Genomic DNA, 57,671 nt, shown 5'->3' on the forward strand with positions numbered 1-57,671 from the left:
CGAAGCAGCCTTGTGAGCCGCCGTCACTGGAGGTGTTGCTGCCGGCGCCAGCGCGCAGGTAGCCGTGGAAGCCTTCGGAATCGGTCGGGTACATCGGGTCTGCCATGGCCGAGCCGCTGGCGATGGCTAAAACGATGGCGGCAGGCAGCGCTTTCAAAGCGGCCTTCAACATGTTGCGATGCAGCATGGGTAAGTCTCCTCAGTAGTTGTTTTTTTCTAGTACTTCGTGGCCGAATGTACTGGCCAGAAATCTTTCCAGCAGAGACATAGTAACTATACTACGAACAAATATCAACATATTATGTTGTAATCCTACGACTAGTCTGACACAGTTTATTTGACTATTTTTACGTTTGCGCAAACCACTTTTTATTCGCGCAAAACCGCTGCGAAAAGCGTGTCGCCATTATCTGGCACGCACGGCGTATACACTCTAAAATCCGTGCTTTCACCATAACGACAGTTGCGCCGCAAAGACGGCGCACACAAACGAGACAAGAACGCCGCCATGAGAATTGATGAAAGAACAGAAATAGCCGGCAGCGAGGCGGCCGACCGTTTTACCGATGGTCCGCGCCTGCTGGCCGATATCGGCGGCACCAACGCCCGCTTCGTGCTGGAAACGCGGCAAGGCCACCTGGAAGCGGTGGCCGTGCTGCCCTGCGACGACTACGCCTCGCTGCTTGACGCGATCAACGCCTATATCGCCAGCCCCGAGGCGCGCGCCGCCGGTTCGGCACGCATACGCCACGCGGCCATCGCGATTGCCAACCCGATCGACGACGACAATATCCGCATGATGAACCACCACTGGTTCTTCTCGATCGAAGCGATGCGCGCGGCGCTGGGCCTCGACACCTTGCTGGTGGTGAATGATTTCACGGCGCTGGCCATGGCCCTGCCCTATCTGCGGCCCGACCAGCGCATGCAGATCGGCGGCGGCATGGCGCGCGCCGACAGCGTGATCGGCCTGCTCGGCTCGGGCACGGGCCTGGGCGTGTCGGGCATGATACCGGCCGAAGACCGCTGGATCGCGCTCGGTAGCGAAGGCGGCCACGTCAGCTTTGCGCCGTGCGACCAGCGCGAGATGGACGTGCTGTCGTATGCCTGGCGCGAACTGTCGCACGTCTCGGCCGAACGGCTGGCGTCCGGCCGCGGCCTGGAACTGATCTACCGCGCCCTGTCGGAGCGCGCCGGCGTGACCGACGCGCAGCCGCTGCCGGCGTTTGAAATCACCAGCCGGGCGCTGGCCGGCGATTGCGCGGTGTGCCTGGAAGCGGTCGACTGCTTCTGCGCCATCCTCGGCTCCATCGCCGGCAATGTCGCCATGACGCTGGGGGCGCTGGGCGGCATCTATATCGGCGGCGGCATCGTGCCGCGCCTGGGCCCCTTGTTCGAGCGCTCGCAGTTCCGCGCGCGCTTCGAACAGAAGGGCCGCCTGAACGACTACCTGGCGCAGATTCCCACCTTTCTGATCACCGCCGAACTGCCGACCTTCCTGGGCATCGCCGCCATCCTGGCGCAAAAGCTCAAGCGGGCAAATTCTGGTGCGCCGGTGCTCGATTCGGTGCGTCAGGCGCGCGCGCGCATGAGCCCGTCAGAATGCAAGGTGGCCGACTGGGTGCTGAAGGAACCGAACGCCATGCTGACCTTGCCGATTGCCGAAATCGCCCTGCGCGTGGGCGTGAGCCAGCCGACCGTGATGCGCTTTTGCCGCTCGATCGGCGTGCAGGGACTGGCCGACTTCAAATTGAAACTGGCCTCGGGCCTGACCGGCGGCGCCATCACGGTGGCGCACTGCCATGTGGAGATGTCGGACTCGGACGCCGAACTGGCGCGCAAGGTGCTGGGCAACAGCGCCTCGGCCGCGCTGGCCATGCGCGACATGCTGGACGTGAAAGCGCTGACCGAAGCGATCGACATGCTGCGCGACGCGCGCCGGGTGGAATTGCTGGCCGTGGGCAGCGCGCGCGTGGTGGCCGACGACATGCAGCACAAGCTGCTCAACCTGGGCATCGTCAGCAGCTATTTTGCCGACCAGCAGGCGCAGGAAATGAGCGCGGCCATGCTGAAACCGGGCGACGTGGCGCTGGTGATTTCGCGCTCGGGCGCCCTGCCCGAACTGCTGCGCACGGTGAAAGTGGCGCAGGGCTGCGGCGCGCGCGTGCTGGCCATTACGGCCAGCGGCTCGCCGCTGTCGCGCCAGGCCGACGTGCTGCTGACATTGAACCACCCGGAAGGCAACCTGAACTTCGTGCCGATGATCGTGCGCCTGCTGCAGCTGATGATGCTCGATATTCTGTCGGTGGGCCTGGCGCGGCGCGACACGGTACAGCGCAGCGGCGCGGCCGGACCGGAAGCAGGCCAGCTGCACGGCATGCGCATCAGCGGCAAGCTGAAGTTCGGCGGCCATCTGGAATAGGATGGCGACCTCTCCCACCACGGCCATCGACGCGCCGGCCGGCGCCACCGTGCACGACGTGGCGCGCCTGGCCGGCGTATCGGCCATGACGGTGTCGCGCGTGATCAACGGACGCGCCAGCGTCAGCGCCGCCACGCGCGGCAAGGTCGACGCGGCGATCGCCGCGCTGCGCTACCAGCCCAACCTGGCGGCGCGGGCCGCGCGCACCGGCACCCTGCGCATCGGCCTGTTGTACAGCAATCCCAGCGCCGCCTACCTCAGCGAATTCCTGGTCGGCGCCATGGAGCAATGCAGCCAGAGCGGCGGCCAGCTGCTGCTCGAACGCTGCACCGACAGCGGCGGCCAGCGCGCCGCCATCGACAAGCTGGTGGCGGCCGGCGTGGACGGCATCCTGATCCCGCCGCCGCTGTGCGACTCGCGCCAGGTGCAGGCGCGCCTGAACCGCATCGGCATGCCGTCGATCGCGGTGGCCACCGGCCAGCCCTCGCCGGCGATTTCCGCCGTGCGCATTGACGACTACCAGGGTGCGCTGGCGATGACGCGCCACCTGCTGGCGCTCGGCCACCGCGATATCGGCTTTATCCGTGGCGACCCGGCCCATACGCCAGCCCTGCTGCGCCAGCAGGCGTTTATCGATGCGATGCGGGAAGCGGGGCTGGCCGTGCCGCCATACCGGCTGGCGCAAGGCATGTTTACCTACCGCTCGGGCCTGGAGGCGGCGCGTCGGCTGCTGGAGGCGCCGACGCGGCCCAGCGCCATCTTCGCCAGCAACGACGATATGGCGGCCGCCACCCTGGCCGTGGCGCACGGCATGGGCCTGGCGGTGCCGCAGCAGCTGGCCGTCTGCGGCTACGACGACACGCCGGTGGCCACCACCGTGTGGCCCGAACTGAGCACCATCCACCAGCCGATCGCCGCCATGGCGCGCGCCGCCGTGACCCTGGTGCTCGACGAGATACGCCAGCGCCGCGCCGGCGACGTCGCGCCCGCCACGCACCAGTTGCTGGCGTTTACGCTGATGGCGCGCGCATCGACAGCGGCAGCCGCCAAGCCTGCCTTATAGCGCGCCCTGCTGCCCGATCGACGATGCCGGCGGCGCCATGCCCTGCCCGCCTTGCATCTGCATCTCGGGCAGCTCGATTTCCGCCTTGCGCGCCACAATCTGGCGGCCCAGCTCCAGCAGGTCGATCTTGGCCTCGCGCGCGGCCGGGAAGATCTCGTTTTCCTCTTCCTCGACATGGTGGGCGATCTGCTCGGACAGCACCTTGACCCTCGCGTCATACAGGTCTTCGCCCGGCGCCATCGAGACGATCTGCGCGATCAGCTCCTTGGCCGACGCGTGCTCGACGCGCGCCTCGTCGACCAGGTCCTGGTTGCTTCGCGCGGCCTTGCGCACGGCCGGGTAAAACAGTTCCTCCTCCGCGGTGGCATGTTTGCTCAGCTCGGTACAGATCTTCAGCGCCAGCTTGCGCTTGCTGACCAGCGAACGGTCGCTGAGGGCTTCGTATTGTTCGAACAGTTCCTTGACGTTCTGGTGGTCCTGGGCCAGCAATTCGAGCGCGTCGATATCGCCGTCCTGGGCCATGGCATCTGCCTGATGGGATTGGGTGGCCATGTGGGTTTCTCCGAAGGATAACGGCGCACGGCGGTGCGCCGGGAAGTCGTCAGCTTTGAACGCGGCGATCAGCCGCCCTGCTTGCCGCCATCGTTCTTGTGGCTCTGGCGGCCCGCTGCGGCGTGCTGCTCGGGGGTGCCGCCACGGGTGCCGCCGGAAGCGCCCGAACCGGAGCCGGAGCCCGACCCGGCACCCGACTTGCCGCCGCTGCCGCCTTCGCTGTCATCGCTCTGGCGGTTGCCATCGTTCTTGTGGCTCTGGGCGCCGGCGGCGCGCGCCTCTTCGGACGTGAACTCGTGCGCGCGGCCCGAGGCGTGGGCGGCGCGGCCACCTTCGGCGGCGATCTCGCGCTGCTTGTCCGGGTCCATCGAGGCGAAGCCGCGGTTGCTGGTGTCGCCCGACTGGCGGCTGCCGCCGGAACCGCCTTGATCATCCTGGTCGTCCTGCTTGCCGCCCTGCTTGCCCTGGTTGCCGCCTTGATTACCGCCTTGATTACCTTGATTGCTGGCCATGTCATTCTCCTGTGAGTCGACGTGAATAAAGAGAGACGGCGGCGCGATCACGACAGGACCGCGACAGCCGAGGCTCAAATTCTAGGCAAGGGACAGGGGCGAGTGTGTAGGACGTCTACTCGCCGCAAGGTAGGGAAAGCCGGAAGTACGGCTACTGTTTGACGCAGATCAAGACTGCGTCAAACAGGGATTGAAAGCTAAACGAAAAGCACGGTGCGCGCCGCCAGCGATTCGATCAGCTCCACCGATGGCGGCGAGCCGCCGGCGGCCAGGCAGGCGCCCGCGCCGGCCGCCACGGCGTAGCGCAGATGCTCGCCGCCGTCGACGCCGGGACGGTACATCAGGCTGTACAGCAGGCCGCCGATGCTGGCGTCGCCGGCGCCCACCGAATCGACCACCTCGATCTTCGGTGGCGACGCCTGCCAGCTGCGCTCGCCCTGATAAAGCGATGCGCCAGCGGCGCCGCGCGTGTACAGGAAAGTCGCCTGCGGGTTCCAGCTGCGCAGCTGGGCAAACGAGGCGTCGATCCGGTCGTGGCGGAACAGGCCCGCCAGGTCTTCATCGGATACTTTCACCACATCGGCCAGCGCCGTCATGCGCGCCAGCGTGGCGTCGTAGCGTTCGTCCATCATCACGCGGAAATTGGGGTCATAGCTGATCTTCACGCCAGCCGCCTTGAGCGCCTCGGCCAGCGCCACCAGCTTGCCGGCCAGCGGTTCGCGCGCCAGGCTGATGCCGCCGAAGTGCACCCATTGCGCGCCCTGCATCCAGCCGGCCGGCAGCTGCGCCGCGTCGAAATGCAGGTCGGCGCTGTCATCGCCGATAAAGTAATAGGTCGGCGGATGCAGCTCATGCACGATGGCCAGCAGCGGCGACTTGGCGTAGCGCTGCAGGAAGCGCGCATCGAGACCGGCCGCGTCGTTGGCCTTGGCCAGCGCGTCACCGAACACATCGAGGCTGACGGCGCCGGCAAAGGCGCTCGGCACGCCCAGCCTGGCCATCACGCGCGCCACGTTCCAGGTCGAGCCGCCAACCTGGCTGCGCCACTGGTCGCTGCCGGTGCGCAGCATGTCGGTCAGCGCTTCGCCGGCCGAGACAAAGGAAGGAAAGCCGCTCATGCCGCACCGCCGATCACGTTCAGCACTTCATAGCAGGCGCCCATGGTGTGGTAATCGGTCTTGCCGGCCGGGCTTTTCTCATTGCTGATCTTCTGATTGTCGGGCGTCAGGATGCGGTACCAGGCGCCGTGGTCATGGTCGACGAAGTGCTTCCAGCTGTAGTCCCAGATCCTGTCGTAAGTCTGCCAGTAGCTTTCATCGCCGGTGCGCCGGGCCAGCACGGCGCAAGCGGCAAAGCTTTCGGCCTGCACCCAGAAATACTTGTCACCATCGCAGATCTCATCCTGCGGGCCGAAGCCGTAATGGATGCCGCCATGCGTGTGGTCCCAGGCTTTGGCCAGGGCGGTGTCGAACAGTTCGCGCGCGCGCGGCAGCAGCCAGTCCGATGGCCCGGCCATGAATTTGGCGTGGCGTTCCATGATCAGCAGCAGCTTGGCCCATTCCGTAAAGTGGCCGGGCTGGTAGCCCCAGGGGCGGAAGATATTGCTCTTGTCGTGCAGGTTGTAGTCCCAGTCGATCGACCAGTCGGGTTTGTAATGCTCCCAGATCATGCCATCGGCCAGGCCAGCCTGGCGCACGGTGATATTGTGCGCCAGCGTTTCGGCGCGGTGCAGGTAGCGCGCCTCGCCGGTCGCCTCGAAGGCCGCCAGCATCGCTTCGCAAGCGTGCATATTGGCGTTCTGGCCGCGGTAGCCGTCGAGGGTTGCCCAGTCGGCGCTGGCCACATCGGCATACAGGCCGTGCTCGGGCAGCCACAGGCGCTGCTCCATCAGCTCGAACGTCTCGTCGAGATACGCGCGCGCTTCCTGCATGCCGGCGGCAAGCGCATGCGCGTAGGCCAGCAGCACGAAGGCCAGGCCATAGCAGTGGTTGGCGCCGTCCTGCACGGTTTTCACGCCATCCTGCCACGTCAGCTGCCAGGCGTAGCCGCCGGTTTCCGGGTTGCGGTGCACATCGCGCAGGAAGGCCACCCCATGACGCAGCGCGGCCTGGTAGTCGTCGTCGCCGAACTGGCGGTAGGCCATGGCGTAATTGAAGATGAAGCGCGTGCTGCTGACCAGGTGGCGCGTGGTGGTGTCGTAGATAGTGCCGTCGTCGAGGAAGAAATGGTAAAAACCGCCGCTGGCGTCGAGCGCGCGCGGATGGTAAAACCGCATCGTCTGCAGGATATGCTGCTCGAGCATGCTCTTGGAACGGAAATCGGGATTCATGAGTCTCTCATCATATTGTTATCGATAACAAATATCATATCACGCCAACCCGGCATCCTACCTCGGCAAGCCGCCTGCGGCCTTCGCTTGCGCCAGTTTTTCGCGCCATGCCGCCGCCTGTGCCGGATCGGCAGCTTGCCCCAGCTCGCCATGTTCATACACTTTCACCAGACGCTCCATCGCCTCGACGTCGCCCTGCCGCGCGGCCAGCAGGTACAGCGCGAACGGCGGCGGCGCCGGCCCTTGCCGGGTCGGCCCGCCACGGCCCTGCTCGAGCAGGCGCGCAAAGCCGGTCTGGCCGGGCGGACTTTTGGCGATCGCCGCCATTTCATACCAGCCCAGCGCCGCCTCGTCGCTTTGCGCCACGCCCTGCCCCACTTCATACGAGTAGGCGACATTGTTCAGTCCAGGCGGATCGAGCGCCTTGGCCGCCTGCGTGTACCAGCCGAACGCCTCCTTGCGCTGGGCCTCGTCGGTGGCCGTCATCATGAGCCGGTAGCCGATCTCATTATAGGCCGGGAAGTAGCCGTTTTCGGCATGTATCTTCAGCCAGTGCAGCGCATGCGCGCGTTCCTCGGGACTACTGTGGATGGTTTCGTATTGCAGCGCCAGGGTGATGTGAGCCTGCTCGACGCCTTGCGCCGCCGCCTTGCGCAGCCAGTATTGACCCTGCTTGCGGTCCACCGCCACGCCCTGGCCGTGCGTCAGCGTCACGCCGAGGATGGACTGCGCCGTGCCATCGCCGCCTTCGGCCGATTTTTTCAGCCAGACCAGGCTGGCATCGCGGTCGCGCGGCGTGCCCTGGCCGTCGTGCAGCATGCCGGCCAGTTGCAGCTGGGCCGCCGCATCGCCGGCCTGCGCGCCGGCGCGCGCCTGTTCAAACGCGGCGACCTTGCCGGCTGACAGGTCGGCCGGCCGGTTGACCACCGCGTCGACTTTCTGGCGCAGCGCATCAAGACCGCTCATGTCGAACGGCACCAGCGCCGGGTGCTGGCGTTGTTGCTGCGCCATCGCCGCCGCCGGCAGCATCAGGGAAAAAGCCAGGAGATATTTCAGCATGGGTCATCTGGAAAAATGTGCAGCCGCCATGGTAGCCGAAGCCGCCTGCAAGACAGCGCGCGGCTCGCGGCTGCGGCGCGCAATCATGCCGGACCGAACGCTCGCCGCGCCTGGCGCAGGAAGCGAACAAGCAGCCGAAGCGCATCGCCAGGCTCGAAGGCAAGCTGGAAAAAGCCAGGGCCGAACTGGCGGCGCTGCAGGCGCGCCAGCCCTGATGCCAGTAATTTACGCGGCAGTCTCCAGCGCGATGCAGGTGGTACAGACATAGGCCAGGCGCAGTGCCTGGGAAGCGTGCGGCGCGTTGACATAGTCCGCCAGAAAACTGGCCGGCAGGTCCAGCCCCAGCGCGCGCAAGGTAGCGCCATGGCGGGCCAGCTCGTTTGCAGCCTCCGGCTCCAGGCGCGGCCTGCCGCTGCGCGATTGCAGCGCCAGCCGGTCGACTACCTGCGCCAATACCAGCGACAGGCCCGAGGTTGGTTTCACTACCGGCGGCGCCATGCTGGTGCCGGCCAGGCTCTTGAAAAAGCGCGCCAGCGCCGATGGCAGCTTGCCCGCGTCGACGGCGAAATCGAGCGACACCACGCGCAGCTTGCCGTTCTTGGCGATCAGCAGCGCCACCGGCTGCCAGCGATCCGGCTCATCGCGCGCGCGGCTGGCCAGCACGGCGCGGATATCGGCGCCATCGGTGACGGCCGCCTGCAGCCGCGTGATGCGCGGGCGCAGCGCCTCCTGCGCCGGTATCACCAGGTTCAACACGGCGCCGCTGGCGTCGAACACCTGCCAGTCCAGCTGCTGGCGCACTTCATCGAGCAGGGGCGCGGCCACCGCGCTGGGCCGCAGCAGCACGCAGTCGACCGGCTGCGCGGTCAACCCGACGTTTTCGCCGAGGAAGGCGGACAGCGCCGCCCAGTCGGCAAAACCAAGCTGCTGCCAGCGTTCATCGTCGAGTTCCCACAATGGCATGGTGCTGGCGCGCGCCTGGCTGTCCATGGCGATGCGGCCATCGCCGGCCAGCGAGGCGCCGGCAAGCAGCAGGCCCTGCTCGCACAGGCGATGCACGCTGCCGGCGCCCTGCCACAAGCTGATGGCATTCCAGCTCGATTCGCGCGTAAATGAACGGTCGCTGCCGTCGGGCCGCGCCAGCACCGCCTGCAGTATCCGGCCCGCCTGGTGATCCCAGAACGCCAGGGTGAGGCCATGCGCGCCACCGCGCGTTTCCCACCACCAGGCGCCCAGCGGCAGCAATTCCAATGGCGCGTCGCCGGCGGCGTCGAAGCTGCGCCGCGCTTGCCCGCGCAGCCGCTGCAAGGACTGGCCGGTGGCCTGTTCCAACGCCGCGCACAGCGCGTAAATCGACGCCATTTCGTCGAACGCCAGCCGCTCGCTGGCGTGATAGTCGCGCCGCACCAGCAGGTCCAGCGTGCCGCCCAGGCCACGCAGCATGGCGGCCAGGCGCGGCAGGTTTTCGCCGCGCGCCGACATGGTCAGCGCGCGCAGCTGGCCGGCCGCGATCGCGCTGGCGTGCGACAGGCCATTGTCATACAGCTCGCCCAGCAGCCGGCGCACCTGGGCCAGGAACAGCAGTTCCGAGCTGCTGACGCCCTGCACTACCTCGGCCGGCGCCGCGTCCATCCCCGCCGGCCATGCAAACTCGCGGCCATGGGCGCGCCAGACGCAGGCCAGCGCATACAAATGCAGCGCCTTGCGTATCTTCAGCGGCGTGTCCGACACCATGCCCTCGTAGCCGGCGCCGCACAGGTAGCTGCAGGCAAGCTGCAAGGCCGGCAGTTCGATCTGCAGCCGGGCGTTGACCACCGTCGCCTCTACCTGGTCGCCGTCAAGCAGCCAGGCCAGCGCCTGGCGCACGGCCGGCTTGCCGGCCTGCTTGCACAGCAGCGCGCTGTCCTGCGCCAGCACCTCTTCCAGCACATCGGGCGCGGCGGCTGCGCCGGCATCGGCGTCGTCATCGGGCCGGTCGCGCAGCCACACGCTGGCTGCCAGGATATGCTTGCAGATGCCGGGCGCCGGACAATCGCAGCGCCCCTTTTGCGGCCCGCCGGCGTCCAGCGTCACTTGCTGGCCATCGGCCAGCACCACACCGCCCGCTTGCGCCTGCCAGTCGACCTTGCCCGCCTCCACGTCCTTCAGGGCGCGTCGCAGCAGGCCAGCATTGGCCAGGGTCGCCAGGCTGTCGTCGTCGAAGCTGCGGTACACCGCCTGCCAGCTCATTGCATCACCTCGGCCAGCCATTCGGCGAAATGCTGTGGCGTCAGCGCGGCCACGTGCATGCCCTGGTCGGCCAGGCGCTGCGCCATGCCGCGGTCATAGACGGGCTGGGCGCGCTCGTCCAGCGCTGCCAGGCCCAGCAAGGTCACGCGCGATTCGGCCATGCGCTTCAAGGAGGCCAGCAGCGGCCCCGGTGGCGCGCCCTCCTCGAAGTCGCTGATCAGGGCCATCACCGTGCGCTGCGGATTGACCACCAGCTGTTCGCAATACTGCACCGCGCGGCCGATATTGGTGCCGCCGCCCAGCTGCACCGTCAGCAGCACTTCGACCGGATCGCTGGCCAGGTGCGTCAGGTCGACCACGCTGGTATCGAACACTACCAGGCGCACATTGACGGCCGGCAGGCCGGACAAAATGCCGGCCACCACCGCCGCGTAGATCACCGAGTCCATCATCGAGGCGCTCTGGTCGACGCACAGGATCACGTCCCACGGCAGGCTGCGCCTGACACGCGCATTGAAGATGGGCCGCGCGATCACCATGCGTGCGCTGGCCGTGTCGTAGTGTTTCAGGTTGGCGGCGATGGTGGCGCGCCAGTCGAAGTTCTGCGCGCTGTTGATCTGGCTGCGGCGAAAGCGGTTGCGCCGCCCCGTCACGGCATTGACGAAATCCTTGCGCAGCCGCTCGGTGATTTCCTCGACCACGCGGCGGATAATGGCGCGCACGGCGTCCGTCATGTTGGCGCTCAGGCGCCCGCGCATGCCGATCAGGGCGCGCGCCAGCGCCTGGTTCGGCTCCAGGCTGGCCAGCACGGACGGGTCGCGCAAGAGGCCACTCAATTCATAGCGTTCGATCGCATGGCCCTGCACGCGCTCGTACACCTCCTGCGGAAAGAGTTTACGCGCCTGGTTCAACCAGTCGATGGCGCGCAGCTGGCTCGGGTCCAGCGAGCCGCCCGCGCCGGCGCTGCCGCCACGCAGCATGCCCTTGCGTTCATATTCGCGGCCATACAGATAATCGAGGCTGGCGTCCAACCGGCCATCTTGGGCCGACCACGCTTCGCCTTGCAAGGGCTGCGCATAGCGCCCCAGGATCAGCCGCCAGCGGCGCAGCAGTTCGGCATTGTCTTGATGGTCAGCCATGCGGCGCCTCCGGTGTCATGTTCAACCAGCCCGCCAGCGCGTCGCGCTCCAGGCAGGCGGCCAGCGCCGCGTTCAGGCGCCCGCCGGCCAGCATCTCGGCCTCGCTGACGTCGTAATGCAGTTCGGCCTGCAAGTGCTCGGGCGCGGCGCCATTGAGCAGCGCCAGCGCTTCGGCCAGTTCGCCCGTTTCCTGCGGTTTCAGGCCTGTAAACGCCAGCCGCAGATCGGGCAGGTACTGAATGAAGCTCGTTTCGTCCCAGCTGCCCACCAGTTGATTGAAGCTGCGCCGCAAACCTGGCTGCGTCAGCAGCAGCTCCGGTGCGGCGGCCATCAGGCCGGACAAGAACCGCACCGCGTCCTGCGGCGTGGCGCCCGCGCCGAAGCGCTGTTCCAGCAGCTGCGACAACTGAGCCTCGCTCCATGCGCCATCGAGAAACAGCAGCGCGCTGGCCGCGCCGCAGATGCCGGGCGCGCAGTCGGCGCGCCGCGCCAGGCCGTCCAGATGGCGGTGCAGGTCGGCCGTTTCAAACGCCAGCTGCGCTTCTTCTGCTGGCAAGGCGCTGCGCGCCGCACGGCCAAATTCGCGCAGCGCCAGCAGCTGCCCCACTTGCGCGCTTTCCGCATGCTGGTCCACATCGGCCAGGGCCGGCAGCAAAAACAGCGCCGCCGGCCAGGCGCGCCGCATCAGCTGCAGCACGCCCGGATGCTCGCGCACGCCCAGCGGCTCGCGCGCGCGCCACAAGGTCACCAGCGCATGGCCGCAAGCGACCACGGAAGCGAAGTCGCCGTCATCGTCGAGATGCTGCGACAGCAGGTCGAGCAGCCCGGGCAGGCGTTCATGCAGGCCGATCACGCAGGCGCGCACCAGCAAGGCGGCCGCGCTGCCGGCGGACCTGGCGCGCCCTTCCGCGCCCAGCGCCTGTTCCTCGCGCAGCAGCCGCGCCAGCGCCACTTCAAGCAGCGTCGCGCCGTCACCCGACAACTCGATCAGGCGCGCTTCGACCAGCGGCGTCCATGCATACGACCATTCCTCGAACAGCAGTTCGAGCCGGCCGCCGGTCAGGAAATCCGGCCCGCCCTGCCACTTTGCCAGGCCGGCATCGAGATACTGCATCAGCTGGAAATACTGGCTGCGCCGGCGGTGGCGCTCCTTGCGGTACAGGTCCAGCCGCGCCAGGCGCGGCTCGCCATCGTCCAGGCGCAAGCCATGGCGGCGCGCCAGCGCGCGCGCATCCTCCACCAGCGGCGGCGAACCGGCCGAGGGCGGCACGTCGCCCAGGCGGCTGCCCGTCATCTGGCGCCGCACGTCCGTCATCAAGCCCTGCATGCCGTCGTCGATGGCGCCTTTCACAAAGCACGAGCGCATGGCGTCGAGCAGGTCCTGCCGGCCCGGCCCCGCATGGCCGCGCAAGGCCGCCAGCCGCGCCGCCTGCAGCACGGCCGCCTGCACCTCGGCCGTCGAGATGCGGTCCTGCAGCCCGCGCGCACGGCTGTGCTGCGCCAACCGGGTCAGCTGGTCGACGGCCACCGCCAGGTGATGCTCGCCGCCAGGCGTTTGCAGCGCGTCCCACACGGCCTGGTAGTAGGCCGGCGCCGGCATGCCGGCGCCATAGCCGTTCAAGGCATCGAGACGCTCGAAGCTGTAGCGTATCAGCCAGCTGGGGGCGGCCGCCGGCGTGCCTGAAATCGGCCTGGCCTGTTCCAGCAGGTCGATCAGCGCGCTGGTATGAAAGCCGCCCGTCACGACCACGATGGGGCCGTCGACCTGGCCGCGCCAGCGTGCGATATGGGACGCCATATGGCGTTCGCGCGGCAAGCTGCCTTCCGCTTCCAGCACCGCCGGTTCATAGTCGAGGCGCGCCATGGCGCAGTAGGAAAACACGTCGCCGAACAGGCTGCGCCAGTCGAGCAAGGCCGCGCGCGAGCGCGACTCGAACAGATGGTCCCACAATTCATCCTGGTCGCGGCAACCGGCCTGGCGCGCCAGCGCGTTGAGGTAAGTGCTGTGGGCCAGGTAGCGTTCGGCCATCAGGCTGCGCGCCTCCTGATCCTCTTGCGTTTTATCCGCCCGCGCCTGCCATGGCAGGTCGATGAATGACAGTTGTGCGCCTACCTCCTGCCCGGTGACCAAGGCTACCCATTCCGGGCTGTAGTCGCAGAACGGGAAGAACGCCGAACGCGTGCGCGCGGCGCCGTCTTCGCCTGGTTCGCTGGACTGGCACAGCAGCGCCACCGGCGGGCGCGTACGCTGGTCCAGCAGCAAGGGCAGCATGTCGTTGAAGCCGTCCGGGCCTTCGATCAGCACGGCGGCTGGCCGCAGCTCGCGCAGCATGGCTTGCAAGGCAAACGCGCAGGCCGGGCTGTGATGGCGCAGCGGCGCGAAATACAGGCCGTTGGCGTGCAGTTTTTCGCGCGCCGCCATCAGGCTGGCCGGCAATGCTACAGCCATAGCTGGCGCGCCGCCTCGCCGAAGTGTTTCCACAGGTCGTCGCGGCGGCCCCGCTCGCGCACCACGGTGTCGAAATAATGGCGCACCCGCTTGATGTCGTCGGCGTTGTCCTTCAACACCACGCCCTGAAGCTGGTTGGCCAGCTCGCGCGGGCGCAGCACGCCGTCGCCGAAATGCAGCGCTTCGAGCGAGGCCGCATACACCAGGTTGACCGCTTCCGCGCTCGACATCACGGCGTCCGGCGTCTTGATGGCCGCCCCTTCGCGGGTCTGGCCGGCGCGCAGTTCCTGGAAGGTGGTCACCAGCAGTTCGACCACCTCGCGGCCCACCACCACGGTGGCGCCGATGGCGGCCAGCTCGCGTTCAAGCTGGCGCATCACCAGCTCCACCTCGAAGCCATGGTCGCGGATCGGCTTGACGGTCTCGAAATTGAAGCGGCGTTTCAGTGCCGACGACATTTCATGCACGCCCCGGTCGCGCAGGTTGGCGCTGGCGATAATATTGAAACCGCGCCGCGCATGCACGCGCGCGTCGCCGCCCAGCTCGGGGATCATCAGCTGCTTCTCGGACATCAGCGAAATGAGCACATCCTGCATCTCGGGCGCGCAGCGCGTGATCTCTTCGAAGCGCACCAGCTTGCCCGCCTCCATCGCCTGGAACAAGGGCGACGGCACCAGCGCGCGCCGGCTCGGCCCTTCGGCCAGCAGCAGCGCGTAATTCCACGAATACTTGATATGGTCCTCGGTGGTGCCGGCCGTGCCCTGGATCGCCAGCGCCGAGTCGCCACTGATGGCGGCGGCCAGCAGTTCCGACAGCAGCGACTTGGCCGTGCCCGGCTCGCCCACCAGCATCAGGCCCTGGTGACCCATCAGGGTGACGATGGCGCGGTCGACCAGCGGATCGTCGCCATAGAACTTGCGGCTGACGTCAAACGCCGCGTCGCCGAGGATAAAGCGGCGCACCGCGCGTGGCGACAACTGCCAGCCTTCGGGCCGCGGATCGGTATCGGCCGCCTTCAGGCGTTCGAGCTCGCCCGCATGGCGCTGCTCGGCGCTGCGGCGCACCGCATGCTTGTCGGTCTGTTCTGTCATCTTGGTTTTCTCGTCTACCATGGCATCTTGCTTTCCCACTGCGCATCATAACCGCCAGTCGATCTGGCGACCGCATGATAATCGGCATAGCTTTCGGCCAGCAGCACCGGCGGCACCTCGGCCAGTGGCAGCGGCTCGTCGCGCCACGATTGCGGCAGGCGGTAGAAGGCCAGCGTTTTCAGCGCCGCCGCCATCTGCTCTTCGGGCAGGCCACTGCCGGAAAACTCGATCAGCGCGCGCAGGCCGGCGCTGGGGAAGTCCTTGTGATACTCGGTAAACACGCCGCCATCCTCGGCCTGGCCACGCAGATAACCCTGCTTGCCAAACGCGCCGCGCAAGCCGAAGGTGTCGCCGACCCAGCCCTCGCGGTCGACAATGCTGTTGCCCACAATCAGCTCGGCTGGCGGCAACTGGTGCGTCAGTTGGTCGAACAGCGGCTTGAGCTTGTAGTCCTTGAAGTGGCTCTGCCAGGCGGCGATGGTCTCCGCGTCCAGCAGCGAGGCATGCGCCAGGCGCACATGGCTGCCTTCCGCCAGCGTGACTTCATCGTCGTTCGCGTCAAGCAGGCTGCCGTCCTCGCTCGGACGCAGCAGGGTTTTTCCCGCCGCGTCTTCACTGATCCATACCAGCGACTGCAACAGGCGGCCGGCGATCGGATGCAGCAGCAGGTATTCGCGCCATTCCTGCGCCGGCCACACGCGGCCGGCGCACATGGCCTCATACAGGCGCGCCGTCTGCATGGTGATGACCTGTTTCAGCTCCTTCTTGCAGCTGGCCAGCTGCTGCTTGGCTTCCTTGGCCACTTCCGGCGCCTCGTCCTGGCGCGGTTCAGGCAGGGCCTTGATTTCCTTGCCGTCCGGGTTGTGCAGCACCGGCTTCATGGCGCCGTCCAGGGTCACGTAGAACACCCGTTCGCCATATGGCAGGTCCAGGCGGCCATGGTCGTCGAAGCCGCCGGTCGGTATCGTGCGGTCGCCCAGTTGATCCTGGCTCCAGCCCTTGCCCTGTGCGATGCGTTCGACCAGCAGGCGCGCTTTTTCCTGCACCGAGGCGGTGCGGTAGCGGCGCGCGATGCCCAGCAAGAGCTGGATCACGGCCGGATCATGGCCGTCGGCCAGCGCGTCGAGCATGGCTTCGATCTGCGCGCGGCGCGGATAATGGTCGCGCAGATAGGCTTGCAGCAGGGTCAGCGCCACCTGGCCCGGCGTGTAGGCAGCCAGCGCCAGGATGCCTTTTTCGCCGATCGCGCTGCCCAGGTATTCGGACAGTTTTTCACGCCGCAGCTCGTCGAATACCTGCTCTTGCGTCAGCTTGCCCTGCGCGCTGTAGTACTGCGGATAGCGCTTGGCGCTGTCCTGGTAGCTCTGGTAGCGCCCTGGCGCGTTCGCCGCCGCGTGCGCGTTGGCCACCTCCATGGCCGGGCCGCGCACATCGTGCTCGATAAACAGGCGCAGGATGGTCTCGCCCAGCGCCGCGCGGCTGGCCTCGTCGAGCAGGCTCAGATAACGCAGCAGCAGGCCATTGCCGCCCGGCTCCTTCAACTTGCAGGCCAGCACCACCCACCAGCGGATAATGTCCGGCTCGACCGGCGCGCCATCCTGCCAGCGGCAGGCCGGCAGCAGGTCCAGCGCAAACCACGCCAGGCCGACCGGCGCCTTGCCCTTCAGGCCCTTGCGCGCGGCGGCCAGCAGCACCTCGGGCGACAGGCGCGGCGCCAGGTCCTCGCCCAGCTTTTCCAGCGACGTCAGTAAAGCGGCGATCACGGTCTCGCGCGATTCCTTGTCCAGCGCTTCATACAGGGCCGGCACGGCGGCCCGGTAATCGAGGTCGCTCAGCCAGCGCGCCGCGCCGATGCGCATGTCCTGCTTGCTCGAGCCCAGCGCCTCGGCCACACGCTTGCCGATGTCCGGCAGGCCGGCCAGCACCTGCTGGGCCGCGGCGCGGTGCTGCTTGCCTTCGCCCAGCGCAAACTCCATCACGCGCGGCAGCCATTGCACCGGCAAGGTGGGGAACATCGCCAGAATCTCCAGCGTGGTGCCCAGTTCCGGCGCCGACACGCCCTGGCGCTTTTCCACCGCGCGCAGGCCCAGGCCCTGGTCGATCAGCTCCGGCCGTTCGGCAAACAGCGGCCAGACCATGGCGGCGTCCAGCATCTGCTGCGGCTTGCCGCCCCACCAGCTGCTGGCCAGGCAGACCATCGCCACGCTGTCGTTCTGGTCGCCCGCCTCGCGCATGGCGCGGTCGAACAGGCGCAGGTCGAACGCCGCCTGGTCCTGGCGCGCCAGCCATTGCTGGAAGAAGCCGTCGTGCCAGAAGCGCACGCTGTTGTGCCGCGTGGCGATGATCCAGCGCGCCATCTGCGCCATGCCGAATTCCGGCAAGGCCGCCAGCTTGCCCTGCAATTCAACCACGCTGGTCACCAGGTTGTTCCTCAAAGGCTGGTCGTCACCCTTCTGGCCTTCGCCATTGAGCACGCGGATGGCGCCCACCAGGTACTCGTCCTTCAGCGCCTCGTAGCGTTTCAGGGCCTGCTGCTGCCATTTGTATTTGTGCTTGCCGCTCTGATTATCCTCGCGCTCCTGCTGCGCGTCGATGCGATACTTGGCCAGCAGCGCGGCGTGATTGGCGCGCAGCAGTTGCAGCGCGTCGTCACCGAGCCGGGTGGCCGGTGGCGCGGGCGGCAGCGGCGCCACCGTCAATTGATTGGCGCCCGCATCGCTGGCCGCGCCGAGCCAGGACAGCGCATTGCGCAGCGCCGCCTGCACCGGTTTGCTCGTTTCCACCGCCAATGCGCTTTCCAGCAGTGCCGCCTGTTGCGGCCCCAGGCTGCGTCCCAGCAGTTCGGCCGCCTGCGTGCGCTCTTCCGTCTTGCCCGTTTCCAGCAATTGCCGCAGCAGCTCGACGCGGCGCTCGGAGGGTATCGCCGCCAGGTGCGGCGCCGCTTCCGTGCGCACGGTCTTGCCGCCATCGACGGCCAGGCGCACCAGGATGGCGGCAAAACGGTCGGCCAGCGCCGGCGCGCCACCCAGGCGACGGGCCAGCTGCACCTTGCCGCTGGCCGACAGCAGCCCTGGCAATTGCTCCACCAGCTCGCCATGCGCCAGCATGTACTCGTCCAGCGCGCCGGCCACCAGCAGGTAAGGCAAGGCGCGGTCGCGTTCATAGTCGGACAAGCCGCTGCGCTCGAACACCATCTGCAGGCCGGCGATGGCCGGCTCGCCTTCGGCTTCCAGCAGGCGCACCAGCAGCCCGACATGCCAGCCGCGCCGGTTGACGATGGTGGCGGTGGCGCGCGTATCGTCGAAGCTGGCGTGCAGCGCGTCGTTGACGACATAGTGCAGCCAGTCGGGCACGGGCGCGCCGGTACGGTCCAGCGAGTCGCCCTGGTCTGCCGCCTGCAGCAACTTGCCGAGGCGCGTCAGTACCGCCGCATCGAGCTTGCCGGCATCGAACTGCGCATGGAACTGGTGGCGGTGGCGCAGGCTTTCGGAGGCCAGCGCGCCGTCTTTCTTGTCCATGTTGTAGCTGTAAAAACCGCTGATGAGGCGACCCGGCCGGCCCAGCAGCTTGCCGGCGCGCGGCGCATCCTGTTGCAGTTCCAGCAGCACCTCGGGATGGCCGCCATTGCAGACAAAGTCGCAGGCGCGCTCCCACAGCGGTGTCGAAATCTGCGTCAGGCCGCGCAAGCCTTTTTTCAACTGTGAAAAATCATCCAGGCCCACTGCCTGCTGCGCCACTTCCAGTATTTTTTTAAACATGTCGTCTTCCGTTCTTAGTGTGCATGAAAGCCCTACCAGGGCATTTTATTTTCCCAGTCGGCGTCAAAAGCGCCATGCGCCGCCACCGCCAGGTAGTCGTTATAGGCCTCGGCCAGCAGCACTGGCGGCACCTGCGCCGGCGCCATAGCGCGCTGCTTCCATGGCCCCGACAAGCGCTCGAAGCTCAACTGTTTCAAGGCAGCCGGCAGGTTATCTTCGGGCAGCGCATTGCCTGAAAAATGGATCACCACCCGCATGCCGGCGCCGCCAAACTCCTTGTAGTAATGGTCGAAGATGCCGCCGTCCTCGGCCTGCGCGCGCTGATAGCCCAATTTGCCGAAGGCGCCGCGCAAGGTGTAGGCGTCGCTGACCCAGCCCAGGCGGTCGCCGATCTCGATATCGTTCAACAGGGCGGCATCGGGCGAGGCGCGCTGCAACTGCTCGAACAGCGGCTTGACCTTGTAGTCCTTCAGGTGGCGCTGCCAGGCGGCCCCCTGCCCGGGTTCGAGCAGCGATGCATGCGCCAGCCGCAGCACGCTGCCGGGCGCCAGTGCCACTTCGTTGTCGTCACTGTCGATCAGGCTGCCGTCTTCGGTCGGACGCAGCACCGTCGATGGGCCGTCCTGCGCTTCCTGCGCAAGCCACAGCAGGCGCTGCACCAGGCGCCCGACGATCGGGTGGCCCTGCAGATAATTTTTCCACTCGTCCAGCGGCCAGCTGCGGCCAGTGCACATGGCGTCGTACAGGCGCGCCGTCTGCATCTCGACCACCTGTTTCAGTTCCTTCTTGCAGCCGGCCAGCGCCTGCCTGGCTTCATTGACGCTGTCGGCGTCGTCGCCCTGGCGCGGCTCTGGCAGCGCCTTGACTTCCTTGCCGTCCGCATTGTGCAGCACCGGTTTCAATGCCGCGTCGAGCGTGACCACGAACGGCCGTCCACCATGATCGAGCTCCAGCCGGCCGTCGTCATCGAGGCCGCCGGTCGGCACGGTGCGGTCGGCCAGCTGGTCTTCGCTCCAGCCGCGCCGTTCGGCGATCTGCTCCACCAGTTCGCGCGCCTTGTCCTGCACCGAGGCGGTGCGGTAGCGGCGCGACACGCCCAGCAGCAGCTGGATCACGGCCGGGTCCATGCCGCCGGCCAGGCTGTCGAGCATCGCCTCGATCTGTGCGCGGCGCGCATGGAAGGCGCGCATATAGGCCTGCAGCAGGCCCACCGCTACCGGTCCCGGCGCCTGCGCGGCCAGGGCCAGGATGCCTTTTTCGCCGATCACGCTGCCGTGGCTTTCGTCATAGGCGATAAAGGCACGCAGCACCTGGTCGCCCAGGGCGGCGCGGCTGGCCGGCGACAGCAAGCCGAGGTAGCGGGTCAGCAGGCCGTTGCCGCCCGGCTCCTTCAACTTGCAGGCCAGCACCACCCACCAGCGCAGGATGTCCGGGTCCACCGGCGCGCCATCGCGCCAGGCGCAGGCGGGCAAGGTCTCGAACGGGAACCAGGCCAGGCCGGCCGGCGCCTTGGCTGTCAGGCCCTTGCGCGCCTGCGCCAGCAGTTTGTCGGGATGCAGGCGCGGCGCCAGGTCCTCGCCCAGGGTTTCCAGCGCCGCCATCAGGGTGGCGCTGACGGTCTCGCGGCTTTCCTTGTCCAGCGCCTGGTACAGCGCCGGCACGGCGGCGCGGCAATCGAGATCGGCCAGCCAGCGCGCGGCCACGCTGCGCACCTCCTGCTTGCTCGAGGCCAGGCTGGCGATCACCTGCAGGCCGATATCGGGCACCTTGCGCAAGACATCCTGCGCGCCCTGGCGATACGTCTTGCCTTCGCCCAGCGCCAGCTCCATCAGGCGCGGCCGCCAGCGCACGGGGGGCTGCGGGAACAGTTCGATCACTTTCAGGGTCCAGGCCAGTTCCAGCGTCACGTCGCTGCGCGCCACCGACAGGCCCAGGCCCTGCTCGAGCAGCGCCGGCTGTTCATGGAACAGCGGCCAGATATTCTCCGGCGGCAGCAGGTCATGGGGCGAACCGCGCCAGCTCGGCTGCAGGCAGTCGAGCGCCATCAGGTCCGGCATGGCGCCCGCTACGCGCAGCAAGGTGTCGATGGTGCGCAGGTCGATGTCGGCCGGGTCCTGCTGCTCGATCCAGTCGCGCAGGGGGCCGTCGTTCCATGCCGAGAACCAGCGCTGGCGTATCGGTCCGTACCACAACGCCAGCTGGCGCAGGCCGAAGCCTTCCAGCGCGAAGATGCGGTCGCGGTATTCTATTGTCTGGCGCATCGCATGGTCCTTCAGCAGCGCGCGGCCTGCCTCGTCGCCCTCGCCATTGAAGGCGTCGATCACGGCGCGCAGCTGCGCCTCGCCGATGGCGTACTGCTGTTCCCGGCGCTGCTGCTCCCAATCGTACTGCTCGCGCCGGCTACGGTTTTCTTCAATTTCCTGGCGCGCGTCCTCGTCGCATTGCCTGAGCAGCGCGATATGGTTTTCCAGCAGGATCACCATCGCCTCTTCGTCCAGCAAGGTGAGCGCCGCCTCGGGCGCCGGTGGCGGCGCGCCGTCGAGCACCTCGGTGGTTGCCTCGCCCATGCGCGACAGCGCGTTGGCGATCGCCTGCTTTGCCGCCTTGCCCGACTCGTTGGCCAGGGCCTGTTCGAGCAGAACGCGCCGCGCCGGTGCAGGCGTGCGGCCCAGCAGCTCGGCCGCCTGCGTGCGCTCATCGAGCTTGCCATCGACCAGCCAGTGGCGCAGCAATTCCAGCTGCCGTTCTTCCGCAATCGCGCTGACAAACGGCGCGGCCACCGCGCGCACGGTCTTGCTGCTGTCGACGGCGTACGCCACCAGCACATCGTCGAACGTTTGCGCCAGCTCTTCGGCGCCGCCGATGCGCCCGGCCAGCAGGCGCTTGCCCTGGGCCGACAGACGCGGCGCCAGTGCGCGCACGTCACCGGGCTGCTCCTGCATCACGTTGTCGATCACATTGGGCACCAGCAGCCGCTGCAAACAGCGTTCCATCATGTAGTCGGCCACATGGCGGCGTTCGAACACCAGCTCCAGCGCCGCCGCTTCGGGCAAGTCTTCAACCGCCAGCAAGCGCATCAGCAGCCGCACGTTCCAGGCCCGCCGGTTGCTTGAGGTGGCGTCCTCGCGCGTTTCGCTGCAGGTGGCGAACAGGGCGTCGTTGACCAGGTAATGCAGCCAGTCGGGCACATCGGCGCCGGTCGGCTCGAACGACTGGCCCTGGTCGGCCGCCGCCAGCACCTTGCCCAGCCGGACCAGCATGGCGGGCGACAGGGTATCGGCGTCGAGCAGGCTATAAAACTGCGCGCGCGCCACCAGCCCGGCGCGCGCCAGCTTCGCTTCCTTGTCGCTGGTGCCGATGGCAAAAAAGACGTGGCTCAGGCGCCCCGGATGGCCGAGCAAGGTAGCCGCCCGTGAGCCTGCCTGGGCCAGCTCCTGCAGCACGATGGGATGCTCGCCCTGCAGCACAAAGGCGCAGCTGCGCTGCCACAGGTCCTTGTCGATCAGGATCAATCCCTTCAGACCAAGTTCCAGGGCCGTCACTTGTTCGCCGTCGACGGCGGGTTTGCTCGTATCGTTCATCAGCATCCTTGTGTGGTGCATCTATTGCACTGGGTCAAGTTGCTGATTGTATATTCTTAGCTTAGTGCCATGGCGTACGGTTGGAATTGGAGTGACGTCAACCATGTGTCGGATTGGCGGCGCGCAGTCCCGCGTAATCCGACGCCACCACCAGCGCCAGCAATCTATCCGCTTACGCTGGCGTATCGAGTTTGTAAATACTGGAAAAGTCCAGCCCGCCCGCCCCCGCCTTGCTGTGCATGTCGTACAACTGGCGCGCCAGTTCACCGAGCGGCACGCTGGCGCCGGATGCCCCCGCGCTTTCCACCGCCAGGCCCAGGTCTTTCAGCATCAGGTCTACCCCGAAGCCGCCCGTGTAGCCGCGCGCGGCCGGCACGTTATCCAGCACGCCCGGGCAAGGGTTGTAGACTTCCAGCGTCCAGTTGCGGCCCGAGCTTTTTGCCATCACGTCCGACACCACTTTCGGATCGAGACCGTTGGCCACCCCCAGGCGTATCGCTTCGCTGGTGCCTATCATCAAAATCCCCAGCAGCATGTTGTTGCAGATCTTGACCGTCTGGCCGCTGCCGCCGGGGCCCGCGTGGAAGATGTTCTTGCCCATCTGTTCCAGGAACGGCCGCGCGCTGGCCAGGTCTGCCTCATCTCCGCCAACCATGAAGGTCAAGGTGCCGGCCGCCGCGCCGGCCGTGCCGCCGGAGACCGGCGCGTCGATCATGCGCAAGCCTTTGGCGGTCGCCGCGGCGGCCACCTCGCGCGACACTTCGGGCGCGATGGTGGAGCAGTCGATCAGCAAGGCGCCCGCTTTCGCATGCGCCAGGATGCCAGTGTCACCCAAGGATGCACCCAAATACGCCCCCTGCACATGGCGGCTGGCCGGCAGCATGGTGACGACGATATCGGCCTCGCCCAGGGCCGCCGCCTGGTCTTCGGACGACAGCCCGCCGGCGTCGACAAACTGCCGCACGCTGGCCGGCATCAGATCAAAGCCGGTGACGGCGTGGCCGGCGCGCGCCAGGTTCTGCGCCATCGGCAGGCCCATGTTGCCGAGACCGATAAAAACGATTTTAGTCGTCATCGCGGCCCCTTATTTCATCGAGATGGTGGTGTTCACGCCGCTGCCGCCATCGTCCGGGGCGAACCAGCGCGCCGTGACGGTCTTGGTCTGGGTCCAGAAGTACAGCGCCTGCTTGCCGTTCGGGCCCAGGTCGCCGAGCTTGGAGGCGCGCGAACCGGTAAAGCTGAAGTAGGCGACCGGCACGGGAATGGCCACGTTGATGCCGACCTGGCCGACGTCGATCTCGTTCTGGAACTTGCGCCCGGCCCAGCCCGACGAGGTAAAGATCGAGGTGCCGTTGCCGTTCGGGTTGGCGTTGATAAAGGCGATCGCTTCGTCGAGCGTTTCGGTCTCCACCACGCACATGGCCGGGCCGAAGATCTCCTGCGTGTAGACGGAGTTCGTCGCGTTCACTTTCGAGAAAATCGTCGGCCCCATGAAGTTGCCGCCCTCGAAGCCCGCCACCTGGTGGCCACGGCCGTCGAGCAGCAGCTGCGCGCCTTCGTCGACGCCGGCCTGTATCAGTTTTTCGGCGCGCTGCATGGCGCTTTTCGACACCATCGGCCCCAGGTCGGCTTCGCGGTCGCTGCCCGGCCCCACTTTCAACGCTTTCGAGCGGGCGACGATGTCCGGCAGCCACGAGCGCGCCCCGCCGACCAGCACCACCACCGAATTGGCCATGCAGCGCTGGCCGGCCGCGCCGAACGCCGCGCCGATCAGGTTGTTGATCGCCTGCTCCTTGTTGGCGTCGGCCAGCACCACGCAATGGTTTTTCGCGCCCATCATCGATTGGGCGCGCTTGCCCGACTCGCTGGCGCGGCGGTACACATGGGTGCCGACGGCGGTCGACCCGATAAACGAGACCGCCTTGATATCGGCATGGTCGCACAGCAGGTTGACCACGTCGGCGCCGCCATGCACGACGTTCAGCACACCAGCCGGCAGGCCGGCCTGGTACATCAGTTCGACCAGGTACATGGTCGACGACGGGTCCTGCTCGGATGGTTTGAGCACGAAGGTATTGCCGCATGCGATGGCGATCGGGAACATAAAGCACGGCAGCATCACCGGGAAGTTGAAGGCCGTGATGCCGGCGCCCACGCCCAGCGGCTGGTAGATGTTATACACGTCGACGCCATTGGCGGCGTTCTCGGCGATCTCGCCCAGCTGCAAGGTGGCGATCGAGCAGGCGTGTTCGACCACTTCCAGGCCGCGCATGACCTCCCCTTCCGCATCGGGCAGGGTCTTGCCGTGCTCGCGCGTGATCAGCTCGGCCAGCGCACCGATATTTTCGCGGATCAGGTGCTGGTACTTGAGCATGATGCGCATGCGCGCGGCCAGCGGCGTATTGCGCCAGGTTTTAAAAGCTTCCTTGGCCGTGCTGATCGCCAGTTCGACTTCGGCGGTGGTGGAAAACGGCACGCGCGCGACGATTTCCTGGGTGGCCGGATTGACCACGTCGCGCCATTCGGTGGTGCTGGAGGCGTGGTGCTTGCCGCCGATATGCAGGGGGACGGCGGGGATTTGTGTGAGGGCTTGGTTCATGATGGACTCCGTAAGTGTTGGGCTTATTTCTTGACCAGATTGCACGCCGCCCCATCCATCGGCTTGAACGCCTGGTCGGCGGGAATGGTCGACAGCACCTTCAGGTAGTCCCACGCGCCTTTCGACTCGGCCGGGGTCTTGACCTGCACCAGGTACATATCGTGGATCACGCGGCCGTCGGGGCGAATGGAAGCATTGTTCATGACGGCATCCTTGATCGGCAGCTCGCGCATTTTTTCGGCGACGATTTTCGAGTCGTCGCTTTTCGCGGCCGCCACCGATTTCAGGTAGTGGTAGACGCTGGAATACACGCCGGCCTGCACCATGGTCGGCTTGGCGCCCTTGTTGAGGGCCTCGAAACGCTTGGCAAAGGCGCGGCTGCGCTCATCAAAATCCCAGTAAAAGCCGTCGGCATAGACCAGGCCCTGCGCCGTTTCCAGGCCCAGCGCGTGCACATCGGACAGGAACACCAGCAAGGCGGCCAGGCGCTGGTCCTTGCCGCTGCCGATGCGGAATTCGCGCGCCTGCTTGATGGCCGACACCACGTCCGCGCCGCCGTTGGCCAGGCCGATCACCTGCGCTTTCGAGCCTTGCGCCTGCACCAGGAAGGAAGAAAAATCGGAGGCGTTGAGCGGATGGCGCACGGCGCCCACCACGGTGCCGCCATTGCGCTTGACGACGTCGCTGGCGTCTTTTTCCAGCGAATGGCCGAACGCGTAATCGACGGTGACGAAGTACCAGGATTTTTGTCCCAGCTTGGTCAGCGCCGCCGCCGTGCCGGCCGCCTGCGAATAGGTGTCGAACATCCAGTGGAAACCGTTGGGCGAGCAGTCTTCATTGGTCAGGCGGCCGGTGGCCGGGCCGCTGAACATGGCGATGCCGCCCTTCTCCTTCATCAGCTTTTGCACCGACAGCGCGACCGAGGAATTGGTCAGATCGGCGATCGCATCGACCTTGTCGCGGTCTATCCATTCGCGCGCCTTGGAGGCGGCGATATCGGCCTTGTTCAGATGGTCGGCCGAGACGATCTCGATCTTCATGCCCTTGCATTCGGCCTTCAGGCAGTCTTCCATCGCCATCTGGCTGGCCACGACGGAGCCGCGCCCGCCCATCGCCGAATACGGGCCGGACATATCGGTCAGCACGCCGATCTTGACGACACCATCGGAAATCTGTGCCTGGGCGGTGGTAGTGAAGGAAAGCGCGAGCGCGAGCGCGCCCATGGCCAGAACGGTCTTTTTCATGCAGTGTCTCCTGATGGATGAAGGGTTTTTCTTATATGTTTAGTTGCATTCTGCATGTGTAAAAATATGCACTCAAGCGAAATTAATGCATAATTCCTTTGCATAAATGCACAAGGAGGCAAAAGTGCTCGATTGGGACAATGTACGGGTCTTCCTGGAGCTCACGCGCAGCGCCGGTCTGGTCGACGCGGCGAAAAAACTGGGCATCGATCACTCGACCGTCTCGCGCCGCATGCGCAAGTTCGAGGAACAGGTGGGCACCCAGCTGTTCGACCGCAATTACGTCGGCTACCAGCTGACGCCCGAAGGCCATCGGTTGATGGACTATGCGGAAACCATGGAAAGCACGGTGTTTGCCGCCACCGAGGAATTGGGCGAGCACAACCGCTTGTTGTCGGGCCAGGTCAGGCTGGGCGCCACCGAGGGCTTTGGCGCGGTGGTGCTGGCGCCGCACCTGGCGCACTTTTGCGGCCGCCACCCGCATATCAGCGTCGACCTGATCGCCGTGCCGCGCTTCGTCAGCCTGTCCAAGCGCGAGGCCGACGTGGCCATTTCCATCGAGCGCCCGCTGTCCGGCCCCTACGTGGTGACGAAACTGTCGGACTACCGCTTGAAGCTGTACGCCACGCCGGCCTACCTGGCGCGCCATGACCCCATCACCAGCGTGGACCAGCTGGCGCAGCATCCCATCATCGGCTATGTGGACGACCTGGTGTTCAGCGCCGAGCTGCGCTATATGGACCATGTGGCGCCCGAGTCCAGGCGCACGTTTCGCAGCACCAGCGTGATCGCCCAATACCACGCGGCGCGCGCGGGCCAGGCGCTGGCCATCCTGCCGTGTTTTGTTGCCCAGCAGTCCAGCGAACTGGTGCCCGTGCTCGACGGCCAGATCGACCTGCAGCGGTCTTTCTGGATGGTCTCGCCAAGCGAACGGCGCAATATTGCGCGGGTGCGGGCGTTATGGAATTATCTGCGCGAAGTGATCGAACTGAACCACGGCTATCTGATGGGCGAGTCGTCCGCGCCCCGGTGGCTGCCATAATAACCAAGCAAGGAGAACTCGATGCTGATGGAGGCAAGCAAGGCGGTACTGGTGATCGTCGACCTGCAGGGGCGCTTGATGCCGGCGATCCACGATGGCGAGGCGGTGCTGGCGCAGAACGTGCGGCTGGCGAAAATTGCGCAGTTGCTGGAGATTCCCGTGATTGGTAGCGAGCAGAACAGCGGCAAGCTGGGCCCCAACGCGCTTGAAATTGCCGCGCTGTGCCAAAACACCCTGCAGAAAACCCATTTCGGCGCCTGCGAGGATGGCCTGACCGACATCTTGCCGCCCGGCCGCACGCAAATCGTCGTTACCGGCTGCGAGGCCCATGTCTGCATGCTGCAAACGGCGATCGGGCTCCTGGAGCGCGATTACGAGGTGATCATCGCCATCGACGCCGTCGGCTCGCGCCTGCCGTCGAGCCGCGATGCGGCATTAAGCCGCCTGGCAACCCTGGGCGCGCAGCTGCTGACGGTGGAAATGCTGGCCTTCGAATGGCTGCGCGACTGCCGCCATCCGCGCTTTCGCGAGGTGCTGGCACTGATTAAATAGCAGCCAGGCCTGGCATCAAGCGCTTCAAGCTCCCGGCCGTCAGAAATAGCGCACCCAGGCCTGCGTCGAGCTGCGCTTGTAGTGGGCAAACGCGCGGCAGGGCCAGTACAGCACCGGCATCAGCGCCAGCGCGATCAGCCACACCTGCCACACATGCTCGACGCCATAGCGGTCGCCGTGGTTGATGCCGAGCACGGCCGTCAGGGTCCTGCTGATAATCAGCAGCAAATACAGGTGCAGCAGATAATAAAACATCGGCGCGCCGCCAAACGTGGCGCAGGCGCGCACGAACCAGTTGTCCAGGGTTTCCAGCCAGGCCATGCCCAGCATGCCGAAGCCCAGGGTGAACAGCACGAAGTCCAGCGAAGGCGGGTATTTTGTGAAGTTCAGGAAGCTCATCACCGTCTGCACGGCGCTGTCACCGGCCACCCATGGCTGGTGTTCACCGTACAGATTCAAGCCGCGCAGCACCGCCAGCGACAGCAGGGCGCCGCCGCCCAGCGCCAGCAGCCAGCGGCGCCGTGCTTGCGGTGTACAGCTGCGGGCATACAGGGGGCCGGCCGCATAGCCGAGCAGGATCACGCCTATCCATGGCAGCAGCGGATAGCTGGCCTTGATCTTCATGGCGCCGTCGGCCACCAGGTAGCCGCGCTGCAGCAGCACCGTCAGCAGATAGTAGCCGAGCGTGCCCTCCTCCGCATGCAGCCAGGTCAGCAGATGCTGGCCGGCGATCATCGCCACGCCCAGCGCCACCAGCCACTTCAGGGGCAGCCGGTGCAGCACGGCCAGCGCCATCATCGACAGGCCGATCACCCAGATCACCTGCAGATACAGGATCGCCGGCGTCAACGTGCCCATCCAGGCGAAATTGACGAAGACCACTTCCAGCACCACCAGCAGCAGGCCGCGCTTGAACAGGAAACCGGTGGCGCTGCGCGGCCCTGCCGCCGGATGCGCATACAGCCAGGCCGACAGGCCGGTCAGGAAGACAAACATCGGCGCGCAGAAATGCGCGGCCGTGCGCGTAAAAAACAGCGCCGGTTCGACGATGGAGATGTCCATCGGATCGCTGACCTGGTGATGCATGAAGAAGGTTTCGCGCACATGGTCGAACAACATGATCAGCATGACCAGGCCGCGCATCACGTCGATGACAGCGATGCGGGCGCGCAGGGTGGCGGGCGAGGCGTTGGCAGGGCTCAAGGTTATGCTCGTCATCGGTTAAAAACGGTAATGGGCATTCAGTGTCACGGTCCGCTCCGCCCCCGGCGCCACCCACAGCTGGCTGTAGGAACTGGCATAGTAGCTGCGATTGAACAGGTTTTCCACATTCAGCGCCAGGCGCAGTTTCGGCGTCGGCGAATACGAAGCGAGCAGCTTGGCGGTGGTGTAGGCCGGCAAGGTGAATTTGCTGCTGACGGCCACGTCGCCCAAACGCTCGCCCACGTATTGCAGGCCGCCACCAAAGCTGGCCGTGCCCGTGCCCAGGCTGAACTGCTGGGTGGCGACCAGATTGGCGCTGTGGCGCGCCACGTTGGCGAAACGGCTGCCGGTGACGATGGTGTTGTCGCCGCGCGTGACGGTCGCGTCCGTATAGGCATAGGCGCCCGAGACGCGCAAGCCGCGCGCCAGTTCGCCCGACACATCGAGCTCCAGGCCCCGGCTGCCCACTTCGCCGGCGGCGACGGCAAAGTCGGTATTGAGCGGATTGACGGTCAGCACATTGCGCTTGCTGATATCGTAGACGGCCACGGTGCCGGTCAGCTTGCCCGTTTCCAGTTTCGCGCCGACCTCATACGAGCGGCTCTGCTCGGCCGGGAAGGCCTGGTTATTGATGCTGATGCCGCTGTTCGGGCGGAAACCCTTGGCCGCGCTGGCATACAGCGACCAGGCCTTCGACGGCTGGTAGACCAGGCCCACGCGCGGGCTGGTGGCCGACAGCGACTGATTGTTGCTCACGTTCAGGCGGTTGTTCGTCACCTCCTGGTCATAGCTGTCGTGGCGCACGCCGACCAGCGCTTTCCACTGCGCACCGAGGTCGATCTGGTCCTGCGCATACAGGCCGTGCGCCTTCTGCCCTTCCTGGGTGTCGATCGACAGCGCCAGCGGATCAGCCACGCCGCCATACACGGGGGCAAAAATATCGATGGCGTAGGCGTTGCCGGCGGAAGGATTGCGGCGCAGCTGCACCCGGTGGTCGTCGAAATGGTAGGCGTCCACACCCAGCAGCACCTCATGCCTGATCGTCCCCGTAGTCAACTTGCCGACCAGCTCGATGCGGCCCGACACATCGGTCGAGGAAAAATCGCGGTGGCGGCGCTGGCGGCGCAGGGTGCGCCCGTCGGCCAGCAGATTGTTCGCTTCGCTCGAATAACCCGTCAGTTCGCTGTCGCGATAGGACAGCCCGGCCTGCAATATCCACTGGTCGGACAAATCATGGTGGATGAACAGCTGCTGGCCCAGCGACTTGACCGTCATCGGGCCGTCATTCGGTTCGCCGAGGAAGCGCGACACGGGCACCGCGCCGAGCTTGCCATTGACGGCCAGCACGCCCCGGTCGAACGGCGTGCGCTGGCGCACGGCTTCGATTTCATAGGACACGGTGGTACGGTCGCCCAGCAGCCAGATGAATGAGGGCGAGAACAGGCTGCGCTCGACCGTCAGGGTGTCGCGGAAGCTGTCGCCCTTTTCATGCGCGGCGTTCAGGCGATAGGCAAAATTGTCGCTCAGGGGGCCGGTCAGGTCGACGGCGGCACGCTTCATGTTGAAGCTGCCCAGCGAAAAGTCGGCATTGTACTCGGGCACGAATTTGGGCTTCTTGGTGGTGATATTGACGGTGCCGCCCGGCTCGCCCCGGCCATACAGGGCCGACGCCGGCCCCTTGAGCACTTCCACGTTCTGCGTATTGGCCGCATCGCGCATGCCGTTGTAGCCGCGGCTGGAACTGAAACCGTTGACCATATAGTCGGAACCGAAATTCGGGTCGCCTGTAAAGCCGCGCATGGCGTAGCTGTCCCACAGGCCGCCCAGCGGGCTTTGCTTGGCGATACCGCTGGACAATTCCAGCGCGCCGGCCAGGCTGGTCACGCCCGCGTCGCGCAGCAAATCGCCGGTCAGCACGCGCACGCTTTGCGGCAAATCCATCAGCAGCGCGTCGGTCTTGGTGGCGCCGGTGGCCGACAGGCTGCGGTAATGCTGGCGCTCGCCTTTCACGTTGACCACCCCGGGCATATGGCTGTGGCCGCTGGTATCGGTGTCAAGGTCGGCATAGGGCACGGGATCGGCGGCAAACACCAGAGGGCTGGCGGCGGCCAGGAGCAAGGCGGCGGGATGGCGTAAAAGGCGGGGCATGGGGTTCCTGAAAGCGAGACAAGTAAATGCAATAGTCTTGCATTGTAATTGATAATTGGTTCTCAATAAAGGGCCATCCTCACTTTTTGCATCGCAGCACGCCGTACCACGCTTCAGAATTCGCGCGACTGGTCGAACAGTTCGTGCAATTGCGCCACCCTGAGCGTCACCCTGCCCTGCGCCTGCCCTTGCTGCGCAAGCTGGTCCAGCACCTGGAACAGCACCGTGCCGATCTCGTCGCGCTCCTCGGTTTCAATCACGCTGCTGCGCCGCTCCATTTTATTGAACACCGCGACATACTCGCGCACTGCGGCACAAAGCAGCGCATGCACGGCCTCGGCGTCCAGGGCCGCATCGATCGTACGCGTGGCCGCCAGCAGCGTTTTATACGCCTGCGCCGCTTTTTTGGCATACGCGGCCGGAATCTGTTGGCGTCCATCCCAGTCGCGGAAAGGGTTGTGCAGGTTTTCCGCCAGCCATTCGGGTTTGCGCGGCTGGCGTATCGCCAGGTCCAGCTCAGGCACCCCGCCATGCTTCGCGGTTTTCTTGTAGCGTGCCTTGATTTCCTTCGCGACGTCGGCCGGCACGCTGGTCATCCACAGCATGGACAGGTGCGGCAGCTGCTGCGGCATGGGAAACTGTTGCGGCGTAAAACCGAACATATCGTAGGTGGTGAAAGTCAGCAACTGCGGCAGCGCGGCGATGGCCTGCAGATTGGCCACCATGCCCGGCTGGCCCCAGATGCGCAATGCCGTGAGCCGTGGAAAGCGCCGCGCCACGGTATCGAGGTCGATCTCTTTCACAGTAGTCAGCGACAGGGCGCCGAGCTGGTCAAGACCGGCGAAAGCCGGCACAGCGCCGCTGCAGTGCAAGGTCAGTCCGCGTCCGCCGAGCGGGTGGTGAACCGCCAACTTCAGCGCTGGCGTGCCGTCCAGGGTGAGATCGTTCAAGTCGTCGTTCAGCTGCAGGCTGCGCAGCGCGGCAGGATCGACGATCAGTCGCCGCATGCGGGTCTGGCGCAGGTCGAGTTCGGCCACCTGCGCCGCCTGCCAGCTCAGCTCGGTGACAAAGGGATTGCCCTTGATAAAATCCAGCAGTGCCGGCGTACCGTGCCGGGTGTGGATGATGCTCAGACAAGGCAGCTGGTCCAGTTCGGACAAGTCATGAATGCCCTGCAGGATGCTGTCATCGATCTTGCTGGTGTCCTGGCGCAGCACGCGCCCACCCACCGTGACCTCGACGTTGCGCGAGGCGGCCTTGAAACGGCGGCGCTTGTCCGCATCGATGGTGTTCCAGCGCCGTTGCAAATACAGGCTGTTGCCCGTCACCCAGCCGCCGCCATAACTGTCGAGGCCGTCGATCACCAGCGGCGCGAGATTGCCCACCAGCGTGTAATTGGACGGCACGCTGGCGCCCAGCCAGCAATGATCGACATGCGCGCCGCGGGAATAGAAGTCGCAGATCAGGGGCTTCATGGACGCGATCGCTTGCGCATCGGGCAAGGCGTCGCCGCTCCAGTCCAGTTCCAGTACGGCCGCCAGCTGCGCGCCCTTGCGGCCCCGGTCTTCTTTCAGCGCCGTTACCTGGCACGCCACGTACTGCCGCAGTTTTTCGCAATACACGCTGTAGATATCTCCGACACTTGCTGGCACAGGCTTTCCTTTCACTTAAAATTCACGCAGGCGGTCGAACTGCGCCAGCAGGCCGTCCACGTCGGCGAGCTTGGTTCCCAGCGCGCGCAGGCATCCGGCCAGCACCGCATGGATTTCTTCGTTCTCCACCGTGCCGATGAGCTTGTTACGCGCGTCGAGCTGGTTGAAGCTCGTCACATAGGCGGCGACCATGGCGGACAAGGCGGCCTGCACGGCCTCGGCGTCCATGCTGGCGTCGATGGCGCGCGTGGCAGATAACAGCGTTTTATAGGCGGTGGCCGCCTTTTTTGCCTGGGCGGTGGAAATCTGTTCGCGGCCATCCCAGTCGCGAAACGGATTGTGCAGGTTTTCGTCCAGCCATGCGGGTTTGCGCGGCTGGGTGACCGACAGGTCCAGGCCCTGCGCCGCCGCATTTTTATAGCTGTGCTTGACGGCCTGCGCCACGTCGAACGGCACGCTGCTGAGCCACAAGGTCGACAAGCGTGGCAATTGTTGCGGTGACGGAAATTGCTCGGGCGTATAACCGAACAGGTCGTGCAGCGACAAGGTCTGCAACTGTGCCAGCCCGGCGATGGCGGACAGATTCGACACCATGCCGGGCTTGCCCTGCAGCTGCAAATACGTCAGATGCGGGAAGCGCCGCAGCACGCCGTCGAGGTCGATCTGCGTGAGCGCGGACAGCGACAGGCCGGCCAGGTGATCGAGGCCGGCGAATCCAGGCAAGCGCCCGGAACCATACACGACCAGCGCGCGCCCTTCCGCATCGCTGTGCAGCTGCAACTGCGGCGAAATTTCGCCGCGCAGTACCAGCACGCCAAGATCCCGGTTCAGCAGCACCTTGGCCAGTCCGCTCGCATCGATGCTGAGGCTGCCCAGGCAGCTGGCGCGCAGATCCAGCTCGGCCACCTGCGCAGAGCGCCACAGCAGTTCGGTGATGAATGGGTGGCCTTTGACAAAGTCGGCCAGGGCCTGCGTCCCGTGTTCCGTGTGGATATGCATCAGGCAAGGCAGTTGGTCGAGCTCGGCAAAATCCATGATCGACTGCAGCACCGTGTCATCGATGCGGCGGGTGTCCTGGCGCAGCACATGGCCGCCGACCGTCACCTTGACGTCGCCGGACGCCGCCTTGAAACGCTGGCGCCGGGTCAGGTCGATTTGCTCCCATGCGCGCTGTCGGTACAGGGTGTCGCCGGCATGCCAGTCGCCATGAGTGGTGGTGTCATCAAGCACCAGTGGCGCGATATTGCCTGCCAAAGTGTAAGCGGCCGGCACCTCGGCGCTGGCGTAGGCGTGATCATGTTTGCCGCGCCAGAAAAAGAAATCGGCCACCAACGGCCGCATGGCCCCCAGTTCGCTCGCCTGCGGCAAGGCGTCGCCGCTCCAGTCCAGTTGCAGCACGGCCGCCAGCTGCGCGCCCTTGCGCTCGCGGCTCTCCTTGAGCGCCGTCACCTGGCAGGCGACATACTGGCGCAGCCTGGTCGAATAAACGCTATAGATATCCCCAACGCGTGGCGGCACGGCCTGTCCTTTCAAAGTTCATTCAGGAAAACCGTACTCTAGCAGGAGAGCAAGCTTGGGGCCTGCACCGCTGTAACAGGCGCACAGCGTTGTGGCCACGCCTGTCGTAGAATCGGCCATCGTTGAATCGAGAAGGAGTCGCAGTGAACACACGCACTATCCCCACCCTCACCATGCTGGCCCTGACCCTGTCCTTGGGCGCCTCATCGCTTGCCTTGGCCAGCGCCGATACCTCGCCCAAACCGGGCGGCGTCTACCGGCTCAAGCCCGGCATCTACGTTGCCAACGGCAGCGACTGCGCCGCACCCGCCAACGCCGCCATCCGCCAGTACGATGGCAAGGGCTTGTCCACCGCCCACACGCGCGCCTGCAAGGCCACCGTGCGCAGCCAGCAGCGTGGCGGCAGCTACACGGTAGACCAGTCCTGCATCGACGCCGGCGCCGGGCCGGCGCCGCGCGTGGTGCAGCGCCAGCAGATCGTGGTGCGGGACGCCTTGCACTTTACGCAAGTGATCAAGGGCGACCGCACCAGCTACCAATACTGCCCCGTGTACCAGTTGCCGGTGGATCTGCAAAAGGCCGTGCGCTAACCAGCGCCCGGAATCAACCGCGCTCGCTGGCCAGCCGCTTGGCCAGCAGTTTGCCAGCCTCGTCCGCATAGGCGCGACAGCCGTTGCTGTCGATCAAGGGATTGTGCTCGCTGCTGCGCCCGGCGGCTTTTTCCAGCAAGCCCGTGGTGCCGGGATGGACGGGAATAATGATATCGCAGGGAAGCGTTGCGACCTTCGCGATGCTGGCCTGGAACGAGGCCGAGATATCGGGCGTGTTTTGCTTGCCCCTGCCGTTCCCCGTGAACCTGAAGTCGCCGCTCGAATACGGGTTCAGGCTGTCGGCATACACGATATTGACGCAGCGCCGGTCTTCGCACGAGGTCCAGGTCCAGGTGGTACCGCCCGGCGTGTGGCCCGGGGTCGCATGCGCGGTCAAGGCCAGCTGGCCCAGCTTGACGACATCGCCCTCTTTGACCACGGTGACCTGCTCGACCTTGGCCACATGCACTACCGGCTTGGCCTGGTATTGCGGATCGTCGAGGCCATTGGTGCCGCTTTGCAGCACTTTCGCACTCGAGGCGCTGGCCATCACGGTGGCGCCGCTGGCGCGAGCAAGGGCCGCGATGCCGCCCGCATGGTCCCAGTGGGCGTGGGAATTGAGGATCAGCTTGACGTCTTTCATGCTGAAACCCAGCGACTCGATGTTGGCTTGAATCAACGGTGCCGATTGCGGCAGCGCGCCGTCGAGCAGGATATGGCCGCCTTCGCTGGTGACCAGCACGGCGGACAAGCCGGCCACCCCCACATACCAGGTATTGCCATGGATATTGAAGGGTTTGGCCGGGGCATTCCACGCCTTGCAGTTGTCGCAGTCCACGCCAGCATCATGCGCCTGCGCCGTGCCAGCCGCCGCCATCATCGCCACCACGACCATCAATTTTGCCAATTTCGTCATTGTTTTTCTCCACGGTTAAAAATGGGTAGTTCCAGCCAGAGCGTTGCGGATGCGGGCCGCATCGAGGCTGCGCCGCTCGGCGCCATCGGCGTCCAGCAGCACTACCGTGACGTGCTTGCCACCGCTCTTCATGCGCATGGACAGGCAGCTGCCGGCCTCCCTGCTGCTGCCGGTCTTGGACAATACAATATCCCAGCCCTGGCCGCCGACGAGCGCATTGGTGTTGTGCAAGGTGCGTGTCTTGCCATTCACGGCCACATCGGCTTGGGCAGCCGTGGTGATGCGCGCGATCTCGGGATAACGCGCAGCCGCCGCCACGATGCGCGCCACTTCGGTGGCAGTCGAGGTATTGGACGGCGTGCGCCCGACCGGGTCGTTCAAGCGGGTGCGGGTCAGATTCAGGCTGCGGATCTTGGCCTGCATGGCTGCATCGAACGCCGCGCGGCCGCCGGGATAGGTGCGCGCCAGGGCGGCGGCGGCGCGGTTTTCGGAAGGCAGCAGCGCCAGTTGCAGCAGCAGCGCGCGCGGCACACTCACGCCATCGGCCAGCAGGCCATGGCGCTGACCAACGCCATCGGCGCGCACGATGCGAAGCAGCTCATCGGGGTCGAGCCCGGCGTCAAGCACCACCATGGCCGTCATCAGCTTGGTGATGGAGGCGATCGGCACGATGGCGTCAGCGTCTTTGGCCATCAGCACCTTGCCCGACTCTTCGTCGAGCACCAGCATATGGCGGGCGCTGACAGGTAGCGACAGCAGGCTGGAAGCGACCTCGGCAATCTTGGGTGTGCCGGGCACGGACTGCCCGTGCGTCTGCATCAGCAAGGTGGCGCCGGCCAGCAGCAAGGCGGGCACGGCCGTTTTCCAGCCAGCCTGGCCGGCCAGCGGCGCGGGCGCCATCAGCGACTGTATGCGTGCAAGCAAGGCGCCACCGCGCGCTGCTACCAGCAAGCCCGGCTGGCGCAGGGTTTGCCTATGCTGCGACAAGGCATACAGGGCGCTGGCCAGCTGCTGCGGATCGGGCAGCGCCTGCGCCGCCAGCGCATCGGCCACCAGTTCGCGCTCGGCGCGCATGCGGGCCGACAACCACCAGACGACAGGATGAAAGAACAGCAGCGCCTCGGCCACGCTTTGCAGCAGGTTGACCAGGTAATCCCAGCGCCGCACATGGGCCAGTTCATGGGCCAGCAGGGCGACGATCAGCGGCACCGGCATGCCGCTCAGCAAGGACGCTGGCAGCAGCACAAGGGGACGAAAAAAACCCACCGTCACAGGACTGGCCAGCGCCGCGTGCAGCCTGAGTGGAACCGAAGAACGCAGACCCATGCGCTGCGCCAGCGCATCGAGCCTGGACTGCCACTGCGCGGGTGCGCTCACGGCCTGGCGGCGCAGCCGGCCTACCCAAGCCAGGCCCAGCAGCAATCGCACACTCATCAGAGCGACACCGGCGCTCCAGGCCAATACCAGCGAAGGCATCCAGGCTTGCAGCGCTGCGGCGGGCAAGGCGGAAAACGATGGCGCCGGCGCGTCCTGCGCCAGCAGATACAGCAGATGCGCAACGGGCATGCACAGGCACAGCAGCAGCGCCAGCGCGCAGACGGCATAGCGCGCCCGTGCATCCATGCCGCGCAGCAGCGACAAGGCAGCGGCCGTGAGCAGGCCCAGCAACAGCGCCTGCCAGACGAAATACAGCAAGGACCAGCCCAGCGCGGCGATCACCATGCTGGTGTTCATGGCTGCCTGTCCTCTTTGCTGCCTTTGCTGCTGAGGATTTTTTCAATTTCCAGGCGCTCGGCGTCGCTCACATGCTCGCGCAGCGCGGTCAGCACCAGCGCCTTGCCGGAGCCGGCAAACACCTTGCCGATCAGATCCTTGAGCAAGCTGGTCTGCACTTTTGCCTGCGCCTCGACCGCCGAGTACAGCTGCGGCCGCCGGCTTTCGTCGCGGCTCAGCAGGCCCTTGCCATGCATCAGTTGCAACTGGCGCAAAACAGTCGCGTAGCTGGCGTCGGCACGCTCGAGCGCAAGAAAATCATGGACGGCGCGGGCATCGAGCGGACCGTGCTGCCACAGGATGCGCAGCAGGTCCAGTTCGGCGGCGGTAGGCGTGGGGAGTGGGGCAGGTTTTGACATGACGCCAGCATACCCACACTAGAACTTTATGTCTAGAACTTTATTTCTACTCAGGGCATGCCTGCGTCAGAAATCACGCAATTGGTCGAATAACTCATACAAGCGTTCCTGCCGCACCAGCGCAGCCCCCTGCTCTCCCAGGTCCAGTTCCAGCTGTTTCAATACATCCGCCAGCACGCTGTAGATTTCCTCGCGCTCCACGGTTTCGATCATGCCGGAGCGATCCATCTTGTTGAAATCCACGGTATAGGCCGTCACCATCGTGTCCAGCGCGGCTGCCGCCTCCGCCGCCGGCATGCCGGCGTCGATGGCGCGCGTGGCGGCCAGCAGGTTCTTGTAAGCCAGCGCCGCCTTCTTTGCCTGGGCTGCCGAGATGTGCTCGCGCCCGTCCCAGTCGCGAAACGGATTGTGCAAATTCTCGGCCAGCCAAGCCGGTTTGCGCGGCTTGCTGATCGACAAGTCCAAGCCTTGCGCCGCCGCTGTCTTGTACGCCGTCTTGACGGCCCTGGCCACATCGGCCGGCACGCTGGTCATCCACAGGCTGGCCAGTTTCGGCAATTGCCCGGGCGCTGGAAATGCGTCCGCTTCAAAGCCGAAGATATCGAACGTGGTCAGCATCTGCAACTGGGGCAGCTGCGCGATGCTGTGCATATTGCGCGCCATGCCGGGCTTGCCCCAGAGGCGCAGCTCGCGCAAATGCGCAAAGCGCTCGACCACCGTCGTCAGGTCGATCTCGTTGACGCCGGTCAGCGACAGCGCGCCCAGGTGGTCCAGGCCCTGCAGGGCCGGCATGTTCTCCACGCACTGCAAGCTCAGGTCACGCCCCTGCTCCGCCTGCTCGACCTGCAACTGCGGCGATGGCATGGCCGTCAGCGAAAACAGATGCAGGCCGGGATTGAGGCGCACCCTGGCAACCCCATCGGGCTGCAGTATGAAACGGTTCAGGCCGGTGGCGCTGACATCGATATCGGTAACTGTCGAGGATTGCCAGTGCAGCTCGTTGATGAACGGGTGCTGCTGGATATACGCCATCAGTTCGGGCGTGCCCTTGCTGGTTTCGAGCGTCATCAGGCAAGGCAGCAGGTCCAGTTCGGACAAGTCCTTGATGGCGTCCAGTATGCTGTCGTTGATGCGGGTCGCGTCCTGCCTGAAGACGTGGCCGCCGACGATCACCTTGTTGCTGCTCGATGCGGCCCGGAATTGCTTGCGCCGCGCGGGGTCGATCCGCTCCCAGCTGCGCTGGCGCGCCGTGCCGGCACCCACGTTCCAGCCGAACTTGTAGGTGCTGACGTCGTCTTCCACCAGCGGCGGCAGGTTGGCAATGAACACATGGCCGGGCGGCACATTGGCCGTCACATAGCCGTGATCGAGGCGATTCCTGATGAAGAAATAGTTGCAGCGCAAGGGCTGCATGCGGCTGGCCGCGTCCGCATCGGGCAAGGCGTCGCCCGTCCAGTCCAGTTCCAGCACGGCCGCCAGCGGCTTGCCCCTGGGCGTCCTGGGCGGCTGGAGATGGGTCACCTGGCACGCCACGTATTGCTGCAGCTCCACTGAAAACACACTGTAGATATCGCCGACATTTGCTGGCACCATGGCTCCTCGTTATGCTCGATGCCGGACGATAGCAAAATTCAGGCGTGGCCGTCGTCCTGCTCAGTGCGCATGCAGCTTGTGATGCAGGCGCCTCAGCCCCAGCCAGACGCCGGCGGCCACGAACGGCACCAGCGCGCCAACCAGGATTTCCGGGTTGACCGGCAGGCCCATCACCTTGGCCGCCTTGCCCGTGTAGCTGAACAGGCCGATCACATAGTAGGAAATGGCCGCCACCGACAGGCCTTCGACGGCCTGCTGCAGGCGCAATTGCTGGGCGGCGCGTTCGTTCATCGATTGCAATATCTGCCGGTTCTGCAATTCCTGCACGATGCCGACGCGGGTGCGCAGCAGGTCGTTGGTATTGGCGATGCGCTGGGCCATCGCTTCCTGGCGGCTGGCCATGGCGGCGCAGGTATTCATGGCCGGCGTCAGGCGGCGGTCCATGAATTCCTCGACCGTCGGGATGCCTTCGATGCGCACCTCGCGCAGCTCTTCGATGCGGGCCCGGACCAGGCCCATGTAGGCTTTCGAGGCGGAAAAACGATAGCTGTTGTCGAGCGAGAGTTTTTCGATGCGGGCGGCCAGGCGCGTGATGCGGTCGAGCAAGGCCTGCTCGGCGGCGCCGTCATCGCCGCGCGCCTTGTCCGCATCGGTTTCGACCATGGCGGCGGCCAGGGTGGCCAGCTCGTTTTCAATCGCGTTGAGCGTGGGCGCGGCCTGCATGGCGTAAGGCAGGCCCAGCAAGGCAAACATGCGGTAGGTTTCGATTTCCAGCACGCGCTGCACCAGGCGGCCCGACTGCTGCGAGCGCATGCCCGCGTCGCGGATAATGAAGCGGCTGAAGCCGTCGGACTGGATGGTGAAATCGGTCCACAATTCACCGCCCTGCAGCACTTCGCTGCCAGCCAGGGTATTGCCTTCGAATACGCGCGACAGGCCCTGCATATAGGTATCGGCAGGCTCGACGGCGCGCTCGAGGACCACGTGGGCCGCCACCATCAGCTTGCCTTTGAGGCCCGCCAGCCACTGTTGCGGCAGTTGCTCGAGCGGCATGGATTCGAAGGCTTGCGCCAACGGCAGCGGGGCGGCGCAATGCTCGGCAAAGGTGAAGGTGGCAAATTCCGTATGGCATTCCCACTTCAGGCGGAAACGGCCGAAGTCATAATAGAAATACTTCGCTTCGCCGCTGGGACCGGTCACGCCGAAATGCGTGCATAGTGCCGCCAGGGTGGCGTGCTGGGCCTGCATATTCGACATGCCCTGCTCTTGCGCGTCATTGCTGTAGACGGCCAGGTGGGTGATCAGTTCCGGTGCATCGAGCTGCAAAAAGGGCCGCGAATGGATCTCTGCGGCCAGCGGCACGCGCAGGGCGTGGTTCAGACTGGCGTTAATAAGGTGCATGGCGCTGCCCATAAAGTTACAAAGTTGCCTGGCCCCTGCAGGCGGCCGATGGATACAGTGTAACAAAGCAGAAAGCATGCCCGACTATTAGTTGTTTTTAGCTCCCAATCCCAACGCTTGCGAGGCCGCCCGGCGCGTGCCCAGCCACCAGAAGAAACCGGCCAGGACAACGGCCGCCGCCTGCCCCAGCGCCAGCTTGAAACCGCTGTCGAACAGCAACGGCGCGACAAAGCCCGACACCAGCGCAAACAGCACCATCTGCACGAAGTTCTGCAGCGAGGCGGCCAGGCCGCGCATCTGCGGGAAGATATCGAGGGTCGACATGGTCATGCCCGGCAAGGCCAGCGACATGCCGAACGCATACAGCGCCACCGGTGCCACGGCCCACGGCAGGCTGGCGGCAAACCAGTGGTTGTAGACCAGGTTCAGAACAGCGGTGGCCGCCATTACCAGCGTGCCCCAGCGCACCTGCGTGGCACCGGGCACGGAATGGGCCAGCTTGCCCGACAGGGCCGAGCCCAGCACCAGGCCCGCCACCATCGGCACGAACATCCAGCCAAACGCGGTTTCAGGCAGACGCAGCAGGTCAAGGATGAAATGCGGCGCCGAGGCGATATACAGGGCAAAGCCGCCAAACGCAAAGGCGACGGCCAGGGAGCGCAGCAAAAAGACCTGGTGGCGCAGCGCCTGCCAGTAATTGGCGGCGATGGTGCCAGGATGAAACGGCTGGCGCTGGGCGGCGGGCAAGCTTTCCGGCAAGCCTTTCAGGCAGGCCAGCATCAGCAGCACCGTGACGGAAAAAGTGAACACAAACGTCGACTGCCAGCCATAGGCCACGTGCAGCCAGCCGCCGATAATCGGCGCGATGGCCGGCGCGATGCCGAACACCATCATGATATTGGCCAGCATCTTTTGCGCGGCAGCACCGGACAAGGTATCGCGCACGATGGCCTGGCCGATCACCCTGCCCGCCCCGGCCGAGGCGCCCTGCATGCCACGGAAAAACAGCAGCCAGCCAAAGCTGGGCGCAAACGCGGCGCCGATCGAGCCGATGGCAAAAATCAACAGTGAAGCGAGGATCACGGGACGGCGCCCGAACGAGTCGGACATGGTGCCATAGAACAAGGTCATGAAGGCATAGGCGGCCAGATACACGCTCAGGGTCTGCTGCACCAGCACGCTGCTGACATCGAAATGGGTGGCGATCGCCGGGAACGAGGGCAAAAAGGTATCGGTGGCGAACGGGCCCAGCATGGACAGGCCGGCCAGCACCAGGGTCAGGTTGCGCGCTTTCATGCCGGCACCTCTGCCGTGTATTGCGCCCGCATGCCGGCCAACGCGGCGAGCGAAAACTGCGCCACATGGCTGGCGATGACGGCGATGCCCGCCTGGTCATAGGTAATCTCGGGCGCCACGATTTCATGCACGACGCGCGAGCGCGCATAGAACACGGCCTGGCCGACCACGCTGAACACGCATTTCTGCACTACCTCGGCCGGCATGGCCGGCCCCACCACGGCACGGATCAGGGCGTTAAACAGCGTCTCCCGTGGCAGCACATGGCGCTCGACCAGCTTGTGAATGGCGGCCGTCGGCTCGATCAGCTCGCGCGCTACCAGCCGGCTGAACAGCGACGCAGGGCCACTGCGCAGCATGTCGGACACCAGCGCTTCGATGGCCAGGCGCAACTGCTCGACGGGCGCCACCTGCGCCGCCGCACTGGCCGCCGCGACTGCCGGCGCCGAGGCGTCGGCCAGCTCGCGCGCATGGTCGAAGGCGGCCAGATGCAGCGCTTCCTTGCTGTGAAAATAGTAATTGACCATCGCCACATTGACCTGGGCCGCGTCGCAAATCTTGCGCACGGAAGTGCTGGCATAGCCGTATTCCGCAAACAGCTCGGCCGCTGTTTGCAAGATACGGGCGCGGGCCGGTTCGCCGGCTGGTTCGGTGTTTTTTTCGATGGGCATTGTCAACAATAAATTAAACAGTTGTTTGATATTGTATCAAACAACTGTTTAATTTTCAAGCCGGCGTTAAAAAGCCCGGCGTACCGGGCTGCGGACAGCGACGATCAGTGCTGCATGGAATGCGCCGCCGGTGCGCCGCCCAGCGGACGGGCCACGGCGCTGACCTCGACGGTTTCGCGTTTCTTGTCCTCGCCTTCCAGCACCAGGATCAGCGGCACCTTGTCGCCCGCCTTGACCTGGCCCTTGAGGTCGAGCAGCATCACATGGTAGCCGCCCGGCTTCAGTTCGACGGCCTTGCCGGCTGGCAGCGCGAGCTCCTTGACCTGGCGCATGCGCATCATATTGTCGCTCATGCTCATTTCATGGATTTCGGCCACGCCGGCGACCGGCGAACGCACTTCGACCAGGCGCATGGCCTTGGGCGCCGTGATCTGCATGAAGGCGCCGGTGGCTTTTTGCTGCGCCACGGTGGCGCGCACCCATGGCTCGGTGACGGTAACGGCGCCTTGCGCGGCGGCGGAAAAGGACAGGACGGCCAGGGTGGCGGCAACAACGGTTTTCAGATGCAGCATGGTGAATTCCTCGTGGTGATAGTGTTTATAAGGTGTATTTGGCGGTCATCAAAGTCTTGATGTCTTGCGCGCATTCATCGGCCGTCAGCAGGTGCTTGAGGCCCAGGCGCATGCGCCCCTGCTTGTCGAGCACATAGCTGATGGCCGTATGGTCCATGGTGTAGGAACTGCCGCTCGGCACGCGGCGGTAGAACACCTTGTAGTTGAAGGCGGTCTGCGCCGTGTTTTTCTCGTCGGTGCGCAGGCCGAGAAAACTGGGGTCGAAGGCGCGCATGTATTCGCCCAGCAAGGCGGCCGTATCGCGCTCGGGATCGATGCTGATAAAGATCACCTGCAGCTGGTCGGCGTCAGGACCGAGCTTGTTGCGGATTTCAACCGCGCGCGACAGGGCCGTCGGGCAGACGTCCGGGCATTGCGTGAAACCGAAGAAGACCATCACATACTTGCCCTTGAAGTCGGCCAGGGTGTAGACCCTGCCGTCGGGGCCGCTCAGCTTGAAGTCGGGCTTGTAATCGCCGCCGGTCAGGTCGATGCCGTTGTAATGGGGTTTCGGTTCGGGCTCGCCGCAGGCGGCAAGCGTCAGCACACCCGCCGTGCCGGCGAGCAGGAATAAGCGACGTTTCATGTGGTATCAGGCCCGATGGGCGTAGTAACAGCTAAAGAATGCCGCGTGGCGGCTGGAAAGACGGAAACTCAGGCGATCGACGGCGGCCCGCGCGGACGCGCGCCCTGCCAGGCGAACTGCGGCTGCGGCGCCTGGCGCAACAGCGGCGGATACGCATCATGCCCCTTGATCACGGCAAGCAGCGGCGGCGCTGGCGGCAAGGCCAGGCTGGCCGCATGATGCATGCAGTACAGGCAATGTTCGATCTGCCGGAGGTCTGGCTGCGTATCCGGCCTGGAGCCGGACAGGGCTGCAAGATCAGCCTGCGTGTAGACGGCGCCGCTGGCCGAGCAGATGTCGACCACGGCATTGCCCTGGCCACCGGCAAACGCATGGGACAGCGAGGGCGACAGGGCATTGAGCAGCAGCGCCAGGCAGGCGAACCACAGACTCCATTGCTTGCGCTGTAAAAAATGTCCCATGCGGCGATTATAGCGGAGTATCGGCTGGCGGGACCGGCGCGCGCAGGAACAGGCTGGGGCGCACGCCGGCCACATCGGTGCAGGCGTCGCAAAACGCCGGCACCGAGGCAAAGCCGGAGCCGGCCGCCACTTCCGCCAGCCCGCGTCCCTCATCCGTACCAGGCTGCGCGGCCGTATGCAGGGCATGCGCGAGCCGCTGTTCACGCACCAGGCTCAGCAAAGCTTCGCCTTCGGCAAACAGGCGCGAGCGCGCCTTGTGCGGTGTCACCTGCCATAGCGCGGCCAGGCGGGCGGCGCTCCACTGCCCCTGCGGAAACTGGAAAATATGCCGGGCCAGCGCGCGGCTCCAGCGCTTGCCGCCGGCATCGCCAGCCGGCGCGCCTCCTCGCTCATCGTCCCGCTTCTCGTCCTCTTCCAGCGCCAGGCTGAACACGGCCGGCTTGCCGCGTCCCGGCATCACGTCGCAGGCAAAGCGCAAGAAGGCGGGCACCACAAAGCTGTCGCCGCTACCCAGTTTTTTGGTGGCGATTTCATTGTGCAAGGTGACAAATCCCTGGCGCACGGTCACGCGCAGGGGCAGCGGAAAACGCAGGCCCAGCAGGTGTTGCGGAGAATGGGAAACCAGGGCCATGGATCAGCCTGCGCAGCCGCACAGGGGCGGACAGGGGCGCGCTGTTCTGATGCAGTCCATCTTGTCCTTTTCTTGTGACTTCGACGATATTGATTGTACGGCATCGGTGCTATGCTAGAGAGACCAGCCCCGCCCACAGGGAGCAGCAGCTTTTCAATCAGGAGACACACCATGACACCCGATTTCAATACCGGCCTGGGCAAGAACAGCGCCAATTATGCCGCCCTCACTCCGCTCGACTATATTGCCAGGGCAGCCGAAGTATATGGCAATCGCCTGGCGATTGCCCATGGCGGCGTGCGCCAGAACTGGCGCGACACCTATGCCCGCACCCGCCGCCTGGCCTCGGGCTTGATGAAACTGGGCGTGGGCGTCGGCGACACGGTGGCCGTGATGCTGCCCAATACACCGGCCATGGTCGAAGCGAGCTTTGGCGTGCCGATGGCCGGCGCGGTGCTCAATGCCCTCAATATTCGCCTGGACCTGGCGTCGCTGACCTTCATGCTGCGCCATGGCCAGGCCAAGGTCTTGCTGGCCGATACGGAATTTGCCGAGCTGGCGCGGCAGATGGCGGCGCAGATTCCCGAACTGCGCGTGATCCAGGTCAATGATGTGCTCGGGCCGCAAGTGGCACCATTTGCCGAGCTGGACTACGAAAGCCTGCTGGCCAGCGGCGACCCCGATTATGCCTGGCAGCCGCCCGCCGACGAATGGGATGCGATCGCCCTCAACTACACGTCCGGCACCACGGGCGACCCGAAAGGCGTGGTCTACCATCACCGGGGCGCGGCCCTGAACGCGCTGTCGAATATTCTGGAGTGGGACATGCCCAGGCACGCGGTCTATCTGTGGACCTTGCCCATGTTCCACTGCAATGGCTGGTGTTTTCCCTGGACCATCGCCGCGCGCGCCGGCGTCAACGTGTGCCTGCGCAAGTTCGAACCGAAGCTGGTGTTCGACCTGATGCGCGAACTGCGCGTCACGCACTATTGCGCCGCGCCCATCGTGCATGCGGGCCTGGCCAATGCGCCGGCCGCCTGGCGCGAAGGAATCGACTGGACCGTGCGCGGCATGGTGGCCGGCGCGCCGCCGCCGGCGGCCATGGTGGCGCGCATCGAAGAAATGGGCTTTGACCTGATCCACTCGTATGGCCTGACGGAAGTGTACGGCCCGGCCGCCATCTGCGCCGAGCAGGAGGAATGGGCCTGGCTGTCACCCGAGGAGCGCGCCGTCATGAAGTCGCGCCAGGGGGTGCGCTACCATCTGCAAAGCGAGGTGGCGGTGCTCGACCCCGAGACCATGCTGCCGGTGGCCGCCGACGGCGAGCAGGTGGGCGAGATCATGTTCCGCGGGAATATCTGCATGAAGGGTTACCTGAAGAACGAAAAGGCGACACAGGACGCGTTCGCCGGCGGCTGGTTCCATACGGGCGACCTGGGCGTGCGCTATCCGGACGGCTATATCAAGCTCAAGGACCGCAGCAAGGACATCATTATTTCCGGCGGAGAGAACATTTCAAGCGTGGAAGTGGAAGACGCCTTGTACCACCACCCGCAGGTGCTGGCCGCCGCCGTCATTGCCCAGCCCGACGAGAAATGGGGCGAAACGCCGTGCGCCTTTGTCGAACTGCGCGAAGGCGCCAGCGTGACGGAAGCCGAGCTGATCGCCTTTTGCAAAACCAACCTGGCCGGCTTCAAGGTGCCGAAGGCGATCTATTTTGGTCCCCTGCCGCGCACCTCGACCGGCAAGATCCAGAAATTCGAACTGCGCAAGCGCATGCAGTCCGACAAGGCGATCGACGTCTGACGCGCTTCAACTGTGCGTGGCCGGCCGCGCCACCACCAGCCTTGAAAAGCTGGCGATGCAGGCCAGCGCCGCAAAGCCTGCCGCCAGGCACAACGCATAGGTCGTGCCCTGGCTGGCCGAGACCGTGAAGCAATACGCCACCAGCGCCGCGCCCGTGGCCTGCCCCACCAGGCGCGAGGTGGCGACCACGCCGCTGGCGCCGCCACCGCGCTGCGGCGGCGCGCTGCCCATGATGGCTTTCAGGTTGGGCGCCTGGAAAAAGCCGAAACCGATGCCGCACAGCGCCATGCGCCAGCCGATATCGACCACGCTGGGGTTGGCCGGTATCCACACCAGCGTCAGCAGCCCCGTGGCCAGCGCCGCCAGGCCGATTCCGCCCAGCACGCCCGGCGAATAGCGGTCGCTCAGCCTGCCGGCAATCGGCGCCATCACCGCCACCAGCACCGCCCACGGCGTCATCAGAAATCCCGTTTCGATGGGCGAGCGGCCCAGGGTGACTTCAAAATAAAACGGCAGCGACACGAAGGCCAGCCCTTGCGCGGCAAAGGTGCAGATGGCCGTCATGGACGAGAGAAAAAACAGCGGACGGCGAAACAGATCGATCGGCAACATCGGCGCCTGGTGGCCGCGCTGCCGGCGCAGCAGCAAGACAAAGAAGAGTGCCACCGCCACCAGTTCCGGCAGCAAGGTGGTCAAGGGCGCATGGTGGGCGGCGTCGCCGAACAGTAAAATCAGCAGCCCGAACGCGCCCACGTTGTACAGCGCGGTGCGCGCGTCCATGGTGTGCCCTGACAGTCTGGTGGCCGGCAGCATGCGCCTGGCGACAAAAAAACCGGCCACCCCCAGCGGCACATTGATGGCGAACAGCCACGGCCAGGAAGCGGTCGCCAGAATCAGCGAGGCGGCCGTGGGGCCGATGGCAAACGCCACGGCCACCACCAATGAATTATTGCCAAATGCGCGGCCCTGCAAATGCCTGGGGTACAGCACGCGCAACAGCGCCGTATTGACGCTCATCATGGCGCTGGCGCCCACGCCCTGAAACAGGCGCGCCACCACCAGCGAGGGCAAGGACCAGGCCAGAGCGCAGGCGAGCGAGGCCAGGGTGAACAGGAACATGCCGGAGATAAATACGCGGCGGTAACCGACGATTTCACCGAGCGCCGAAAACGGCAGCAACGTCGCCACCATCGCCAGCTGGTAGACATTGACGATCCATACGGACGCGGCCGGCGTCGTGTGCAGCTCGCTGGCGATCGCCGGCAAGGCCGTATTGGCGATCGCCGTATCGAGCGAGGCCATGCCCACGCCGATGGCCAGCGACAACATGGCCCAGCCGCGCGCGCCGGGCGGCAAACCGTCTTCGCCGACCATCACCGGCTGCGCCTTGTTGCTGTTGATCATGGCGGGCCTATTTCTGGCAATCGATGACTTTGAAATCTTTCGAGTAGCAGATGCGCAGCTCGCCCGAGTGTTTTTCATAGCCGAGCCAGCGGCCTTTCAGTTGCGGATTGTGTTCCTTCATCCACTGGAACAGTTCGTTTTTCGGCATGGTGGTGTCCGGTAATTTCAAGGCCTGGAACAGCTCGCGTTCCTTTTCGAAATATTCCTTGGCCGTGCCGAAATCGCAGGCGCCATGCTTTTCCCATTCGCCCTGCAGCAGCGCTTCGCCGGGCTGCATGCACATATACGGCAGGATCTCGGACGGCGCCAGTTTCGGCAGGTTGCCCTTGCAATAGCGCGGATGCAGGTCGGTCTTGCGCGGCGGCGTGACGGAAAGATCGTCGCAGCTGGCCGGATTGGCGGACTGCGCCCACAGGCCGTGCACGATCCAGCCGAAATGCTTGTTGTCCGCGCACTGGAAGGCGGCTTTTTTGGAAATTTCGCCACGGCGGCGCTGGCTGTCGCAAAAGCCGGGCGACCACGACAGCGCCAGCATGAAGTAGTCGGTTGGCACATTGGTGCTCTGCTTGTAGCAGGTATTTTTTTCGTCGGACGGCTTGACGTCGTAGTCGGCGTAGCTGACATTGCGCGGAATGGCGCACTGGGCGTCGGCGGCATGGACCAGGCTGCCGGACAGGCTCAACAGAAGTGTGGCAAGGGCGGGCAAGATAAAACGCGGCTGCATGGGGTTCCTCGAACGATGTAAAAACGCCGGCAACATGGTGCCGGCGCGGTATCAGTGCTGACGCCCGATCAGCAGACCGTGTGCATCCAGCCGTGCGTGTCGGCCTTGGTGCCATGCTGCAAGCCCAGCAGGGCCTCGCGCAGGGCCAGGGTGACGGCGCCGTTTTCGTTGTTGTTGATGGTCATTTCAAAGCCATTGGCCTTGGCCACGCCGACCGGCGTGATGACGGCGGCCGTGCCGCAGGCGAACACTTCGGTCATGCGGCCCGAAGCGATATCGTCGCGCCATTGCTGGACCGACAGCTTGCGCTCTTCGGTGGCATAGCCCAGGTCCTTTGCCATTTCCAGCAGGCTGCGGCGGGTAATGCCTGGCAACAGGGTACCCGTCAGTTCCGGCGTGACGACGGTGATTTTTTCGCCATCCTTGTACACGAAGAACAGATTCATGCCGCCCATCTCTTCGATGAACTCGCGGTGCACGGCGTCGAGCCAGACGACCTGGTCGCAGCCCTTCTCTTGCGCTTGCGACTGGGCCATCAGGCTGGCCGCATAGTTGCCGGCGCACTTGGCTTCACCGGTGCCGCCCGGCGCGGCGCGCACGAAGTCTTCGCTGATCCATACGGTGACCGGTTTCACGCCTTGCGGGAAATAGGCGCCAGCAGGCGAAGCGAACAGCACGAACAGGTATTCTTCCGACGGCCGCACGCCCAGGTACGGGTCGGTGGCGATCATCAGCGGACGCATGTACAGGCTCTCGCCGGTTTTCGTCGGCACCCAGTTGCGGTCGATGGAAATGAGGGCGTCGCCCGCTTCCAGGAACAGCTCGACGGGAATGGCCGGCATCGCCAGGCGCGCGGCGCTGCGGTTGAAGCGCTCGGCGTTCTGTTCAGGGCGGAAGGTCTTGATGCTGCCATCGGGCTGGGCAAACGCCTTGTAGCCTTCGAAAATGGCCTGGCCGTAATGCAGCGACGACGCCGACGGATCGAGCATCAACGGGCCGTAGGCCTTCAGTTCGCCCTGCTGCCATTGGCCGTCACGGTAAGGTATCACCACCATATGGTCGGTAAACACGCGGCCAAAGGCCGGCTTGTTCATGCGCTCGCCGCGCTCGGCGTCGGACAGGGGGTGGGCGGAAGGCGTGATGGTGATGTTCGATGTGGTCATGGGATATCGATGAGAGTAGGAAGTCAGGCGGCTATTGTAGTCCTTCGTCGCGGTGCAGGCAGCATGCCGCCCATGCGCGCGGGACAAAATGGCAGTATGCATGGCAAAACGCGGCGCGACAAGCGGATGGCCTGCCTCCTTGCCGGAAAAACCGGCCCAAGGTTTAGCGCGAATCATTCTCATTTGCGATATGATATGCCCCTTGTTGACGGTGTTCACCTTTGACCGCCCTGCCTCTGCCTGAAAGCCGATTCATGAGTACACCCACCATCGCCGCACCCCCGGCACCACGCGCCAGCACGCCATCGCCATCGGCGCCACTGCCCAGGGCGGGCGCACGCCAGCGCAACGCCACGCGCCGCAGCTGGCCCGGCTGGAAGCAGGTGTGGTTCCAGCTGCACTGGTTTATCGGCATTACGGCCGGCACGGTGCTGATGATCATTGGTCTGTCTGGCGCAACCATCTCGTTCAAGGATGAGCTGCTCGATCTGATGAATCCCGGCGTGCGCCATGTGGCAGTGGAAACACGCGCCACGCTGACGCCGGGCCAGCTGGCCAGCATGGCGGCAGCCGAACACGGCCAGCGCGTGGCCTCCGTCACCGTGTATGCCGAGCCGGGCGCCGCGCCGCGCGTGTTGTTTGCGCCGAAAGCGGGCGAGCGCCGTGGCGAGTCCATCTACGTCCACCCGTACACGGGCGCCACGCGGCCGGCCTTGCAGGGCGCCGGCTTTTTCGAATGGACCGAGTCCTTGCACCGCTGGCTGCTGCTGCCGCGCGAACCGGGCCGCCAGGTGCTCGGCGCGCTGGCGCTGTGCCTGCTGGGCCTGGCTTTGTCGGGCCTGTATCTGCGCTGGCCGCGCCGCCCGCTGGACTGGCGCACCTGGCTGACGTTCGACCCGGCCCTGAAAGGCCGCTCGTTCCTGTGGAACCTGCATGCCGTGATCGGCACCTGGTGCCTGGTGGTGTATGTGATGCTGACCCTGACCGGCATGTACTGGGCCTACGACTTTGTGCGCGACCATATCGACGCCTGGGCCGGCAAGCCGCCGCGCACGGCGCAGGCGCCGGCAAAGCCAGGTCAAGCGCGCGAGAAAAAACCGCAGGCCGCGCCAGTCGTCATCGACACCACCGTGGCCTGGAACGCCTTCCGGCAGCGCGCCGGCGCCTGGACCCTGGCCACCGTGCGCATGCCATCGCGCGCCGGCGAAGCGGTGCAATTCACCTGGCTGGCGGCGGACGCGCCGCACGACCGCGCGCGCAGCACCATGGCCATCCTGCCAGCCGACGGCCAGATCACCGAAGACAAGCCCTACGGCCAGCAAGGCACGGGGTCGCGCCTGGTCAGCGTGATTTACCCGCTGCATATGGGCACCTACTTCGGTTTGCCGGGCCGCATTATCGTCACCGTCGCCAGCCTGTGCATGCCGCTGTTCGGCATTACCGGCTGGATGCTCTACCTGGGCCGGCGCAAGGCCAAGCGGGCCGTGGCCGCGCAGCGCGCCATGCTGGGCGCCGGTGCGCAAGGCGCCCATGTCAGCGCCCTGCCAACCCTGGTGGCCTACGCCAGCCAGTCGGGCCAGGCCGAACGACTGGCCCTGGAAAGCGCGCGCGCCCTGCAGCAGGCCGGCGTGCCGGTCGACGTGCAGTCGCTCGATCAATTGACGCCGTCGCAACTGAGCCAGTATGAACGGGCGCTGATCGTTGCCAGCACCTTTGGCGAAGGCGAAGCGCCGGACGGCGCGCGCCGCTTTGCACGCCTGCTCGGCGACAGCAAGGCGCCCGAACTGAGGCGCCTGAACTTTGGCCTGCTGGCCCTGGGCGACCGCCATTACACCGAATTCTGCGGCTTTGGCCATGCGCTCGATGCGCGCCTGCGCGCGCTGGGCGCGACCGCCTTGTTCCCGCTGATCGAAGTCGACAAGCACGACGCCCAGTCGCTGGCCGACTGGTCGCAAGCGCTGGCGCGCGCCAGCGGCAGCCCCATCGACGCCATCGGCCACCAGGAAGCAGCCTCGTACGATGCGTGGACACTGACGCGCCGGGTGCTGCTCAATGCCGGCAGCCAGGGCGGCGCGCTGTACGAAATCGGCTTGTCCCGACCGACCGGCAGGCAATGGGAAGCGGGTGCGCTGGCCGAGATCATCGCTTGCAATATCGATGGCAGCGAAGGGCTCGACGCCGGCGGCAGCGCGCCGCATGCGCCGCGCAGCTATTCGCTGGCGTCCATGCCGCAGGACGGCGAACTGCAGTTGCTGGTGCGCCAGGAACGCCACCAGGGCGACACCAATGGCGGCTATGGCGTGGCCTCGGGCTGGCTGACGCAGTTCGCGCCGATCGGGAGCGCCATCCGCCTGCGCCTGCAAGCCAACCCGGCCTTCGCGCCGGCCTTGACCGATGTGCCGTGCATTTATATCGGCAACGGCTCGGGCCTGGCCGGCCTGCGTTCGCACCTGCGCGCGCGCCGCCAGGCCGGGCTGGCTCGCAACTGGCTGCTGTTCGGCGAGCGCCAGCGCAGCGTCGACAGCGTCTGCGCGCAGGAGCTGGAAGCGTGGCTGCAGGAAGGCCACCTGGCGCGCCTGGACCGCACCTTTTCGCGCGACGGCGAACCGCGCGAATATGTGCAGGACCGCCTGCGCAGCGCCGCCGATGAGTTGCACGCCTGGCTGCGGGACGGCGCCATCATCTACGTGTGCGGCAACCTGCAGGGCATGGCGGCCGGCGTCGATGCGGTGCTGCTCGACGCGCTGGGCCAGGATGGACTGGACGCGCTGCGCGCGCAAGGGCGCTACCGCCGCGACGTTTATTGATCTGGCGCAGACGAGCGTGACAGCCGGCGTCCTGTGTGGGGCGCCGCACGGTCGGGCCACGCCATCGGCCTACAGTGGAGCCATCTTTTTCAGCATGAGGTGCGCCATGAAAAACCCCTGGATGAGCATGTACCTGAGCGCCGCCAACCGCGTCGCCAGCACGGCGCGCGGCCAAGCGACGGCCGCCATCAAGCGCGAAGCGGCGAAAAACACGCGGCAGCTGACGCAAGTGTGGTTCGATTCCCTGCTGCCGCCGGCAGGCCGTCCGCGCAAACAGCGCAAGGCAAAATAAGGTCGAAACGGCACAGCTTGCTGCGGTGCGTCACAGCTATAAGTTGAACTTGTCGCCAGCTGTCCTACACTGCCGTCATGATGTCGTAGCATGACCGGCTGGCGCCGCATCCCCGCGCTGCCGCCGGCTTGCCGGGAGATGATCATGTTGACGCTCAAAGTGCTGGCCTGCCTTGCCCTGTCGTCGCTGATGCTGGTGCCGGTGGTGTTGCAGCGGTCCAATCCTTCCCTGGCGCAAGTGATGCAGACGCCCAATGTCGACGCCCATGCCATGTGGTCACAATGGCCGCAGCGTTGACACAGGTAGCTGTCGCCGGCGTTTGATCCCTGTGAAACTTTGACCCAGGTCATGGATTTCCGCGTCCAGCACGTCCACACTGGAACAGCCCGCTCAGCCCGAGGACGGGCTTACACAGGAGCTGGCATGTTGACATCTCAATGGAAACAGGACATGGCGCTGGGCGTTCCCGCCATCGACGAGGCGCACGAAGCGCTGTTTGACGAACTGGCGCGGCTGGCGCAACTGGCTGACCAGCATTTCAGCGCGGCCTTTCGCAAGCTGATCGCGGCCGTGGAGCGCGATTTCCGCGAAGAGGAAGACTTGATGGAAGAAATCGGTTTTACGTCGCTGGCCAACCACCGCGAACAGCATGCGCGCGTGCTGAGCGGCCTGCACCATGCCTGGGCCGCCGTCGACGAAGGCGACCTGGCGCAGGGACGCCACGCGCTGACGCTGCTGCCGCAATGGCTGCTGTTTCACCAGGCCACGATGGACCTGGCGCTGGCTGCGGCGCTGGAAATCGTGCAGCGCCAGTCCGACTGAAGCGCCCTAGAGCAGCAGCACCGTGGCCTGCTCCGGCAGCACCACGCGATACTGGCCCGGGTATTTGTCCTGGCCATCGAACGCCTTGCAATACACGGGCTGGTTGATGTCGTTGACGGCCGCATCATTCATGGGCAGGGTGGCGATCAGTTGCTGATCCTGCATCAGCTGCAAAGCGCTGCCCCGCTCGGGCGCGCAAAACGCCAGCGACCTGATCTCGCTGGCGAACAGCCGCTTGTACCAAGGCGTGATCGCGTGCACGGCCAGCCTGGCGTCGTGCAGCACCTGTGCCACCCTGGCCATGGTCCAGGCGTCGCGCGCCACGGCAGGCTGGATCACCATATTGGCCGTCAGTTCTCCCCTGCCCTTGTTGACCAGGAAACTGCCATCCTGGGCCGCGATCTCGTCATTGATGGGCACGATAAAGACACCGCCCTCGCCGACCTTGATCGCCATTGGCGCGCCATCGCCCTGCAAGGCCACGCGCACATCGTCGATGGTGGCGCTGAGCTTGGCCGGAATCAGCCGCAAGGCCATCACCACATTGCCGCGCGAGACCTGCCATACTTTTTTTGCCGTCAGATAGCTGTCGCGGTAGGCCGTAAAACGCACGCGCGGCGCCGCCGCCAGGTTGCTGGCGGTGACCTTGACCGACTGCGGCGTCACTTCCAGCAACTCGGAGGCGACAGGCTCGTCGGCAGGCGCGGCTGGAGCGGCTGGATCGGCGGGAACGTCTTGCGCTGGCGCCGGCGCTGTGTCCTGCTGCGGCAGCGCCGCCGGCTGCTCGTGCGCGGGCGCAGCAGGTGGCGCCGTCTGCACTTCCTGGGCATGGCCCGGCGACACGGCGCACAGCCATCCGGCACAGGCGATCCCTATCCATCTACGCATGCGACTCCTTCATCTGGCAAATTATCCTCTGCGCATTATCGCAGAACCATTTGAACAACGTGCACGTCCATGGACGGCTGTTTTGTGGCGAGGTCTCACTCGCGCCGCCAGTGGGCTGGCGCGGGCAAGTCGTAGCCTTCGAGCAAGGGGCCACCGGCCGGCGCCAGTATCGCCGCCGCCACTTGCGCATAGGCGTGCTGGCCGGCCGCCAAGTCGCTGGCCACCAGTCGCTGTGCGCAATCGAGCTGTTGGGCGAGCGTCGCATCGGCCGCATGCAACTGGCGAAACAGATGCTTGCCGCTACCGCTCCACCGTCCCGCCGCGCGCAGGTGCAGGTCGGCCAGCATGCCGTACAGCTCGCAGGCCACGGCCATCGCTTCGGCCGGATGGCGGCTGTCGACCAGGTCTTCGAGCGCGGTGGTAATGGCGTAGCGGCGCTGCCGCGATTGCAGCGTGGTCAGTACCGGCGGCCCGGCCGCGCAAGTGGCCTGGGCCAGCGCCCGCAGCGCGTCATATTGCGTGCCTGGCGCCACGATATTCTCGCCTTCCACCACCATCATCGCCAGCGGCACCTTGCCGCCCGGTGCATCGACATCGCGGCAAAAATAGCGGAACGTCGCCAGGTCATGCACAAACAGTTCGACCGTGCGCCCCTGGTAAATAATGGTGTTGCGCCAGGCGGCATCGACATGGTCGAACAGCAGCAGCAAGTCGATATCGGAACTGGCGGTCTGCCTGCCAGTGGCAAACGAGCCGCCGATCACGGCCGCCACCGCGCCCGCATAACGTTCATGCACCAGCTGCACGGCCAGCGCGCGGATCTCTTCGTAAGTCGCCATCATTTCCATCAACATCCTCCTGACGGCATGTTACACGTGTTTATATGCTGATAAACTGGGCGCCATCGTCGCTCACAAGGATAACCCATGCATTGTGTTTGCAAGATCATGCCCTCGCCCGTGGGCGAACTGACGTTGGTGGCGCGCGGCGATGCGCTGGCGGCCATTTTGTGGCAGGACGACAAGCCGACGCGGGTGCGACTGGGCGCGCTGCGCGAAGACGGCGCGCATCCGGTGCTGCTGCGGGTACAGCAGCAATTGCGCGAGTATTTTGCCGGCACGCGCCAGCAATTCGAGGTGCCGCTGGACTTTGGCGGCACCGATTTCCAGAAACAGGTATGGCAGGCGCTGCTGACGATACCGTTCGGCCAGACGCGCAGCTATGGCGAGATCGCGCGCCAGATCGGCAAGCCGGCCGCCGTGCGCGCCGTCGGCGCGGCCAATGGCAGAAATCCCATCTCCATTATCGCGCCCTGCCACCGGGTGATCGGCGCCAGCGGCGCGCTGACCGGGTTTGCGGGCGGCCTGGAGGCCAAGCAAACCTTGCTGGCGCTCGAAGGCATCGCCCTGTCGAGCGCGCAGGATGCGCAAAAAACCGGCCTGGCCACGCGGCGCGCGCGGCAAGTCGACCTGGCGCAGGGCACCTTGTTCTAGTTTATTCGCCCAGCAAAGCCAGTGATTCGAGCCAGGCTGCCTTCCACGGCCTTAGCTGCGGCTGGGTGGCAAACGCCTTTTTCAGGTGCGGCATCGGCACGCGATGCACATCGTGCAGACCGAAGGCCAGGGTGACAGGATTCCACAGGTAATTGTTCTTGCCGCCGCGCGAATTCTTGCGCACCCGCGCGCCATCGTCGCCAAAAATCCCCTGCCCCGCCAGCATGCCCTGCTCCAGGTTGATCTTGCCGACGCCGGCAAACGCTTGCACGATCTCGTGGCGCTCCAGCCCTTTCAGGCTTTCCTGCGGCGCCAACGGCGTTTCCGGTTCGACCGGCGTGGGGTTCAGCAATTCCTTCACCAGCTTCAGCAGGTCGCGTTCCTGGAAGTGCAAGCCGTCCAGCGACGCGCGCAGGCCTGGCTCCTGCAGGGCAATCGCCAGGTTGCCGGAGTCGCGCGTAAAACGCAGCAACACATCGGTGCCGCCGGCGGCCAGGTGCTGCTTGTCTTCGATAAACACCACCGGCGCCGCGTAGCGCGTCACGCCGTCGTGGAACAGCTCGGCCCATTGCTGGGAATAGTCGATCCACACATAGGGCAAGCCGCCCTCTTCCAGCAGCCGCGCCAGGGTCCAGGGCGTGCCCGTCTGTGTTTGCAGCCACTGGCAAGCCTGGTCGGCGGTGGCGCGGTAGGGCAAGGAAGAGAGCGTGGTGGTCATGGTGCAGTCCCGTCAAAAGAATGGTGCGCAGTGTAGCACTGCCCACCATGCGGGGCGCTCGTCTGCCATTGCGCATATCACCGATACTTGTCGGGCGTGGTGTCGCCGTCGACCATTTCGTACCACATTGCATTGAGCACGGCGAACATCGCCGCCAGCGGAAGGCCCAGTATCCAGGCGAAATACCACATGATGATTTCCTTTGAAAAATGAATTAATAGGCGTGACCGTTGCCGTCTGCGATCGCCTGGCCGTCGACCTTGCCCCACAACACTTTATAAACCCAGCTCGTGTAGGCCACGATGATGGGAATAAAGATGGTGGTGGCCACCAGCATGATGAACAGCGTCATGTGGCTCGATGACGAATCCCACACCGTCAGGCTGGCGCGCGGATCGAGCGACGACGGCAGAATGAAGGGAAACATCGAGGCGCCCACGCTGAGGATGATGGCGGCAATGCCCAGCGCGCTGGCCAGCAAGGCCGGCACGGCGCGGCGCAGGCGCAGGAACAGCAGGGCCAGC

Annotated in this window: 48 protein-coding genes and 1 pseudogene (1 of these 49 running past the window's edge); 11 read left to right on the forward strand and 38 right to left on the reverse strand. The window is 65.5% G+C overall.

All coding sequences use genetic code 11. The features are described from left to right. Positions 1-187: pseudogene (locus ASR47_RS09845) on the reverse strand (carbohydrate porin); the annotation flags it as partial. 321 nt (positions 188-508) lie between these two features. Here ASR47_RS09845 and ASR47_RS09850 point away from each other — a divergent pair. Further along, positions 509-2,422 (forward strand): glucokinase, encoded by a 1,914-nt coding sequence (locus tag ASR47_RS09850; RefSeq protein ID WP_065307603.1) that lies wholly within the window; start codon positions 509-511, stop codon positions 2,420-2,422. Between the two features lies 1 nt (position 2,423). Further along, positions 2,424-3,485 (forward strand): LacI family DNA-binding transcriptional regulator, encoded by a 1,062-nt coding sequence (locus tag ASR47_RS09855; RefSeq protein ID WP_082988844.1) that lies wholly within the window; start codon positions 2,424-2,426, stop codon positions 3,483-3,485. Here ASR47_RS09855 and ASR47_RS09860 read toward each other — a convergent pair. From ASR47_RS09860 to ASR47_RS09925, 14 genes are all read right to left on the reverse strand, one after another. After that, positions 3,480-4,037, reverse strand: coding sequence for a hemerythrin domain-containing protein (locus tag ASR47_RS09860; RefSeq protein WP_065307604.1), 558 nt, complete (start codon positions 4,035-4,037; stop codon positions 3,480-3,482). The two genes, ASR47_RS09855 and ASR47_RS09860, sit on opposite strands and share 6 nt — an antisense overlap. 68 nt (positions 4,038-4,105) lie before the next feature. Beyond that, the gene (locus tag ASR47_RS09865; protein ID WP_065307605.1) at positions 4,106-4,549 is read right to left on the reverse strand and encodes a KGG domain-containing protein; all 444 of its coding nucleotides are present in this window, start codon (positions 4,547-4,549) and stop codon (positions 4,106-4,108) included. Between the two features lie 197 nt (positions 4,550-4,746). Further along, entirely contained in the window at positions 4,747-5,667 is a 921-nt protein-coding gene (locus ASR47_RS09870; protein WP_065307606.1) for a carbohydrate kinase family protein, read from the reverse strand. Then, entirely contained in the window at positions 5,664-6,878 is a 1,215-nt protein-coding gene (locus tag ASR47_RS09875; RefSeq protein ID WP_065307607.1) for an AGE family epimerase/isomerase, read from the reverse strand. The genes ASR47_RS09870 and ASR47_RS09875 overlap by 4 nt, the downstream gene beginning before the upstream one ends. A gap of 57 nt (positions 6,879-6,935) precedes the next feature. Then, positions 6,936-7,937: a tetratricopeptide repeat protein gene (locus ASR47_RS09880; protein ID WP_065307608.1), complete on the reverse strand. Its 1,002-nt coding sequence runs from the start codon at positions 7,935-7,937 to the stop codon at positions 6,936-6,938. 225 nt (positions 7,938-8,162) lie between these two features. Further along, positions 8,163-10,166 carry an SWIM zinc finger family protein gene (locus ASR47_RS09885; RefSeq protein WP_065307609.1) on the reverse strand — a complete coding sequence of 668 codons (2,004 nt, stop codon included), beginning with the start codon at positions 10,164-10,166 and terminating at the stop codon, positions 8,163-8,165. Then, positions 10,163-11,305 carry a VWA domain-containing protein gene (locus tag ASR47_RS09890; RefSeq protein ID WP_065307610.1) on the reverse strand — a complete coding sequence of 381 codons (1,143 nt, stop codon included), beginning with the start codon at positions 11,303-11,305 and terminating at the stop codon, positions 10,163-10,165. The genes ASR47_RS09885 and ASR47_RS09890 overlap by 4 nt, the downstream gene beginning before the upstream one ends. Then, positions 11,298-13,754, reverse strand: coding sequence for a DUF5682 family protein (locus tag ASR47_RS09895; protein ID WP_065307611.1), 2,457 nt, complete (start codon positions 13,752-13,754; stop codon positions 11,298-11,300). Before ASR47_RS09895 ends, ASR47_RS09890 begins: the two co-directional genes overlap by 8 nt. Continuing rightward, complete coding sequence (locus ASR47_RS09900) at positions 13,745-14,866, reverse strand: ATP-binding protein (protein WP_245714313.1); 1,122 nt, start codon at positions 14,864-14,866, stop codon at positions 13,745-13,747. The genes ASR47_RS09895 and ASR47_RS09900 overlap by 10 nt, the downstream gene beginning before the upstream one ends. Continuing rightward, positions 14,860-18,603 (reverse strand): DUF4132 domain-containing protein, encoded by a 3,744-nt coding sequence (locus tag ASR47_RS09905; protein WP_065307612.1) that lies wholly within the window; start codon positions 18,601-18,603, stop codon positions 14,860-14,862. The genes ASR47_RS09900 and ASR47_RS09905 overlap by 7 nt, the downstream gene beginning before the upstream one ends. Before the next feature lie 32 nt (positions 18,604-18,635). Further along, a complete protein-coding gene (locus ASR47_RS09910) occupies positions 18,636-22,184 on the reverse strand; it encodes a DUF4132 domain-containing protein (protein ID WP_150127746.1) in 3,549 nt (1,182 codons plus the stop codon). 172 nt (positions 22,185-22,356) lie between these two features. After that, positions 22,357-23,259, reverse strand: a complete 903-nt coding sequence (gene mmsB, locus ASR47_RS09915) for a 3-hydroxyisobutyrate dehydrogenase (RefSeq protein WP_065307614.1) — start codon at positions 23,257-23,259, stop codon at positions 22,357-22,359. A 9-nt stretch (positions 23,260-23,268) separates the two neighbouring features. Further along, positions 23,269-24,783 (reverse strand): CoA-acylating methylmalonate-semialdehyde dehydrogenase, encoded by a 1,515-nt coding sequence (locus ASR47_RS09920; protein ID WP_065307615.1) that lies wholly within the window; start codon positions 24,781-24,783, stop codon positions 23,269-23,271. 23 nt (positions 24,784-24,806) lie between these two features. Then, a complete protein-coding gene (locus tag ASR47_RS09925; protein WP_065307616.1) occupies positions 24,807-26,027 on the reverse strand; it encodes an ABC transporter substrate-binding protein in 1,221 nt (406 codons plus the stop codon). Between the two features lie 124 nt (positions 26,028-26,151). On the opposite strand from ASR47_RS09925, the gene ASR47_RS09930 reads away from it, so the two are divergent. After that, complete coding sequence (locus ASR47_RS09930; RefSeq protein ID WP_065307748.1) at positions 26,152-27,069, forward strand: LysR family transcriptional regulator; 918 nt, start codon at positions 26,152-26,154, stop codon at positions 27,067-27,069. A 21-nt stretch (positions 27,070-27,090) separates the two neighbouring features. Further along, positions 27,091-27,621 (forward strand): isochorismatase family protein, encoded by a 531-nt coding sequence (locus ASR47_RS09935; protein WP_065307617.1) that lies wholly within the window; start codon positions 27,091-27,093, stop codon positions 27,619-27,621. A gap of 39 nt (positions 27,622-27,660) precedes the next feature. Here ASR47_RS09935 and ASR47_RS09940 read toward each other — a convergent pair whose 3' ends face one another. From ASR47_RS09940 to ASR47_RS09955, 4 genes are all read right to left on the reverse strand, one after another. Continuing rightward, positions 27,661-28,839 carry an acetyltransferase domain-containing protein gene (locus tag ASR47_RS09940; protein WP_065307618.1) on the reverse strand — a complete coding sequence of 393 codons (1,179 nt, stop codon included), beginning with the start codon at positions 28,837-28,839 and terminating at the stop codon, positions 27,661-27,663. A gap of 3 nt (positions 28,840-28,842) precedes the next feature. Further along, positions 28,843-30,972: a TonB-dependent siderophore receptor gene (locus ASR47_RS09945; RefSeq protein WP_065307619.1), complete on the reverse strand. Its 2,130-nt coding sequence runs from the start codon at positions 30,970-30,972 to the stop codon at positions 28,843-28,845. A 113-nt stretch (positions 30,973-31,085) separates the two neighbouring features. Continuing rightward, positions 31,086-32,624 (reverse strand): hypothetical protein, encoded by a 1,539-nt coding sequence (locus tag ASR47_RS09950; RefSeq protein ID WP_065307620.1) that lies wholly within the window; start codon positions 32,622-32,624, stop codon positions 31,086-31,088. A 15-nt stretch (positions 32,625-32,639) separates the two neighbouring features. Beyond that, the gene (locus ASR47_RS09955; protein ID WP_065307749.1) at positions 32,640-34,142 is read right to left on the reverse strand and encodes a hypothetical protein; all 1,503 of its coding nucleotides are present in this window, start codon (positions 34,140-34,142) and stop codon (positions 32,640-32,642) included. 143 nt (positions 34,143-34,285) lie between these two features. On the opposite strand from ASR47_RS09955, the gene ASR47_RS09960 reads away from it, so the two are divergent. Beyond that, entirely contained in the window at positions 34,286-34,732 is a 447-nt protein-coding gene (locus tag ASR47_RS09960) for a hypothetical protein (protein WP_150127747.1), read from the forward strand. A 13-nt stretch (positions 34,733-34,745) separates the two neighbouring features. Here the strand turns inward: ASR47_RS09960 and bla are convergent, their stop codons facing one another. From bla to ASR47_RS27405, 11 genes are all read right to left on the reverse strand, one after another. Continuing rightward, complete coding sequence (bla, locus tag ASR47_RS09965; protein ID WP_065307622.1) at positions 34,746-35,648, reverse strand: subclass B3 metallo-beta-lactamase; 903 nt, start codon at positions 35,646-35,648, stop codon at positions 34,746-34,748. 15 nt (positions 35,649-35,663) lie between these two features. Continuing rightward, a complete protein-coding gene (locus ASR47_RS09970) occupies positions 35,664-37,382 on the reverse strand; it encodes a M56 family metallopeptidase (RefSeq protein ID WP_065307623.1) in 1,719 nt (572 codons plus the stop codon). Continuing rightward, on the reverse strand, positions 37,379-37,780 hold the full coding sequence (locus ASR47_RS09975; protein WP_065307624.1) for a BlaI/MecI/CopY family transcriptional regulator: 402 nt from the start codon (positions 37,778-37,780) through the stop codon (positions 37,379-37,381). Before ASR47_RS09975 ends, ASR47_RS09970 begins: the two co-directional genes overlap by 4 nt. Before the next feature lie 66 nt (positions 37,781-37,846). Next, the gene (locus ASR47_RS09980; protein ID WP_065307625.1) at positions 37,847-39,373 is read right to left on the reverse strand and encodes a hypothetical protein; all 1,527 of its coding nucleotides are present in this window, start codon (positions 39,371-39,373) and stop codon (positions 37,847-37,849) included. 60 nt (positions 39,374-39,433) lie between these two features. After that, on the reverse strand, positions 39,434-40,774 hold the full coding sequence (locus tag ASR47_RS09985; RefSeq protein WP_065307750.1) for a DUF3422 family protein: 1,341 nt from the start codon (positions 40,772-40,774) through the stop codon (positions 39,434-39,436). Between the two features lie 87 nt (positions 40,775-40,861). Then, entirely contained in the window at positions 40,862-42,070 is a 1,209-nt protein-coding gene (locus tag ASR47_RS09990; protein ID WP_065307626.1) for a multidrug effflux MFS transporter, read from the reverse strand. Continuing rightward, the gene (locus ASR47_RS09995; RefSeq protein ID WP_065307627.1) at positions 42,067-42,741 is read right to left on the reverse strand and encodes a TetR/AcrR family transcriptional regulator; all 675 of its coding nucleotides are present in this window, start codon (positions 42,739-42,741) and stop codon (positions 42,067-42,069) included. The genes ASR47_RS09990 and ASR47_RS09995 overlap by 4 nt, the downstream gene beginning before the upstream one ends. Positions 42,742-42,845: 104 nt before the next feature. Continuing rightward, positions 42,846-43,313 carry a copper chaperone PCu(A)C gene (locus ASR47_RS10000; RefSeq protein ID WP_150127748.1) on the reverse strand — a complete coding sequence of 156 codons (468 nt, stop codon included), beginning with the start codon at positions 43,311-43,313 and terminating at the stop codon, positions 42,846-42,848. Positions 43,314-43,338: 25 nt separating this feature from the next. Further along, a complete protein-coding gene (locus ASR47_RS10005; protein ID WP_065307628.1) occupies positions 43,339-43,938 on the reverse strand; it encodes an SCO family protein in 600 nt (199 codons plus the stop codon). 68 nt (positions 43,939-44,006) lie between these two features. After that, positions 44,007-44,399 (reverse strand): DUF2946 family protein, encoded by a 393-nt coding sequence (locus tag ASR47_RS10010; protein ID WP_065307629.1) that lies wholly within the window; start codon positions 44,397-44,399, stop codon positions 44,007-44,009. Between the two features lie 7 nt (positions 44,400-44,406). Further along, on the reverse strand, positions 44,407-45,030 hold the full coding sequence (locus tag ASR47_RS27405) for a helix-turn-helix domain-containing protein (protein WP_065307630.1): 624 nt from the start codon (positions 45,028-45,030) through the stop codon (positions 44,407-44,409). 171 nt (positions 45,031-45,201) lie between these two features. Between ASR47_RS27405 and ASR47_RS10020 the strand changes: the two genes are divergently transcribed. Beyond that, positions 45,202-46,836, forward strand: a complete 1,635-nt coding sequence (locus ASR47_RS10020; protein WP_065307631.1) for an acyl-CoA synthetase — start codon at positions 45,202-45,204, stop codon at positions 46,834-46,836. Positions 46,837-46,842: 6 nt separating this feature from the next. Here the strand turns inward: ASR47_RS10020 and ASR47_RS10025 are convergent, their stop codons facing one another. The 3 genes from ASR47_RS10025 to ASR47_RS10035 all read right to left on the reverse strand — a co-directional run bounded on the left by ASR47_RS10025 (position 46,843) and on the right by ASR47_RS10035 (position 50,127). Continuing rightward, on the reverse strand, positions 46,843-48,240 hold the full coding sequence (locus tag ASR47_RS10025; RefSeq protein ID WP_065307632.1) for an MFS transporter: 1,398 nt from the start codon (positions 48,238-48,240) through the stop codon (positions 46,843-46,845). 7 nt (positions 48,241-48,247) lie between these two features. Next, a complete protein-coding gene (locus tag ASR47_RS10030; protein WP_065307633.1) occupies positions 48,248-48,964 on the reverse strand; it encodes a ribonuclease T2 family protein in 717 nt (238 codons plus the stop codon). Positions 48,965-49,032: 68 nt separating this feature from the next. Continuing rightward, a complete protein-coding gene (locus ASR47_RS10035; protein WP_065307634.1) occupies positions 49,033-50,127 on the reverse strand; it encodes a branched-chain amino acid aminotransferase in 1,095 nt (364 codons plus the stop codon). Between the two features lie 254 nt (positions 50,128-50,381). Between ASR47_RS10035 and ASR47_RS10040 the strand changes: the two genes are divergently transcribed. The 4 genes from ASR47_RS10040 (at position 50,382) to ASR47_RS10055 (ending at position 54,048) form a co-directional block, all read left to right on the forward strand. Further along, positions 50,382-52,934: a PepSY domain-containing protein gene (locus ASR47_RS10040; RefSeq protein WP_082988848.1), complete on the forward strand. Its 2,553-nt coding sequence runs from the start codon at positions 50,382-50,384 to the stop codon at positions 52,932-52,934. A gap of 106 nt (positions 52,935-53,040) precedes the next feature. Continuing rightward, a complete protein-coding gene (locus ASR47_RS10045; protein WP_065307635.1) occupies positions 53,041-53,226 on the forward strand; it encodes a hypothetical protein in 186 nt (61 codons plus the stop codon). A 144-nt stretch (positions 53,227-53,370) separates the two neighbouring features. Beyond that, positions 53,371-53,523, forward strand: a complete 153-nt coding sequence (locus ASR47_RS27410) for a hypothetical protein (RefSeq protein ID WP_171898922.1) — start codon at positions 53,371-53,373, stop codon at positions 53,521-53,523. Between the two features lie 126 nt (positions 53,524-53,649). Continuing rightward, on the forward strand, positions 53,650-54,048 hold the full coding sequence (locus ASR47_RS10055; RefSeq protein ID WP_065307637.1) for a bacteriohemerythrin: 399 nt from the start codon (positions 53,650-53,652) through the stop codon (positions 54,046-54,048). A gap of 6 nt (positions 54,049-54,054) precedes the next feature. Here the strand turns inward: ASR47_RS10055 and ASR47_RS27625 are convergent, their stop codons facing one another. After that, on the reverse strand, positions 54,055-54,936 hold the full coding sequence (locus tag ASR47_RS27625) for a hypothetical protein (protein ID WP_174551162.1): 882 nt from the start codon (positions 54,934-54,936) through the stop codon (positions 54,055-54,057). 95 nt (positions 54,937-55,031) lie between these two features. Continuing rightward, on the reverse strand, positions 55,032-55,784 hold the full coding sequence (locus ASR47_RS10065) for a nucleotidyltransferase domain-containing protein (protein WP_065307639.1): 753 nt from the start codon (positions 55,782-55,784) through the stop codon (positions 55,032-55,034). Positions 55,785-55,862: 78 nt separating this feature from the next. Between ASR47_RS10065 and ASR47_RS10070 the strand changes: the two genes are divergently transcribed. Beyond that, complete coding sequence (locus tag ASR47_RS10070; protein WP_065307640.1) at positions 55,863-56,429, forward strand: methylated-DNA--[protein]-cysteine S-methyltransferase; 567 nt, start codon at positions 55,863-55,865, stop codon at positions 56,427-56,429. A 1-nt stretch (position 56,430) separates the two neighbouring features. On the opposite strand, the gene ASR47_RS10075 is transcribed toward ASR47_RS10070, so the two are convergent. The 3 genes from ASR47_RS10075 to cydB form a co-directional block, all read right to left on the reverse strand. Beyond that, entirely contained in the window at positions 56,431-57,147 is a 717-nt protein-coding gene (locus ASR47_RS10075; protein WP_065307641.1) for a hypothetical protein, read from the reverse strand. A gap of 77 nt (positions 57,148-57,224) precedes the next feature. Then, on the reverse strand, positions 57,225-57,338 hold the full coding sequence (gene cydX / locus ASR47_RS10080) for a cytochrome bd-I oxidase subunit CydX (protein ID WP_065307642.1): 114 nt from the start codon (positions 57,336-57,338) through the stop codon (positions 57,225-57,227). A 23-nt stretch (positions 57,339-57,361) separates the two neighbouring features. After that, on the reverse strand, positions 57,362-57,671 hold the 3' portion of the coding sequence (gene cydB / locus ASR47_RS10085; protein WP_065307643.1) for a cytochrome d ubiquinol oxidase subunit II. Its footprint extends 845 nt past the window's final position; the window shows 310 of its 1,155 coding nt (coding positions 846-1,155); its start codon lies off the right edge, out of view — the gene reads right to left on this strand; the stop codon is at positions 57,362-57,364.

Origin of the sequence: Janthinobacterium psychrotolerans (assembly GCF_001677885.1) — a bacterium.
Taxonomy (GTDB): domain Bacteria; phylum Pseudomonadota; class Gammaproteobacteria; order Burkholderiales; family Burkholderiaceae_D; genus Janthinobacterium; species Janthinobacterium psychrotolerans.

Bases quoted from the DNA above. Each gene is read 5' to 3' on its own strand.
- ASR47_RS09935 (WP_065307617.1), top strand. From the start codon at position 27,091: ATGCTGATGGAGGCAAGCAAGGCGGTACTGGTGATCGTCGACCTGCAG.
- ASR47_RS10065 (WP_065307639.1), bottom strand. From the start codon at position 55,784: ATGGAAATGATGGCGACTTACGAAGAGATCCGCGCGCTGGCCGTGCAG.
- ASR47_RS09855 (WP_082988844.1), top strand. From the start codon at position 2,424: ATGGCGACCTCTCCCACCACGGCCATCGACGCGCCGGCCGGCGCCACC.
- ASR47_RS10035 (WP_065307634.1), bottom strand. From the start codon at position 50,127: ATGACCACATCGAACATCACCATCACGCCTTCCGCCCACCCCCTGTCC.
- ASR47_RS09940 (WP_065307618.1), bottom strand. From the start codon at position 28,839: ATGACGAGCATAACCTTGAGCCCTGCCAACGCCTCGCCCGCCACCCTG.
- ASR47_RS10025 (WP_065307632.1), bottom strand. From the start codon at position 48,240: ATGATCAACAGCAACAAGGCGCAGCCGGTGATGGTCGGCGAAGACGGT.
- ASR47_RS09970 (WP_065307623.1), bottom strand. From the start codon at position 37,382: ATGAACACCAGCATGGTGATCGCCGCGCTGGGCTGGTCCTTGCTGTAT.
- ASR47_RS09905 (WP_065307612.1), bottom strand. From the start codon at position 18,603: ATGTTTAAAAAAATACTGGAAGTGGCGCAGCAGGCAGTGGGCCTGGAT.
- ASR47_RS10030 (WP_065307633.1), bottom strand. From the start codon at position 48,964: ATGCAGCCGCGTTTTATCTTGCCCGCCCTTGCCACACTTCTGTTGAGC.
- ASR47_RS09860 (WP_065307604.1), bottom strand. From the start codon at position 4,037: ATGGCCACCCAATCCCATCAGGCAGATGCCATGGCCCAGGACGGCGAT.
- ASR47_RS09880 (WP_065307608.1), bottom strand. From the start codon at position 7,937: ATGCTGAAATATCTCCTGGCTTTTTCCCTGATGCTGCCGGCGGCGGCG.
- mmsB (WP_065307614.1), bottom strand. From the start codon at position 23,259: ATGACGACTAAAATCGTTTTTATCGGTCTCGGCAACATGGGCCTGCCG.
- ASR47_RS27405 (WP_065307630.1), bottom strand. From the start codon at position 45,030: ATGGCCCTGGTTTCCCATTCTCCGCAACACCTGCTGGGCCTGCGTTTT.
- ASR47_RS10000 (WP_150127748.1), bottom strand. From the start codon at position 43,313: ATGCTGCATCTGAAAACCGTTGTTGCCGCCACCCTGGCCGTCCTGTCC.
- ASR47_RS09865 (WP_065307605.1), bottom strand. From the start codon at position 4,549: ATGGCCAGCAATCAAGGTAATCAAGGCGGTAATCAAGGCGGCAACCAG.
- ASR47_RS10055 (WP_065307637.1), top strand. From the start codon at position 53,650: ATGTTGACATCTCAATGGAAACAGGACATGGCGCTGGGCGTTCCCGCC.
- ASR47_RS10005 (WP_065307628.1), bottom strand. From the start codon at position 43,938: ATGAAACGTCGCTTATTCCTGCTCGCCGGCACGGCGGGTGTGCTGACG.
- ASR47_RS09900 (WP_245714313.1), bottom strand. From the start codon at position 14,866: ATGGTAGACGAGAAAACCAAGATGACAGAACAGACCGACAAGCATGCG.
- ASR47_RS09895 (WP_065307611.1), bottom strand. From the start codon at position 13,754: ATGGCTGTAGCATTGCCGGCCAGCCTGATGGCGGCGCGCGAAAAACTG.
- ASR47_RS09850 (WP_065307603.1), top strand. From the start codon at position 509: ATGAGAATTGATGAAAGAACAGAAATAGCCGGCAGCGAGGCGGCCGAC.
- ASR47_RS09945 (WP_065307619.1), bottom strand. From the start codon at position 30,972: ATGCCCCGCCTTTTACGCCATCCCGCCGCCTTGCTCCTGGCCGCCGCC.
- bla (WP_065307622.1), bottom strand. From the start codon at position 35,648: ATGACGAAATTGGCAAAATTGATGGTCGTGGTGGCGATGATGGCGGCG.
- ASR47_RS27625 (WP_174551162.1), bottom strand. From the start codon at position 54,936: ATGCGTAGATGGATAGGGATCGCCTGTGCCGGATGGCTGTGCGCCGTG.
- ASR47_RS10070 (WP_065307640.1), top strand. From the start codon at position 55,863: ATGCATTGTGTTTGCAAGATCATGCCCTCGCCCGTGGGCGAACTGACG.
- ASR47_RS09990 (WP_065307626.1), bottom strand. From the start codon at position 42,070: ATGAAAGCGCGCAACCTGACCCTGGTGCTGGCCGGCCTGTCCATGCTG.
- ASR47_RS09980 (WP_065307625.1), bottom strand. From the start codon at position 39,373: ATGGTGCCAGCAAATGTCGGCGATATCTACAGTGTGTTTTCAGTGGAG.
- ASR47_RS09920 (WP_065307615.1), bottom strand. From the start codon at position 24,783: ATGAACCAAGCCCTCACACAAATCCCCGCCGTCCCCCTGCATATCGGC.
- ASR47_RS09885 (WP_065307609.1), bottom strand. From the start codon at position 10,166: ATGAGCTGGCAGGCGGTGTACCGCAGCTTCGACGACGACAGCCTGGCG.
- ASR47_RS10075 (WP_065307641.1), bottom strand. From the start codon at position 57,147: ATGACCACCACGCTCTCTTCCTTGCCCTACCGCGCCACCGCCGACCAG.
- cydX (WP_065307642.1), bottom strand. From the start codon at position 57,338: ATGTGGTATTTCGCCTGGATACTGGGCCTTCCGCTGGCGGCGATGTTC.
- ASR47_RS09875 (WP_065307607.1), bottom strand. From the start codon at position 6,878: ATGAATCCCGATTTCCGTTCCAAGAGCATGCTCGAGCAGCATATCCTG.
- ASR47_RS10040 (WP_082988848.1), top strand. From the start codon at position 50,382: ATGAGTACACCCACCATCGCCGCACCCCCGGCACCACGCGCCAGCACG.
- ASR47_RS10010 (WP_065307629.1), bottom strand. From the start codon at position 44,399: ATGGGACATTTTTTACAGCGCAAGCAATGGAGTCTGTGGTTCGCCTGC.
- ASR47_RS09890 (WP_065307610.1), bottom strand. From the start codon at position 11,305: ATGGCTGACCATCAAGACAATGCCGAACTGCTGCGCCGCTGGCGGCTG.
- ASR47_RS27410 (WP_171898922.1), top strand. From the start codon at position 53,371: ATGTTGACGCTCAAAGTGCTGGCCTGCCTTGCCCTGTCGTCGCTGATG.
- ASR47_RS10045 (WP_065307635.1), top strand. From the start codon at position 53,041: ATGAAAAACCCCTGGATGAGCATGTACCTGAGCGCCGCCAACCGCGTC.
- ASR47_RS09910 (WP_150127746.1), bottom strand. From the start codon at position 22,184: ATGAACGATACGAGCAAACCCGCCGTCGACGGCGAACAAGTGACGGCC.
- ASR47_RS09925 (WP_065307616.1), bottom strand. From the start codon at position 26,027: ATGAAAAAGACCGTTCTGGCCATGGGCGCGCTCGCGCTCGCGCTTTCC.
- ASR47_RS10020 (WP_065307631.1), top strand. From the start codon at position 45,202: ATGACACCCGATTTCAATACCGGCCTGGGCAAGAACAGCGCCAATTAT.
- ASR47_RS09985 (WP_065307750.1), bottom strand. From the start codon at position 40,774: ATGCACCTTATTAACGCCAGTCTGAACCACGCCCTGCGCGTGCCGCTG.
- ASR47_RS09995 (WP_065307627.1), bottom strand. From the start codon at position 42,741: ATGCCCATCGAAAAAAACACCGAACCAGCCGGCGAACCGGCCCGCGCC.
- ASR47_RS09975 (WP_065307624.1), bottom strand. From the start codon at position 37,780: ATGTCAAAACCTGCCCCACTCCCCACGCCTACCGCCGCCGAACTGGAC.
- ASR47_RS09870 (WP_065307606.1), bottom strand. From the start codon at position 5,667: ATGAGCGGCTTTCCTTCCTTTGTCTCGGCCGGCGAAGCGCTGACCGAC.